The following is a 42,557-nucleotide window of genomic DNA, read 5'->3' as shown; positions in this document are numbered from 1 at the left end:
GCCCTCGCCATTGCTTTCCCCATCGCCGCCCTTCAGGCCCTCGGCCTCGTCTCCATCGCAAAGCCGCATTCCGCTTAATCCACCGAACCGCCGGATACGGACCCGTATGTCCGGTGGTGTGGGAGGGGGGAGCCGCGAGGCTTCCCCCTATCCCGATCGCCGCCGATCAGGCGGGCGCCGCGTTAACGCAATGTTCATTGCGCCGACGTATCGATCTCGTTCATGCTATGTTCTATGAACAAGGCGCAGACCGAATCGGCCCCCGAGGCCTCGGCCGCTCCGCAGGAGGAGCGGGCGGCGGATCTGTGCGTGGTGGCGGAGCTGGTCGAGATCCAGATGTCGATCGCCCGGGCGACGCAGCGGGAGGCGCTGCAGGCGCCGCAGCCTGGGGTCGAYTATTGCCAGCGGATCGCCACCGTCTCGCGCGCCGTGCGGCTGACCCTGCTGCTCAAGGACAAGCTGTCGCGGCAGGCCGTCGAACGGCGCAAGGCCGCGGCGCAGCGCGAGGCGGCGCAGGAGGACTGGCACGAGCTTCGGGTCAGGCTGGCGATGATGGCGGCGGCCTATGAGGTGTCCGAGGACGGCGAGGAGGCCGACCGCCGCGCCGACGAGGTGTGCGAGCGGCTGGAGCGGCCGGAGGTGGCGGAGCTGGTGGAAGCCAGCCGGGCCGAGGTCGCGGTGGCAGCGCTGTGCCGGCGCTGGGGCTATCCGGTGCAGGTGAAGCAGTGGCTGGAGATGGCCGACGAGGCCCTGGAAGAGCTGGGCTTCATTCCGCCGGAGGACGGCGAGGATGATGAGGATCCGCCCGAGCCCCGCTCGGCCGGCACCGGCCGCCGCAAGCCTCCGGATACCGGATGACCGCGTAGGTTGGGTTCGCGTCTTCGCGAACCCAACATGTCGCCGCCATTGCGGCCCCCGATCCTGTTGGGTTCGCTGCCGCCAACCCAACCTACGACACCGATTTGCGCAGCCTTCCACACTCCCCCTCCCCTTGCGGGAGGGGGTTGGGGGAGGGGTCTGCGCGCGTCCGCGCGCCGCCGCCGTCCGCTTTCCCAAACAAAACCTCGTCATCCCGCGAAAGCGGCACGGCTGTCCGGTTGAGGATCGCAATTCAAACGTGTTCAGCTTGGTCTCACGCTCTATTTATTGTCATCCTCGGGCTTGACCCGAGGATCCAGGGGCAGCCGGAGCAGTTCTCGATGGCCCCTGGATTGCCGGGTCAAGACCGGCAATGACAATAAAAGTTTAGTTCACCGTTTAAATCTGCAACCCGAAAAGCTTAACCAGATAGCCGTGCGAAAGCGGGGATCTCGTCACGCTTTGATCGGGAAGAGATTCCCGCGTTCGCGGGAATGACGACAAGGGGATGGACTGCCGTTCTGAAAAGGTCTCGCCACGCGGGAGAGGCAACCCGACATTGCCGCATCGGGGACCTACCCCGCCCGGCGGATCACCACCGGGATCGACTTGTAGGTCGGCGTGCCGCTGCGCTCGTCATAGGAGTCGAGCGCGACCAGGCCGTTGGCCTCCGGGTAGTAGGCCGCGGCCGAGCCGCGGGCGATGTCGTAGGCCACGGCGGTGACGCCGCGCAGCACCCGCGGCGGCTGGCCCGAATCATTGGCCACGGCCTCGACATCGACCCGATCGCCATGGCCGAGGCCGAGCGCCGCGAGGTCCTGCTGATTCAGGAACACCACGTCGCGCCGGCCGGTGATGCCGCGGTAGCGGTCGTTCAGCCCGTAGATCGTGGTGTTGTACTGGTCGTGGCTGCGGATGGTGGTCAGGCGCAGCGCATCGGCCTGGGCCACACGCGGATCCTCCTCGACCCCGTCACAGACCAGGAACTTGGCCTTGCCCGACGGCGTCCGCCATTCGCGCTGCGACGCCGGCACGTTCAGCCGGAACCCGCCGGGCTCGGCGACCCGCGCGTTGAAGTCGAAGAAGTCGGGGAACACCGCCTCGATCTTGTCGCGGATGCGGGCATAGTCGGCGACCAGCCAGGCCCAGTCGACCTTGGTCTGGGGCAGCGTCGCCAGCGCCAGCCCGGCGATGATCGCCGGCTCCGACCGCAGCTGGTCCGAGGCCGGGGGCAGGGTGCCGCGCGAGGCGTGCACCATCGACATCGAATCCTCGACCGTGACCGACTGGGCGCCGGTCTCCTGCAGGTCGCGCTCGGTCCGGCCCAGGCAGGGCAGGATGATCGACTCCTGCGCCAGCAGCAGGTGCGACCGGTTCAGCTTGGTGGCGATGTGCACCGCCAGGTCCAGCTTGCGCATGCCGGCGAACACCGCGTCGGGATCCGACATGGCGACGGCCAGGTTGCCGCCGAGGCAGATGATCGCCTTGGACCGGCCGTCGATGATCGCCTGCACCGATTCCACCGCGCTGTGGCCCTTGTCGCGCGGCGGTTCGAAGCCGAAGACCCGCTCGATCGCGTCGAGGAACGGCTTGGACGGGATCTCGGTGATGCCGACGGTGCGGTCGCCCTGGACGTTGGAATGGCCGCGCAGCGGGCAGATGCCGGCGCCCGGCCGGCCGATATTGCCGCGCAGCAGCATCAGGTTGGCCAGCTGCTGCACGTTCGAAGTGCCGTGCCGGTGCTGGGTCAGGCCCATGCCGTAGCAGACGATGACGTTCTTCGCCTTGGCATAGACCGAAGCGGCGGATTCGATGGTGTCGCGGCTAAGGCCGGACTGGGTCTCGATCACCTCCCAGGACACCGTCTCCAGATCCGCGGCCAGCGCCTCGAAGCCCACCGTGTGCTCGGCGATGAAGGCCCGGTCCAGCACCCCGGTCCCGCCGGTGGCGAGGTCCGCGGCGTCGGACGCCAGCAGCGCCTTCATCATGCCCTTCAGCACGGCGACGTCGCCGCCGACCTTGACCTGGTGATAGGCCGAGGCGATCGGGGTCGAACCGAGGGTCAGCATCTCCAGCGGGTTCTGCGGCGCGGCGAAGCGCTCCAGCCCGCGCTCGCGCAGCGGGTTGAACACCACGATCGGCACGCCGCGCTTCGCCGCCTCGCGCAGCGTCGTCAGCATGCGCGGATGGTTGGTGCCCGGGTTGTGGCCGATGCAGAAGATGGCGTCGCAGAGGTCGAAATCCTCCAGCGTCACCGTGCCCTTGCCGACGCCGATCGACACCGGCAGCCCGACGCTCGTGGCCTCGTGGCACATGTTCGAGCAGTCGGGGAAGTTGTTGGTGCCGTATTCCCGGACGAACAGCTGATACAGGAACGCGGCCTCGTTCGAGGTCCGGCCGGAGGTGTAGAACTCGACCGTGTTCGGGTCGGCATAGCCGCGCAGCCGCTCGCCGATCCGGCGGAACGCCTCGTCCCAGCTGATCGGCAGGTAGCGGTCGGAGGCCCGGTCATAGGCCATCGGATGGGTCAGCCGGCCCTCATCCTCCAGCTTATGGTCGGACCAGGTCCACAGCTCCGACACCGGATGCGCGGCGAAAAACTCCGGCGTGGTGCGCTTGCCCGTGGTCTCCCACGACACCGCCTTGGCGCCGTTCTCGCAGAACTCGAAGGACGAGGTGTGCTTCGGGTCGGGCCAGGCGCAGCCGGGGCAGTCGAAGCCCGAGGGCTGGTTCATCCGCATCAGCGCGCGGGTGTCCTCGGCGATCGCCATCTGGTCCTTGATCGCCCGGGCCACCGCGCCGAGGGCACCCCAGCCGCCGGCCGGCCCGCCATAGGGCTTCACGCCGGGAACGTCGTTCTCTTGTGCCATCGGGGGCTCCTCGGAAGCGGGCCGGTACTATACACGCGGCAGGGCGTTGGAGGGACGGGCCGGGGCGGGGATCGCGGCCTCGCGGTCGGCGCCGCGCTCCTGCAGCCAGTAGCCCAGCCCGACCATCAGCCCGCCGCCGACCAGGTTGCCCAGCGTCACCCAGACCAGGTTGTGCACGGCGCCTTCGAAGGTGATCGTGTCCGGATGCTCGCCCAGCAGGGCCAGGGCGAAGACGAACATGTTGGCGACCGAATGCTCGAAGCCGCAGGCGACGAAGATCGCGATCGGCCAGAAGATCAGCGCGATCTTGGCGGCGTCGTTCTCGGTGCGGCCGCACATCCAGATCGCCAGGCAGACCAGCCAGTTGCACAACAGACCGCGGGCGAACAGCTCATAGCCGGGCGCCGCGATCTTGGCGGCGACGACGGCGAAGAACTCGCCGCTGCCGTCGGTCAGCAGCACGCCGCCGCCGGCCATGTGCAGCAGCGCCGCCAGCACCACCGCGCCGATCAGGTTGCCGACCCAGCAGGCGACCCAGACCCGCAGCATGTCGGCCCAGCTGCTGTCGCCGCGCAGCACGGCGAAGGGCATGTACATCGCGGTGCCGGTGAACAGCTCCGACCCGGCGAAGACCACGATGGTCAGGGCCGAGGCAAAGACCGCGCCCATCACCAGATGCGCCCAGGACGGGTCGGCATGGGCGCCGACGGTGAACATGAAGATGTCGCCGAAGCCGATATAGGCGCCGGCCAGGGCCGATCCGATCAGGAAGGCCAGCAGATGGGCCTTGACCATCCCGGCCTTGTGCGCCCCGGATTCAGCATATTTGGCTATCGTGTCGCGATACATCGCCAGCCTTCTTCATGTGTCGAAGAGGATTCACCCATCCCTCGCCGGGCCCCCGCATCTGGCGCAGGGACCCGGCGGCGGGGCCGCCGGCTAGCCGGCGACGACCGGGGACTTGTCCTTGCGCAGCGCGTCCATCACCGTCTTGTCGAGGTTCAGATGGCCCTGCACCAGCTCCGGCGGGGTCAGCGCCAGCCACTGGTTCAGCGAGATGTCGGCGTAATAGCTGCTCTTGAACATCTCGAGGAAGCGCAGCGTCGTGCTGCCGGTGTTCTCGATGTAGTGGCCCATGGCGAAGGGCACGTAGCCGACATCGCCCGCCGTGAAGTCGATGGTGCGGGCGGCACCGACGGCGCCGAACACGCCCATCCGGGCCTGGCCTTCGATGTAGTACTGCCACTCATCGGCATTCGGGTGCCAGTGCAGCTCGCGCATCCCGCCGGGCTCGATCTCCACCAGCGCCGCGGCGATGGTCTTGGAGGCCGGGAAGTTCGAGGAGTCGGTGATGCGGACGGTGCCGCCCTTGGTCTTGATCGGATCCTGCGCCAGCATCCGGTGGCTGAAGACCTGCGGCACTGGGCTCGCCCCGGGGATCCTGTCGCCGGCCAGCGGGCCGGGGACCGGCAGGTTGAAGATGTAGCGCTGCCGCGGGTCCGGCGTGTTGCCGAAATATTTCGGGTCGACGCCGAAGTTCTTGCCCAGCACGTCGGTCGGCACATGCTTGAACCAGTCGCTCAGCAGGAAGGTGCCGTCCTCGTCGAATTCGCCGTCGTCGAAGACGAGCAGGAATTCGCAGCCATCCTTGCCCAGGCCCTGGATCGAATGCGGGATGCCCGAGGGGAAATACCAGAGGTCGCCGACGCCGACATCATCGACGAAGTTGTTGCCGGCGGCGTCGACGGCGGAGATCCGCGCCTCGCCATACAGCATGTAGGCCCATTCCCCCTGCTTGTGCCAGTGCAGCTCGCGCGTGCCGCCGGCGTTCAGGCGCATGTTCACGCCGGCGATGTTCTTGGAGACGCTGAGCTCGCGGATCGTGACCTGGCGGGTCCAGCCGCCCTCCTCCTGGCGCACATGGGCGTCGGAGAACGAATAGCGCAGATTCTGGAACGTGCCGCTGTCGGTCCGCGGCGGGTTCAGGAAGCTCGGGTTCTCCCCGTCGCGCAGCAGGTCGCGCGGGCCGGGATCGGTGCCGCCGCGGCCCGGGGTCATCGGCTGCGGCACCGCCGCGGTCTCGGCATTCGCGCCGGTGGCGGCGACGGCGAGGCCGCCTGCGGCCATGGTGCCGAGCGCGGCTCGGCGTGTGAACAGGGTCATGTGTTCCTCCAGTCCTTCGTGGTCCCGGCTTTTCAGGAGCCGGACCGCACGTCGCGGACGCTGAGCGCCACGGCGGCGTCATGGGATCCACGCGTCGATCGTCTTTCCCGGGAGGCGGGGAGGGGGAGGTCGGGGCGGTCGATCGCCGGGGCCTCGCCCGCGCCTTCGGCCCAAGCCGATTGGCACGTTGGTTTGAGGGTCGGAACCGGCGGGCCGGGCGGCAGGTTTCGCTTGTAGTCAGAGAAAGCGGCCGCCCCGGCCATCGCCGGTCCGACCGTCGATGTCCCGCAAGAAAACGCCCTTTGCCGGACCGGCACCATCATATTGGCGGTTGGCTTCGTAACCGGGAGCGGTGCCATGGCCCATACCTAGGTATAGGCAGCCGGCCGGCCCAACGCCTACAATCGGCGGCAGGGGCAGAGGGGCACCGCGGCACGCCCGAAGTTGTCCGCAGCCATCCGGCCGGCCGCAGGCGCCTGGCTGATGTGATCGCAGGAGAGAGACCGTGGAACTGCGCAATCTGGGCCGGTCCGGCATCCGGGTCGGGCCGCTGGCCCTCGGCGGCAATGTGTTCGGCTGGACCGCCGACGAGGCCGCATCCTTCCGGGTGCTCGACGCCTTCGTCGATGCCGGGCTGAACCTGATCGACACCGCCGACGCCTATTCCACCTGGGTGCCCGGCAACCAGGGCGGCGAGTCGGAAACCATCATCGGCAAATGGCTGAAGCGCAGCGGCAAGCGCGACCGGGTGGTGGTCGCCACCAAGGTCGGCTGGGAGATGCCGGGCCGGCCGCAGCGCAAGGACCTGTCGGCGGCCTGGATCCGCGAGGAGGTCGAGAACTCGCTGCGCCGGCTGCAGGTCGATGTCATCGACCTGTACCAGTCGCATCATGACGACCTGGAGACGCCGCAGGAGGAGACGCTGGCGGCCCATGCCGAGCTGATCCGCGCCGGCAAGGTGCGGGCGATCGGCGCCTCGAACTTTTCCGCCGACCGGCTGGCCTCGGCCTTGAAGATCAGCGCCGAGAAGGGCTTGCCGCGCTACGAGACGATGCAGCCGCACTACAACCTCTACGACCGGTCGCACTATGAAGGGCCGCTGGAGGATCTGTGCCGGCGCGAGGGCATCGGCGTGATCACCTATTTCTCGCTGGCCAGCGGCTTCCTGACCGGCAAGTATCGCAGCGAGGCCGACCTGTCGAAGAGCGCCCGCGGCGGCGGCATGAAGGACCGGCTGAACCCGCGCGGCCTGCGCATCCTCGATGCGCTTGACCAGGTGGCCAAGGCGCATGGCGTCCGCCCGGCCACGGTGGCGCTGGCCTGGCTGATCGCCCGCCCCGGCATCACCGCCCCGATCGCCAGCGCCACCAGCCCGGACCAGCTGGAGGACCAGATCGCCGCGACCCGGCTGACCCTAGCGGCCGACGAGATCCGGCTCTTGGACGAGGCGGGGAGGTAGGGCTCGCGGCCGGGATCACCCCGGCCGGCGCGACAGCGGCAGCCTGACCCCCGGCTCGGGCTGTTCCTGCAGCACCTCGCGGCGGAAGCGGACCAGCCGGGCCGGGCGGCCGCCGGTGCCGCCGGCGACCTCGCCGGTCTCCTCCACCAGCCCCTGGCTGTCGACCAGGCGGCGGAAGTTCGGGGCGTGCAGGCGCAAGCCCGCCAGCGCCTCGACCGTGCGCTGAAGCTGCGACAGGGTGAAGGTCGGCGGCATCAGCTCGAACACCACAGGCCGGTACTTGATCTTGCCGCGCAGCCGGCCGATTGCGGTGGCCAGGATGCGGCGGTGGTCGGCCGCCATCGGCGCACCCTCGGCCAGGACGGGGCAGGTGGGGTTGCTGCCGTCCTGATGCGCCTCGGCGGCCAGCCCGGCCTCGTACATCAGCTCGTAGCGCTCCAGCACCCGCTCCTCGCCCCAGGGCAGGCCGCCGACGCCGAAGGCGAGACGCAGCCGCGCCTCGCGCCGCCGCCGCTCCGGCTCGGCCGGCGCTGCCGCGACCCAGTCGGCCAGCGCCGGCTCGATCCGGTCCAGCAGCTCCGGGCGGCCGCTGCGGCGGTCCTCCCAGGGGAAGTGGCGGTACCAGTCGCTCCACAAGCTGTCGCCCGCCGGCGCCGCCTCGCGCAGCAGCGCCAGATAGCCGACCGACAGCACCCGGCCCGGCCCGGCCAGGTGCCGGTCGCGGTCGCCGAAGGTGTACAGCTGCTCGACATAACCCAGCGGCTGCCCGGTCTGGGCCTCGACCCAGGCACGCAGCCCCAGCTCCAGCGTCCGGTGCCGCGGCTCCAGCGGGCCGGCCGGCAGGGCGTCGACCCCGTCCGGCCCGCGCAGCGCCAGTACCCGCGGCGTCTCCCCGGCCACCGCCACGACCACGGCCGACAGGTCGACCGTCACCCGGTCCTGGGCGGCCCGGCTCTGGGGAGATTGCGGCGCCCGCTGCGCCCCGGCCGTCACGCCGGCCATGCTGGTTTCGAAGCCTCGACTCTCATGCGGCCAGGATAGCATGCGTGGGCGTCGGCTCGATGACTCTCCGGGGATATGCCGCGGGGAATCGGGCAGGGCCGTCGAGCCGTGGCTTGACAGGGCGACGCGTGCAGTGTCACTGACCGGCGTTTCTGCCCTGGTCCGAGAGCGATCCCATGCACGCCTACCGCACCCACACCTGCGGCCAGCTCCGTCCCGAACAGGCCGGCGAGACCGTCCGCCTGTCGGGCTGGGTCCATCGCAAGCGCGACCATGGCAATCTGCTGTTCCTCGACCTGCGCGACCATTACGGCCTGACGCAATGCGTGGTCGACACCGACAGCCCGCATTTCCCGGCGGCCGAGGCGGTGCGGGTCGAGAGCGTCGTCACCATCACCGGCACCGTGGTCAAGCGCAGCGCCGAGACCGCCAACGACAAGCTGCCGACCGGCGGCATCGAGGTGCGGATCGACGATTTCGTGCTGCAGTCGGCCGCCCAGGTGATCCCGCTGCAGGTCTCGTCCGACGAGGATGCCGGCGAGGATGTCCGCCTGCGCCATCGCTTCCTCGACCTGCGCCGGCAGAAGATGCAGCGCAACATCGTGCTGCGCAGCGAGGTCATCTCCTCGATCCGCCGCCGCATGATCAGCCAAGGCTTTCGCGAGTTCCAGACGCCGATCCTGACGGCGTCGAGCCCGGAGGGCGCGCGCGACTTCCTGGTGCCGGCCCGCCAGCACCCCGGCAAGTTCTACGCCCTGCCGCAGGCGCCGCAGCAGTTCAAGCAGCTGCTGATGGTGGCCGGCTTCGACCGCTACTTCCAGATCGCGCCGTGCTTCCGCGACGAGGACGGCCGCGCCGACCGGTCCCCGGGCGAGTTCTACCAGCTCGATTTCGAGATGAGCTACGTCACCCAGGAAGACGTGTTCCAGACCATCGAGCCGGTGCTGCGCGGCGTGTTCGAGGAATTCTCGGGCTTCACCGGCACCAAGCGGGCGGTCACCGCCGGCCCGTTCCCGCGCGTTCCCTATGCCGAATCGATGCTGAAATACGGCAACGACAAGCCGGACCTGCGCAACCCGCTGGTGATCACCGACGTCACCGCCGTCTTCGCCCGCGAGGACGTGACCTTCCGCGCCTTCAAGGGCGTGATCGAGAAGGGCGGCGTGGTCCGCGCCATCCGGGCGCCGAAGGTCGCCGACAAGCCGCGCAGCTTCTTCGACAAGCTGAACGGCTGGGCGCAGGAGCAGGGGGCGCCGGGCCTCGGCTACCTCGTGTTCGAGGCCGGCGCCGGCAAGGGCCCGATCGCCAAGTTCCTGGAGGCGGGAGCTCAAGGGGCGCTGCGCGAGGCCACCGGCGCCGAGGATGGCGACGCGGTGTTCTTCGTCGCCGACCTGGAGGCTGCGGCCGCCAAGCTGGCTGGCTTCGCCCGCACCAAGATCGGCCAGGAGCTGGAGCTGATCGACCCGGACCGCTACGAGTTCTGCTGGATCGTCGACTTCCCGATGTACGAGCTGAACGAGGAGACCGGGCAGATCGACTTCAGCCACAACCCGTTCTCGATGCCGCAGGGCGGGCTGGAGGCGCTCGAGACGCAGGACCCGCTGACCATCAACGCGTTCCAGTACGACATCGTCTGCAACGGCACCGAACTGTCCTCGGGCGCGATCCGGAACCACAAGCCGGAGATCATGATCAAGGCGTTCGAGATCGCCGGCTACGACCGCGACGTGCTGGAGGCGAAGTTCGGCGGCATGCTGTCGGCCTTCCGCTTCGGCGCCCCGCCGCATGGCGGCTCGGCCCCCGGCATCGACCGCATCGTCATGCTGCTGGCGGACGAGCCGAACATTCGCGAGGTCATCGCCTTCCCGATGAACCAGCGCGCCGAGGACCTGCTGATGGGCGCCCCGGCCGAGGTCGACCCGGCCCGGCTGAAGGAGCTGCACATCAAGCTGGACCTGCCGAAGAAGGCGAACTGAGGCGGGCCGCGCTGCGGCGCTTGCGTCGGCCCGCGCCTCGGGCTCAGATGGCGCATGTCCCGCATCGCACCATCCGCCGCCTTCGTCCTCCTGCTGCTGTCCGGCGCGGCCCAGGCCGCCCCGGCGGCGGCGCTGCAGCCGCACCGGGCGGTGTATTCCCTGACCCTCGACATGACGCGCGGGCAGCGCAGCGTGATCTCGATCGAGGGCAAGATGGAGTATCGCTGGGCCGCGGCCTGCGACGGCTCCAGCTTCGAGCAGGACTACCAGGTGGCGATGGTCTACGCCTCGGGCGACACGCTGACCCGCAAGACCCGCTATGCCGGTTGGGAATCCGCCGACGGGCACGAGCTGACCTATAATCTCAGCTCCTCGACCAATGGCGAGGACAAGGAGGATATCCGCGGCACGGCGCGACTGGACGGGGCCGCGGGCGGCGACGCCGTGTACAAGACGCCGGCCGATCTGAAGCAGGCGCTGCCGGCGGGCAGCCTGTTCCCGACCACGCATATGCAGCGGCTGGTCGAGGCGATGCGGCAGGGCCAGCCGATCTTCACCGCCGGTTTCTTCGACGGCAGCTCCACCGACGGGCCGCAATATGTCAGCGTCGCGATCGGCCGCACCCAGCCGGGCGACCCCGCGGCCGATGCGCTGCGGCAGGGGCCGTCGCACCCGATCGTCATGGCCTTCTTCACCGTCGGCAAGGCCGACAAGGACAAGAGCGCGGAGCAGCCCGATTACGAGCTGCGCCAACGCCTGTTCGAGAACGGCATCGCCGACCGGATCGTGATCGATTATGGCGACTTCGCCATGGCGGCGAAGCTGGACACGCTGGAGCCGATCGACGCGCCGCACTGCGACTGAGGCTCACGCCCCCAGCCGGTCCGACACCACCGACCAGTTGACCAGGGTCTCCAGCACCGCCTTGACGTGGTCGGCGCGGCGGTTCTGGTAGTCCAGATAGTAGGCGTGCTCCCAGACATCGATGCCGAACAGCGGCTGGCCGCCATGGGCGAAGGGCGAGTCGGCGTTCGAGGTGCCGACCAGGGCCAGCTTGCCGGCATCGGCCACCAGCCAGACCCAGCCGCTGCCGAACACCTTGGCGGCGGCGTCGGTGGTGGCCTTGACCAGCCCGGCCTGGTCGCCGAAGGACTCGCCGATGGCGTCGGCCAGCCGGCCCTGCGGCGCCTTGGGACCGCCGGGGGTGAACTGCTCCCAGTACAGGTTGTGGTTCCAGGCCTGGCCGGCCTGGTTGAACACCGCCGCATCCTTGGCCGCGGCCGACTTCGCCACCACCTCGGCCAGGGTCATCGCTTCATAGGGCGTGCCGGCGGCGAGCTTGTTCAGCGCGTCGAAATAGGCCTTGTGGTGCTTGCCGTAGTGCAGGCCGACGGTCTCGGCGCCGATGGTCGGCGCCAGCGCGTCCTCCTTGAACGGCAGCGGCGGCTGCTTGAACGGGCCGGACGCTGGCGCCGCAGCGGTCTGAGCCAGGGCAGGGGCGCCGATCCGGACGGCGGTGGCGGCGAGGGCGGCGGCGCCGCCCAGCGTCAGGGCTTCACGTCGGTTCATCGCAAGGCTTCCTCGGTTGGGCGCCGGTCCGAGCCGGCGAGTCGAGCAGATGGGGCGCAGTCTTCTCCCGACTGGGGTCCGGCGCCCAGGGGGATCCGCCGCGGCGGAAGGACGCGACGGCCCTATCCCGGGCGCCGCGGCAGGCCGGAGCGGCCCCTGGCGATGGCGTCGGGGCCTAGCTTGCGGCGCATCTCGTCCATCGCCTCCTCGACCGCGCGGCGGCGGGCGGGGGCGGGGTCCAGCAGGTCCGGCGGGTCGGCCAGGCGGCCTTCGACCAGGTCGGTGCAGCCGATGCCGATCAGCCGGAAGGCCTCGCCGGACGCAGCCTGCTCCACCATCGGCACGGCGACGCGCCAGATCGCCTCGGCCAGCTGGGTCGGGTCGGCCAGGCGGTGGCTGCGGGTCAGCTGGCGGAAGCTGGCGGTCTTCAGCTTCAGCACCACGGTGCCGCCGGCCAGGTCGTGCTTCTTCAGCCGGGCGGCCACGGTCTCGCACAGCGGCCACAGCTCGCGCAGCAGCGCCTGCGAATGCTGGATGTCGGTGGCGAAGGTGGTCTCGGCCGAGACGCTCTTGGTCTCGCCGTCCGGGTCGACCGGCCGCTGATCCTCGCCGCGGGCGTAACGATACAGGCGGCGGCCGAACACGCCGAAGCGGCGGACCAGCGCGCCTTCGTCCAGCCGGCGCAGGTCGCCGACGGTGCGGATGCCGTCGCTGAACAGCTTCTCGCGCATCACCGTGCCGACGCCGGGGATGATCCCGGCCGGCTTGTCGGCCAGGAAGGCCATGGCGTCGGCACGGCCGATCACGGCGAAGCCGCGCGGCTTATCCAGGTCGGACGCGATCTTGGCCAGCATCTTGTTCGGCGCCAGCCCGATCGACAGGGTGACGCCGATCTCGCGCTCGACCCGGCGGGCAATGTCGGCGCAGGTCTCGGCCGGGCTGCGGCCGTGCAACGCCTGGGTGCCGCTGAGGTCGAGGAAGGCCTCGTCCAGCGACAGCGGCTCGACCTTCGGTGTCGCCGCCAGGAACAGGGCGCGGATCTGCCGGCTGACCCCGGCGTATTTCGCCATGTCCGGGCGCAGCACCACGGCGTCGGGGCAGGCCTCCAGCGCCTTGAACATCGGCATGGCCGAGCGGACGCCGTACAGCCGGGCGACGTAGCAGGCGGCGGCGACCACGCCGCGCACGCCGCCGCCGACGATCACCGGCCGGTCCGCCAGATCCGGCCGGTCGCGCTTCTCCACCGTGGCGTAGAAGGCGTCGCAGTCGAGATGGGCGATGCTCAGCGCGTGCAGCTCGGCATGCCGGATCAGGCGCGGCGACCCGCAGCGGGGGCAGCGCCGCGCGCCCGGCGGCGGATGCGTGCCGCAGTCCCGGCACAGGCCGGGCAGCAGGCTGGACCGGTCCGGCTTCGGGGTCATCGCGCCGGCCGCGGTGCCATGGGATCGGACATGGCGTAATTGTACCCGTTTTGTACCGGATATGCACCGGTCACCGCGATGCGCGTGCGGCAGCCTTTACAAGGCAGGGGGGGGCGGCCGATTCTGCCGTCTGGGGGCATCGGACTCGGATGCCGGGGGGATGGGCCATGCCGAAGACCGTGCTGATCGTCGAGGACAACGCGCTCAACCGGAAGCTGTTCGTCGATGTGCTCGAGGCCAATGGCTACGCCACGGTCGGCACCGACAGCGCGTCGGAGGTGATGGCGCTGGCCCGGGCGCACCGGCCGGACCTGATCCTGCTCGACATCCAGCTGCCGGAGATCTCGGGGCTGGAGGTCACGGGGTGGCTCAAGGCCGATCCGGATCTGGCGACGATCCCGGTGATCGCGGTGACGGCGCTGGCGATGAAGGGCGACGAGGCGATGGTGCGCGCCGGCGGCTGCGACGACTACATCTCGAAGCCGATCAGCGTCGCCGGCTTCATCGCCACCGTGCGCCGCCATTTGGACTGACACGCGGGCAAGCAAAAAGCCCCGCCGCCGGCGGGGCCTGGTCGGTCAAGCGCAGAGCGGCATCCGGTCAGGCGACCGGACGGCGGTCCTTACTTGATCTTGCCTTCCTTGAAGTCGACATGCTTGCGCACGACCGGGTCGTACTTCTTCAGCGTCAGCTTCTCGGTCTTGGTCTTCGGGTTCTTCGTGGTGACGTAGAAGAAACCGGTGTCCGCGGTGCTGTTCAGGCGGATCTTGATGGTGCTCGGCTTGGCCATGATGCTGGTCCCAATATGACTCTGCTCGGCGCCGCATCACGGGCCGGGAAGCGCGCACCATAGCGTCCGCGCCGCCCGAGTCAAGCGCGGCGATGGCCTGGCCTTCCCTTTAGTCGTCATTCCCGCGAAAGCGGGAATCTCTTTCCGCCGGAGTGGGACGAGATCCCCGCTTTCGCGGGGATGACGGTTTTTTGAGGGAAAGGCCGCTCTGCCGCTCACCCGGTGTCGGGTGCGGTTTTGGTGTGGAGCCAGGGATGGGGGTCGATGCCGAGGGAGCGTGAGAGGCGCTCGGCGATGGTGTAGGTGGTCTCGGTATCGAACCATYTGATGACGTCGGCTTCCTGCAGCCGGACCGCCAGCCCGGCCTTGAGCCCCGGGATGCGGGCCGGGTCGAGCGTGGCGACAGCCCGCTGGACCACGGCGCGGGCGGCGTCCCGGCGCCGGTCCCGCTCGGCCTGGATCTCGGCGTCGCTGCCGGCCGGCSGGGCCGGSCGCGGCGTGGTCTGCCAGGGGCCGGCCCAGCGGCGCCATTCCTCGGTGATGCCGAGGCCGCAGGCCAGCCCGGCCATCACCGAGCCGAGCGGCCGGTCCTCGACCGCGTCGTCGCCGTCGTAGAGRTCGTCGACCCGCTCATCGAGCTCATCCTGGAGGGCSGCGGCGCGGCGGGGATCCCTGATCTCTTGCCAGATGACCGCGTGCAGGGTYTCCTCGACCTGGTAGCGCTGAGCGTCACGGCGGGCYTCGCGGGTGGCCTCGCGCTCGGCGGCCTGGGTTTTCTCGCGGGCGCACAGGGTGTCGGCGGCACGGGCGCGCAGCGCCAGGGAGCGCTGCACGGTGCGGGAGAAGCGGYTGAAGGCCAGCCCGGCCTCCTGCGCCTCGGCCCGGGCCGTCTGCACTGCGACCTCGTCGGCCTTCGGCTGTGCGGCACGGGCCTGGGCCGTGATGGCACGGACGCCTTCGCCCTCGGCCAGCTGCATGGCGATCTCGGCCAGGCGCGTGAGCATCTGGATCTGCTGCAGCGCGAGGCTGCGGCAGAAGGCCTGGACGTCGAGATCTGCTGGTGCGGGCTCCATGGAACGTAGCATGAACGAAGAGCGTGAGGTCACGCAATGAACATTGCGTTAACTCAAGCCGATGCGGGCGGCGGCAAGCTGGATCGCGGCGGCGCTTCGCGATCGCGGGCGACTATGGCCGGGCGTGTTTCAGCACGACGGGCGGGTGTCTTGGCAGACGACCGGATCGACCGCGAAGGGTGAGAAGTGGAGCCGCGACCGAGGTCGTCGAATGACCGTTTCCGAACAAAACGGAGGTTCCGATCGCGGTGCCGACGTCCGAGATAAAGACAGTCATCGAGCGACGGAAAAGATGTCGCGCGCTACCCATACGAACAACCCAGAGGCTCCCAAGAATTTCTTCCGGGTGCATCTGGGCTTGGCGTTACGCTCGATTCACATGAAGTCTCCAACGATTCTCGGAGATGGTCGACACGACCAGGTAAAGTTCAGATCGAGCCGGCCGGCGTAACGGCGGGAAAGTCCTTCTCGGGATCGAACACGTTATTGAAAAAGTTCGTCAGGGAGTACATGGCCACCAGCGCGACGATCTCCATGACATTCGCATCCGTGTAGCCGGCATCGCGGATGGCTTTCAGATCGGCGTCACCGACATTGCCTCGCGTCTCGATGACCTTGCGCGCAAACTGGATAGCGGCGTTCCGCTTCGGGTCGCGGGCATGGCCCTTCCGCGAGAACAATCTCATCGGCCGGCAGCTTGGCCATATGCTCGGCCGTGAAGCTGTGGACCGTCAGGCAGTAGTTGCAGCCATTCACTTCAGAAACAGCGAGGCCGATGCTGTCACGCGTCTTCACATCGAGCGCCTTGCTCAAGGAACCGAGCAGATTGGCCCATGCGTTGAACGCGATCGGGCTCTGCGCGAAGGTCGCCATCATGTTCGGGGTGAACCCGATATTCCTGGTGAACGTATCGAGAGTCGGCTTGGAATCGGCCGGCACCTGGTCCGGCCTGAGAGCCGCGGCTCTTGCCATCGTATTCTCCGCAAGTTGCTGATTTTATGAGGGATCATACGAGGTCCAGCACTTCGGCCACCGGACGGCGCGGCTTCTGCGGCCAGTTTCCCGGACGCTCCGCCCCGACGGACAGCAGCATGACCGGCACCTCGTCCGCGGCCAGTCCGAACTCGCGGGCCACCGCTTCGGCATCGAAACCGATCATCGGCGTCGAACCCAGGCCCAGCGAGCGGGCCGCATAGATCATCGCCGTCGCGCCGATGGCGCCGGAGCGCACGGCCTCGTCACGCTGGCGCTGCGGGTACTCCCGATACAGGCCGCGTGCCGGGATCTCCCATTCCGGCACCATCGCTGCCGGCATGATCCCGGCTTCCACCAGCGGCGCCAGGCGCTCCGGGATCACGCTGGAATCGGCCAGCTGGCCGCAGATGATGAAGGTGACGGACGCTTCGGTGATGGGGGGCTGGTTCCAGGCGATCGGCTTCAGCCGGGCCTTGGCTTCGGGCGTGCGGACGGCCATGAAGCGCCAGTTCTGCAGGTGGAAGGATGTCGGCGCGGTGGTGCCGATCCGCACCAGCTCACGGATCTGGTCGTCGCTCAAGGTGGCAGCAGGGTCGTAGTACTTGGCGGCGCTGCGGCTCAAAATACAGTCGATGACGGMGTTGGCCATGGCGTGTCCGTTGGTCATGGTGAGTTCTATGGGTCAAGGGATGGTTTGAAGTGAAAGAGCGATCTCGCTCTCTCTTCTGCAAATGCTGCTGGGACGGAGCCTGTTCGGCATCTCATTCCAGAAGCCATGGATCGCTTCCCGGGTTGCCCCGGGCGCGTCCAAGCGGACGCAGCCGGCCGTTCCGGCAGCGCCGGCCGGCCGCATGCATCGATAGGTGCGTGTCGCTTTAGGGACGGACGCGAATGATCGTCTTGCCCCGGCGTCGCCCGGTCGGGTTGAAGGCGGCGACGGCATCGTCGAGGGTCGAGACGGTGCCGATATGCGTTCGCAGTCGCCCGTCCCGCACCCGCTGGACGATCTCACCCAGCTGGGCGCGATCGGATTCGACAACGAAGTCGACCGCCAGGCCGTCGGCAGGCCGGGCCTCGACCGGCCCGACGATGGACACCAGCGTTCCTCCGGCTCGGATCAGGGCTGCGGACCGCTTCCCGATGTCACCGCCGATGCCATCGAACACCAGATCGATGGCGCCGACGTCCTCCAGGCCATCGTTGTCGAGATCGACAAATTCCTCAGCGCCGAAGTCGAGCGCCGCCTGACGGTCGGCCGCGCGTCCGGTGCCGATGACGTAGGCGCCGGACTCCTTTGCAAGCTGGATCACCATCGACCCGACTGCGCCGGCCGAGCCGTGCACGAGGACGCTCTGCCCCGCCTGCAGGCGGCCGTGCTGGAACAATCCCTGCCACGCGGTCAGGCCCGAGATCGGCAGGCTCGCGCCCACCGTGAAGTCGACGTCGCCCGGCAGCGGCGCGAGGTTGCGAGCCTCGATCGCTATGTGTTCCGCCAGGGTGCCGTCGCGATACCAGTCGGCGAGGCCGAACACCCGCTGTCCCACCGACAGCCCCGTCGTGCCATAGCCGAGAGCGGTGACCACTCCGGCCAGCTCGTGCCCGGGGATCGACGGTGTTCGGTCACGGTCGAGGCGATCAGTCCAGGTCGAGGGCCACGCCAGCTCAGTCGGGACGAATCCCGACGCATGAACCTCAACGACGACGTCGTTGATCGCGGCCTGCGGCGCGGGCCGCTCGGCCAGCGTCATCCCGGCCGTTCCCGCCGCCTGGTCCGTCACAATGATTGCCTTCATCGTCCACCTGCCTGTGCGCGGTAGCGCGTCGACTTCCAAATCGTGAAGCCACGCTGCCACCGGTGCCGGCGCGATGAAACCCACGTCGGGCGTCCCTGGACGAGCGGACACGCATTCTGGAATCCGGAGCCGGCCGGTGTCGAGGATCAGCGCGCCAGACGTGCGCGCATCTGGTGCAAGGTCGGGAAAGAGCTCGGTCGGGTCGCGGCGCGGATGGGTACGAGCTCACGGCGGGAGAGCTGCCTCGAAGCGCGGTGTTTGGCTCAAGCGCCCCTATCGCCCTCGCCGGTCTTCACGCTCTGCCGGTACTCGCTGGGATCGACATTGTAGGCTTTGCGGAAGGCTCGCACGAAGCTCGAGCGGCTCTCGTAGCCGGCGTTGTAGGCGACGACATCGACCGGAGCCGACGTCGTCGTGAGATCGACCGCCGCCTGCCGCATCCTGAGATCCCGAACGACGGCCATCGGCGAGCGGCCGAAGATCTCCGAGAACCGCGCCATGAACGCCGACCGGCTCAGACCGGCGCTGTGCGCCAGGCTCTGGACCGTATGGGCGGCCCCCGGACGCGCCACCATGTCGGCGAAGGCACGCGTGATCTGCCGGTCCGCCAGAATCGAAAACCGGTCGGTCCAGCTGTGCGAGGACTTCATCGACCGCCTCACCAGGGCGACGATGACCTGCTTCAGCAGGGACGCCGTCATGGCGCCCATGCCGAGCTCCTGCGCGCCAAGCTCCTCGACCGCTTCGCGAAGCTTCAGGCCGATCTTGTCGGTCGGCTCGAATTTCTCGACCACCGGCTCCCGCAATTCGCGAAACAAGCCGACGGAATGGCCGAAGGATGCGTTGAAGAAGCCGCAGATCTGGATGATTTCAGGCTGCGCGGCCGGCATGCCGATGCGCAACACGCCGTCATGCCGCGTCCAGCAATCGCGGGTGATGAGCGTCTTCGGGCCGCCGGCTCCGTCGACTTCGATCGCGAACGGCAAGTTCGGAGGTTTGATGATGAGCAGATGGGGCTCGAGCGGCATCGAAGGCCCATTGCCGATCGAGATCCGTCCCCTGCCGCTGACTGTGTAATGGATCGCCGGCGCGTCGATCGTCCCCATCTCGGCGCGATGGCCCGATGGAATCAACATCTCGGTAAGAGCGATGACATCGATCTCAAGCGCCCGCATGAGGCTGTTGAGGTCGGCGGTGGAGAGCTTCGAGGCAGAGCCGGCGATCAACGAATCGGTCCGCTCCCCCTGTCCGCTTCCGGCCCGCGATCTGGGCGCGTTTCGCATGGCAACCTGCTTACAAGACCAACCTGTAAATCCGCTAGCACTACCGACGCAAGCGTTCAGTCCGAATGAGCGCGGCGGGCCCCGAATGTCGCAAAAGGATAGTGGGGCAGACATCCAACACCTTCGCGGAGAAGTCCCGCTTCGAGCCGAATGCGGTCGGCCGGCGGAAGACCCGTCGCTCGGGATCATGGGCGCGCCGGCTCGATATTTCCGGCGTGCGGGCTATCATGGCCCGTCGACCAGCGGAGGCCCCATGCATCGTCCCGGGCGCATCGCCACCAGCCCCTCGGCGCGCCGGGCCGTCGCCTCGGCCTTTGCCGATGCCGATGTCGCCCGCTGCTATGCGGCCCGACCGCCCTATGCGCCGGAACTGTACGCGTTCCTGCTCGGACAGGTGGCGGGGCGCGGCCGGGCGCTGGATCTGGGCTGCGGGCCGGGCAAGGTCGCCATCGTCCTGGCCGATCACTTCGCCGAGGTGGTGGCGCTGGATCCCTCCGCGGCGATGATCGACGCCGGCCGGGCTGCGGATGCCGGCCGGCATGGCGGCATCGCCTGGACCTGCGACACGGCCGAGGCGTACCGGACCGATCGCGGCTTCGACCTGGTCACGGCCGGCACATCGATCCACTGGCTCGACCACCAAGCGGTGTTCCCGAAGCTGGCGGGCTGGACCGGGACCTTGGCGGTGATCGGCGGCGACGAGCCGGCGGTCGCGCCCTGCGGTGACGAAGCCTGGACGGCGTTCCTGGCGCGGTGGCTCGCCCGGGTCGGCGGCCGCTACGATCCGGCCGGCGCCGCGGCGGAGGCCGGGCGCCACGAGGCCTGGATGGACATCGCCGGCCGCAAGGAATTTTCGTTCACGGTCCGGCAGGGTCTCGCCGAGTTCATCCGCGGCCAGCATTCGCGCGCGACCTGGAGCCGCGCCGTGATGGGCGAGGCCCTGGCCACCGAATTCGACCGCGAGCTCGAGGCGCTGCTGCGTCCCTTCGCGACCGACGGGCAGCTGGATCTCACCATGGTCTCGACCCTGAGCTGGGGCGCGCCGCGCCGGGAGCCACGCCAGTAGCCGCAAGCATTGTCCGACGGCGCCGGGAGGCCTAACATGCATATGAAAATATTCTAGTTCTTACGGGGACGTTGGCGATGCAGGGCATCCGTTTCTCGTCCCAGGCCCTGCCGCATGACCTTGACGAGCGGTCGCGCTTCTCGCTGTGGCGCGATCTCTACGTCGCCAATATCGGATCCTTCGACATCAGGATCTCGGACGACGCCCCCTTTCGGGCGGAGCTCGAGATCGCGTTCTACGGTGCGGTCGGGCTCGGCCGCTTCAGCGGCACGGTGCACAGCGTCACGCGGACCCCGCACGACCTCCAGGCCGACGGCCAGGATGTCTATTGCCTGATGATCAATGCGGGCGCCGGCATGGTCGGCGGCCTGCATGTCGGGCGCGAGATGGCGCTGGCGCCGGGCGCGGCCGCGCTGATCTCGGCGCAGGAATGCGGCTCGCTGGTCGGCGGCGAGCCGGCGCGGGACGGAATTCACGTCTGGCAGAACCTGATCGTGCCGGGGGAACTGATGCGGGGGACGGTCGGCGGCGTGGACGATCTTCTCGCCATCGGCCGCTCCAATGCCGCGCTGGCCTTCCTGCGCAATTATCTCAAGCTCGTGGGCGAGGTCCCGGCCGACGGCGATCCCGCCCTGGCCGCCCATATCTCGACCACCCTGCTGGGCCTCCTCACGCTCGTCCTTGGCGGCAGGGGAGAGGCGGCGGGGCAGGTGGCGTCGCGGGGCCTGCGTGCGGCGCGGACCGACGCGGTGCTCGCCGGCATCCGCGACGGCTACACCGAGCCGGGCTTCTCGGCGGCGTCACTGGCGCGCCGCCTCGGCCTCTCCGTGCGGTACCTCCACGACCTGCTGCAGCAGACCGGGGCGGGGTTCGCGGAGCGCGTGCTGGAGCTGCGCCTGCAGCGGGCCGCGATCCTGCTCGGCGACCGGCGATCCGATGCCCTGCGCATCGGCGATCTCGCCCTCACGGCCGGTTTCAGCGACGTCTCCTACTTCAACCGCTGCTTCCGGCGCCGCTTCGGCTGCACGCCGACCGCAATGCGATAGGCGACCAGGCGTCGGCATGCGGACTGCACCGCGAGTCAATTCCGGTGCCGTCCGGTCCAAGACACGTCCCGCTCGGCCATGCGATCAATCGGCCAACCCTGCCGAATCATCGGCAGGGGCGATGCGTGGCGCCTCCCGATCTCCGGGGCGAACCCATTCGGCAGCCTCGCTTGCAGGGATGAGGACATTTGATGTCGACGATTAACGGCGACGCCGGGAACAACACTCTTTCCGGCACCGCGGCCGGCGATACGATCAACGGCCTGGCCGGCAACGATCATCTTTTCGGCGCGGACGGCAACGACATTCTCAATGGTGGCGACGGCAACGATTCGCTGCAGGGTGACGCCGGGGCGGACACGCTGAACGGCGGCGCCGGCATCGATTGGCTCTCCTACGACACCACCGTGGTTGGCGTGGTCGTCACGATCGGCGGCACCGGTTCGGGCGGCGCCGCGGGCGACGTGATCGGCGCCGATGTCGAGAACATCTCTGGCGCGAACTCAAGCGATTATCTGACCGGATCGGCGGCAGACAACATCCTCGTCGGCCTCCAGGGCGATGATCACCTGTTCGGCCTTGCCGGCAACGACACGCTGGAAGGGGAGGACGGCAACGATTTCCTGCAAGGCGGGACCGGCGCGGACACGCTGCTCGGTGGCGACGGCATCGACACGATCGACTACAACGGCGCCGGCGTGACCGTCAATTTGACGACGCTGACCGCGTCCGGCGGCGAGGCCCAGGGCGATGTGATCGGGGCCGACATCGAGAATGTCCAGGGCACCGGCAGCAATGATGGCCTGACCGGTTCCGCCGCAGTCAACGGGCTCTGGGGCTTCAGCGGCGATGACCTCCTCTACGGCAAGGCCGGCGACGACGTGCTCAGCGGCGGCGACGGCAATGATTTCCTGCAAGGGGGCGTCGGCGCGGACACGTTGAACGGCGGCGCCGGCATCGACACCGTCGACTACAGCGGCGCCGCCGGGGTGACCGTCGCCATCGGCGGCATCGGCACGGGCAGCAGCGAGGCCCAGGGCGACGTGATCGGCACCGACATCGAAAACATCCACGGCACGAACGGCTTCGGCGATGCCCTGACCGGCTCGGCCGCGGACAATGGGCTCTCCGGCTTCGGCGGCAACGACCATCTCTATGGGCTGGGCGGCCAGGATGTACTGGATGGCGGCAGCGGTGACGATTTCATGGATGGCGGGGCCGGCGCGGATGTCCTGACCGGCGGCGCCGGCATCGACACCGTCGACTACAACGGCGCGGCGGGCGTGACCGTGACGATCGGTGGCACCGGTTCGGGCGGCGAGGCCGAAGGCGACGCGATCGGCGCCGATATCGAGAACCTCCGGGGCACGGTCGGCTTCGGCGACGGGCTGACCGGGTCGGTCGCGAACAATATTCTGGACGGCTATGGCGGCGACGATGGTCTCTACGGTCTCGCGGGCAACGACACGCTCAACGGCGGCGCCGGCGCCGATTTCCTGCAGGGCGGGGCCGGGGCGGACATTTTGAGCGGGGGCAGCGGCATCGACACGATCGACTACAACGGCGCCGCCGGGGTGTCGGTCAACCTGACGGTGCAGCTGGCGACGGGCGGCGAGGCCCAGGGCGATCTGATCGGCGCCGATATCGAGAACATCCAGGGCACGGGCTTCGGCGACGTGCTGACCGGCTCGGCCGTGGACAACGTGCTCTCCGGCTTCGGCGGCAACGACAGCCTCCAGGGCATGGACGGCGCCGACACGCTGACTGGCGGCGACGGCAATGACGTGCTGCGCGGGGGCGCGGGGGCCGACCTGCTGGCCGGCGATGGCGGAACCGATGCCGTGCTGTACAGCGAGAGCAGCGTCGGCGTGACGATCGATCTCGTCGCCGGCACCGGCACCGGCGGCAACGCCCAGGGCGACATCCTGAGCAGCATCGAAACCGTCTATGGCAGCCACGTCGACGACCTCATCCTCGGCAACGACGCAGACAACGGACTGGTCGGCAGCTACGGCAACGATGCACTTGGCGGCGGCAACGGGGCCGACACGCTGGTCGGCGACGACGGGAACGATACGGTGCGAGGAGGAGCCGGGGCCGACATCCTGCAGGGCGGGGACGGCATCGACACCGCGATGTACAGCGAGAGCGCCGTCGGCGTGACGGTCGATCTGACTCTCGGCACCGGCAGCGGCGGCAATGCCCAGGGCGACACCCTGGCCGATATCGAAGTGGTCTATGGCAGCAACGTCGGCGACATCCTGGTCGGCAATGCCGTGGCGAACACGCTGGTCGGCAACGCCGGCGACGACGTGCTGCGGGGTGCCGCCGGCAAGGACACGCTGGGCGGTGGCGCCGGGGCCGACCACTTCGTCTATGCCGCGATCGCCGACAGCACGGTCGGCAACGCTGCCGACGTGATCGCCGATTTCAGCCATGCCCAGGCCGACAGGATCGATCTGGCGTCGATCGACGCGAACACCGGCGTGGCGAACGACCAGGCGTTCGGCTTCATCGGCGCCGCCGCCTTCACCCACAATGCGGGCGAGCTGCGCGCGGTCGTCTCCGGCAGCCAGACGACGGTCAGCGGCGATGTCAGCGGCGACGGCATCGCCGATTTCAGCATCGTCCTGACCGGGGCCATCACGCTGCAGGCGGCCGATTTCGTGCTGTAGCGGGCCTCGACCCTGACCCGGGGGGGGCGCGGCGTCGGCCCCGGGTCAGTCGCGCAGGACCTGCCGCACCACCGGCTCCAGCACCGCGTCGACGGCGGCGGGGTCGTCCCACACCAGCTCGACCCGCAGCGCCTCGACCATCGGCCGGGCCTCGGGCGGCAGGCGGACCAGGTCCTTCTCGGTCGTCACCGGCACGGCGCCGCGCTCCTGCGCCGTCTCGACCAGGCGCATCACCTCGTCCGGGGTGTAGGCGTGGTGGTCGGGGTAGGGGACGGCGCCGGCGATCTCCGCCCCCAGCTCGGCCAGGGTGGCGAAGAATTTTTCCGGCCGGCCGATGCCGGCGAAGGCCAGGACCTTGCGGCCGCGCAGCCGGGCGGCGTCCTCGGGCGAGGGGACCAGCCGGGCGCCCAGAGCCGGCAGGCCGAGCCGGCCCGGCGGGCCGTGGCGGGCGGCCAGCACGCGGATCCCGGCCCGATCCGGGCCCATGATCACTAGGGCGTCGGCCCGGGCGAGCCCATGTTCCGGGTGTTCGCGCAGGGGGCCGGCGGGCAGGATCCGGCCGTTGCCGAAACCGCTCGTGCCGTCGACCACCAGGAAGGACAGGTCCTTGGCCAGGCTCGGATTCTGGAAGCCGTCATCCATCAGGATCAGCTGCGCCCCGGCCGCCGCGGCGGCGCGGGCTCCGGCCGGGCGGTCGCGCGATATCCAGGCCGGCGCCGCCCGGGCCAGCAGCAGCGGCTCGTCGCCGACCTCGGCGGCCGAATGCCGGTCGACCCGTACCGGCCCAGCCAGCGAGCCGCCATGGCCGCGGCTGAGGACGTGGACGGCGATGCCGATCTCGGCCAGGCGGCGGGCCAGGGCCAGCGCCACCGGGGTCTTGCCGGCGCCGCCCGCCACCAGATTGCCGACGCAGATGACCGGCACCGGCGCCCGCTGCGGCTTGACCAGGGCTCGGCGCAGGCGCGAGGCGAGGTCGTAGAGGGCGCCGGCCGGGGCCAGCAGCCGGGCCGCCGGCGTCGCCTCCGGGCGATACCAGAAGCCGGGGGTTTTCATCCGGCGTCCCCGGTCACGCCAGGATCGGCGTGATCAGCGGCTCCAGCGTCGCCATCACGGTGGAGACCACGCCGCGGTTGCGCTGGGCCACGGCGCCGGCGGCGCGGGCCATGCGGCGGCGCTCCACCGGGTCGTCCAGCAGCCGGTTGACCGCGGCGGTCAGGGCGGCGGCATCGCCCACCGGCATGGCGCCGCGGGCCTGGCCGAGCTGGGCGGTGATGTCCGGGAAGTTGGTCATGTGCGGGCCGTAGACCAGAGCGGCGCCGAGCTGTGCCGCCTCGATCGGGTTGTGGCCGCCGAACGGCACCAGCGAGCCGCCGATGAAGGCGACCGGGCAGACCCGCAGCCAGATCCCCATCTCGCCGATGGTGTCGGCGACCAGCATGTCGGTGTCGGTCCAGGGCAGCTTCGCCTGGCTGCGGCGGACGGCGCGCAGGCCGGCTGCTTCGGCCAGGCCGGCGATCTCCTCGCCGCGATCGGGGTGGCGCGGCGCCAGCACGGTCAGGAGGCCGGGGCGCTTCGCCGCCAGCGCCTTGTGCGCCTGGATGATCTGCTCCTCCTCCCCCGCATGGGTGCTGGAGGCCAGCCAGACCGGGCGGCGGCCGATCGCGGCGCGCATTGCCGCCAGCGCCTCGAGCTCGGCATCCGGCGGGTCGGAGGAGAATTTCAGGTTGCCGACCTGGCCGACGCCGCGGGCGCCGAGGGCGCGGAAGTTGCGGGCCGAGCGCTCGTCCCAGGGCAGGATCACCCGGAAGATGCCGACCAGCCGGCGGATCAGCCGAGGCAGCCGGCGCCAGCGCCGGAACGACCGCTCAGACATCCGCGCGTTGACCAGGGCGATCGGCAGGCCGCGCTTCTCGGTCTCCATCAGCATGTTCGGCCAGATCTCGGATTCGACCCAGATCGCCAGGTTCGGCTTCCAATGGTCGAGGAAGCGGCGGACGAAGGCCATGCGGTCGAGCGGCGCGAACTGGTGCATCGCCCGGTCCGGCAGCCGCTCGGCGATCAGCCGGGCCGAGGTGACGGTGCCGGTGGTGACCAGGACCGAGAGGCGCGGGTCGCGCTCCAGCAGGCGGCGCACCAGCACCTGCACCGACAGCACCTCGCCGACGCTGGCGGCATGGACCCAGATCAGCGGGCCCGCCGGGCGGGGAATGCTGGCATGGCCCAGCCGCTCGCCGCGGCGGGCGGGGTCCTCGCGGCCGGCGGCGGTGCGCCGGGCCAGCAGCAGGGGCACGAAGGGGCCGGCGGCGTCGGTCAGCCAACGATACAGCGTGTAGATCATCCAGACTGGGTCGGGGTCATCGGAAGGGGTGCAGATGAGTCAGGAACTGATCTGTACATGCCTCCCAGGAATAGCGCAGCGCAAAACTGCGGCACTCCTCCGATGGCACCTTCAAGGCCTCGCGGATGGCACGGCCGAGATCCTCGTCCAGCCGGCCGACCGGGGCGTCGCCGATGACGTCGGCCGGGCCCTGCACCGGATAGGCCGCGACCGGCACGCCGCAGGCCAGGGCCTCCAGCATCACCAGGCCGAAGGTGTCGGTGCGCGACGGGAAGACGAAGACGTCGGCGGCGGCATAGGCGTCGACCAGATCCTGCCCCTCCTTCGACCCGGTGAAGGTGACGTCCGGGTAGCGGGCCTGGAAGGCGGGCAGGGACGGGCCGCCGCCGACCACCACCTTCTCGCCGTCCAGGGGCAGCGACAGGAAGGCGTCGAGGTTCTTCTCCACCGCCACCCGACCGACATAGAGGTGGCGCGGGCGCTCATGCCTAGTCCCCTGGGCTCCGCGCTGGGCCGGGCGGAAGCGGTCGGTGTCGACGCCGCGGCTCCAGCGCGCCAGGCGGCGGAAGCCGCGGTGCTGCAGGTTCCGCTCCAGCGTGTCGGTCGCCACCATCACGGCGCTGGCGGCACGGTGAAAATGCCGCAGCAGGGCGTAGGTCGAGGCCAGCGGCATGCCGGTGCGCAGCTGGACGTATTCCGGGAACTGGGTGTGGAACGAGGTGGTGAAAGACAGCCGCCGGCGGATGCAGTAGCGCCGCGCCGCCCAGCCCAGCGGGCCTTCGGTCGAGATGTGGATGGCGTCCGGGTCGAACTCGTCGATCAGCCGGGCCATGCGCCGGCTCTGGCCGATCGCCAGGCGGATCTCGGGATAGGTCGGGCAGGGGATCGAGGTGAAGCGGTCGGGGCCGATCACCTCGACCACATGGCCGCGGCGGCGCAGCTCGTCGCGGGTCGACTCGATGGTGCGCACCACCCCGTTGACCTGGGGCAGCCAGGCGTCGCTGATATTCAGGATCCGCATCAGCCGACTGCCGGCCCCGTCACTGCCATGTCCACGGAGACTATATCCGATCCCGGCTCAAGCGGCGCGCTGCGGCTTCAGCGCGGACTCCGGCATCGCCGCCGCGTCGCGGATCGCCACGATGTCCGCCCAGTGCAGGATCTCCAGGCGGCCGTCGTCATGCTCCACCAGCGCGGTGCAGCTCTCCACCCAGTCGCCGTCGTTGACATAGGTCATGCCCTGCATGTCCTTCAGCTCGGCGGTGTGGATGTGGCCGCAGATCACCCCGTCCACGCCGCGCCGCCTGGCCTCCTCGACCAGCGCGATCTCGAACCGGCCGACGAACTCGACCGCGCGCTTGGCCCGCTGCTTCATATAGGCCGAGAGCGACCAATAGGAGAAGCCGAGGCGGCGGCGCACCAGGTTGAGGACGGTGTTGGTGTGCAGCAGCAGCTCATAGGCCTTGTCGCCGACATGTGCGAGCCATTTGGCGTAGCGCACCACGACGTCGAACTGGTCGCCATGGATCACCAGGAAGCGGCGGCCGTCCGCGGTCTCGTGAATGCAGTCGTCGGCGAGGTCGACATCGCCGAAGCTCTGGCCGACGAACTGGCGGGCCGCCTCGTCGTGGTTGCCGGGGATGTACAGCACGCGGGTGCCCTTGCGAGCCTTGCGCAGCAGCTTCTGGATCACGTCGTTGTGCGGCTGCGGCCAGTACCAGCTCTTCTTCAGCCGCCAGCCGTCGACGATGTCGCCGACAAGGTACAGCGTGTCGGACTCGGTGTGCTTCAGGAAGTCGAGGAGGAGACTGGCGTTGCAGGCCCGGGTGCCGAGATGGACGTCCGAGATCCAGATGGTGCGGTAGCGCGTCACCTGTTCCATAGGCGGCGGTCCTTCGGCGGTCATATACCGTCCGTATAACCGACGCGTCGTCGGCAAACAACATCTTGATGTCGTCTTCGATCTCGCAGGTGCAAAAATTAATAAAACGGTCACGAGTGCTTTCGGACCGCCGAACTGATGGCCGTTGTTCGGGCGCTGTTGCGGCGAAGTATGACTCTTTTCTGTGACGGGGTCCCGCCCTCCCCCGGTTGCGGACGGGGAAGGGCGGGCGCGGCGGTTGCGCTGCTACAGCACGAAATCCGCCGCGGTCAGGGCATGGTCGGAATAGACGGTGATGATGGCGTCCTCCAGCTTGTTGCCGGTGGTCTCGAGATAGACGCCGTAGCGGTTGTCGGCGAAGGCCAGGACCCGGATCTGCCCGGCGGCGGTGAAGGCGCCGGTGCCGAAGGTGAAGGCGGTGTGGCCGGGGCCCTCGCCATTGGCGTCGATCGCCGACAGGTCGATCTTGTCGCCCGTGGTGAAGTCCGTGATCGTGTCCCGGCCGGCTGCCGCGACGGTGCTGTCGCCGACCGCGAAGTAGGCGAAGGTGTCGTTGCCGGCGCCGCCCTTTAGCACGTCGGCGCCGCCGGCTCCGATCAGCACGTCGTTCCCCGCCATGCCCCACAGGGTGTTGGCGCCGGCGGTGCCGGTGATCGAGTCGGCGAAGCCCGAGCCGATCACCTGCTCGACGCTGCTGGAGGTGTCGCCGGCCGCGTCGCCACCCGAGGAGACGCCGCCCAGCACCACGGTCACGCCGGCGGATGAGCTGGCATAGGAGGCGGTGTCGATGCCGGCGCCGCCCTGCAGGACGTCGGCATCGGCCCCGCCTTCGAGCACGTCGTTGCCGTCGCCGCCTTCGAGGTTGTCGATGCCGGAGCCGCCGAAGAGGACGTCGTTGCCGGCGTCGCCATGGACCTGGTCGTTGTCGGCCCCGGCATCGATCGAATCATTGTCGCCTTCGCCATGCAGGATGTCGGCCCCGGCGCCCCCGACCAGCCGGTCGTTGCCGTCGCCGCCGTCGAGGAAGTCGGCGCCGGCCTCGCCGGAGAGGGCATCGTCGCCGGCCCGGCCCTGGAGCAGGTCGTCGCCGAGCTCGCCGCCGATGATGTTGCGGCCGGCGTTGCCGGCGAGGATGTCGTCGTGGCTGGAGCCGTACAGGTTCTCGATGTTGATCAGCGTGTCGTTCTGGGCGTCGCCGCCGGAAGCCACGTTGGTCTGCAGGTCGATCGAGACCCCGGCGCTCGATCCCTGGTAGTTGGCGAAATCCGAACCGGCGCCGCCGTCGAGGGTGTCGCCGCCGGCACCGCCGCGCAGCGTGTCGCCGCCGTCGCCGCCACTGATGGTATCGACGCCGTCGAAGCCGATCAGCCGGTCGGCCAGGGTCGAACCGGTGATGACGTCGTCGCCGGTGAAGATGGTGGCAAGCATCGCCAGTTCGTCGCCGCCGATGATGAGACCGGCCAGGGTCGCCAGCGGCGTGTTCATGCCGGTGATGGAGAAGACCAGCCCCGGCTTCATGTAGGTCAGCTCGGTCGCGGTGCCGCCGAAGGTCGATGGCGGGGTGAACGACAGCCCTGTTCCGAGGAGGGTCAACGATCCGGTGTCGTTGAAGTTGAAGGCTGCGATGACGCCCCCGATGAGGAGCGGGGGGCCTGAGAAGCCCGAGGATGCGATCTGCGACAGCGTGCCGAACTGGATGCCGTTGCCGTTGAGGCCCGTGCTGCTGTTCGTGATGAAAGCCGCCATGGGAAACCCCCGAGAGCGCCCCGATCATCCGAAATCGCGGCCGTTGCGGCCGTCCTGGATCGAGAGCAGCTCAAGATCGTGCAAAATTCGCGGCAGTTCGAGGGTCTTCGCGGCGCCGCCGCGAAGAACGCAAGGAAGCATCGAGCCGGCGGAAGGAAATTTCCGCCGGCTGCTGGATCATCTGGCGTCCGCTGCGGCTACAGCACGAAATCCGCCGCGGTCAGGACGTGGTTGGAATAGACGGTGATGAGGGCGTCCTCGACATTGTTGCCGGTGGTCTCGAGGTAGACGCCGTAGTGTCCGCCACCGAAATCCAGGACCCGGATCTGGCCGGCGGCGGTGAAGGCGCCGGTGCCGAAGGTGAAGGCGGCATCGCCCGGACCGGCGCCGTTGGCGTCGATCGCCGACAGGTCGATCTTGTCGCCGGTGGTGAAGTCGGTGATCGTGTCCCGGCCCGAGGCCGCGACAGTGCTGTCGGCCACGCTGAAATAGACGAATCTGTCGTTGCCGGCGCCGCCCTTCAGCACATCGGCGCCGCCGCCGCCCGCGAGCACGTCGTTGCCGGCCATGCCCCACAGGGTGTTGGCGCCGGCGTTGCCGGTCAGCGTGTCGTCGAAGCCGGACCCCAGCACCTGCTCGAAGCCGGACAGGATGTCGCCGGCGGCGTCGCCGCCGGAGACGGCACCGGTGGCCAGGTTGACCGACACCCCGGCGGCCGAGCTGGCATAGCTGACCGTGTCGATGCCGTTGCCGCCGGTGAGAGTGTCGGCCCCGGCCCCGCCTTCGAGGATGTCGTTGTCGTCGCCGCCGTCGAGCGTGTCGTCGCCGGTGCCGCCAAAGAAGCTGTCGTTGCCGGCCTCGCCGAAGATGGAGTCGTTGCCGGTGCCGCCATCGGCCGAGTCGTTGCCGGCCTCGCCGGACAGCTGGTCGGCCCCGTCGCCACCGACCAGCCGGTCATTGCCGTCCCTGCCGCTGAGGATGTCGTCGCCGGCCTCGCCCGACAGCGCATCGTCGCCGCCGCGGCCGTCCAGGGCGTCGCGACCGCCCTCGCCGCCGAGGATGTTGCGGCCGGCGTCGCCGGACATGGTGTCGTCATGGCTGGAGCCGTACAGGTTCTCGATGCTGATCAGCGTGTCGCCCGTGGCGTCGCCACTGAAGTTCAGGTTGGCCTGCAGATCGATGAAGACGGTATCGCTCGACCCCTGATAGTTGGCGAAGTCCGAGCCGTTGCCGCCGTTCAGGGTATCGCCGCCGGCGCCGCCGCGGAGCGTGTCGTTGCCGTCGCCGCCATTGATGGTGTCGTTGCCGTCGAAGCCCATCAGCAGATCGGCCTGGCTCGATCCGCCGATTGTATCGGCCCCCGAGAAGATGATCGCCAGCGCCGCCATCTCGCCGCCGGGGGTGAGGAAGCCGGCGGCCACATCCGCCAGCGCCGTGCTCATGCCGGTGATGGAGAAGATCGGTATCCCAACCTTGGTGTAGGTCAGGCTGTCAACGGTGCCTCCGAACGTGTTCGGAATAATGAACGACATTCCCGTCCCGGTGACGCCCAGCAGCCCCCCGTCGAGGAACGGGACGGTGCCGACGACCGGCGTGATGAGCGGGAAGCCGGCGACGCCCGAGGATGCGATCTGCGACAGCGTGCCGAACTGGATGCCGTTGCCGTTCAGCCCGGTGCCGTTGAGCACGGAGAAAACTGCCATGAAGACCTCCCCTAACTCTGCGTGTCCCGATCATGCGAAAGCACGACGCTTGCGGCCGTTTGGATCGGTTTGATCAAGGATTGGGCAAAATCTTCTGCAGTTCGAGCGAGTTCCGGCGCCTCGGCAAAAAACGCAAGGAAACGGCGAGTGCCTGGAAATTAAGCTTCCAGGCAATTTTCCGAGAATGGTCCGAGCGGCGTGGCGGCGGGATTCCGCCCTCCCCGGTTGCGGCGGAGGGAGGGCGGGATCGCCAAGTGCTACAGCACGAAATCCGCCGCGGTCAGGGCGTGATCGGAATAGACGGTGATGAGCGCGTCCTCGACATTGTTGCCGGTGGTCTCGAGGTAGACGCCGTAGCGACCGCCGCCGGCGGCCACGACCCGGATCTGGCCGGCGGCGGTGAAGGCGCCGGTGCCGAAGGTGAAGGCGGCGTCGCCGGGGCCTTCGCCATTGGCGTCGATCGCCGACAGGTCGATCTTGTCGCCGGTGGTGAAGTCCGTGATCGTGTCCCGGCCCGCGGCCGCGACGGTGCTGTCGCCGGTTCCGACATAACGGAAGGTGTCGTTGCCGGCGCCGCCCTTCAGCGTGTCGGCGCCGAGGCCCCCGGTGAGCACATCGTTCCCGGCCATGCCCCACAGCGTGTTGGCGCCGGTGTTGCCGGTCAGCGTGTCGGCGAAGCCGGAGCCCAGCACCTGCTCGATGCCGCTGAAGGTGTCGCCCACGGCATCGCCGCCGGAAACGGCACCGGTGGCCAAGTTGACCGACACCCCGGCGGCCGAGCTGGCATAGCTGACCGTGTCGATGCCGTTGCCGCCGGTGAGGCTGTCGGCCCCCGCCCCGCCCTCGAGATAGTCGTTGTCGTCGCCGCCGTCGAGCACATCGACCCCGCCGCCGCCGGTGATGCTGTCGTTGCCGGCATTGCCGAAGGTGCTGTCATTGTCGGCGCCGCCATCGATCGAATCATTGCCGGCATCGCCGGACAGGGTGTCGACCCCGGCGCCGCCGACGATCCGGTCGTTGCCGTCGCCGCCGTCGATGCCGTCGTCGCCGGCCTCGCCCGAGAGCGCGTCGTCGCCGCCGTTGCCGTCGATGTTGTCGCCGCCATTCTCGCCGCCGATGATGTTGCGGACGGCGTTTCCGGCAAGGAAGTCGTTGCCGCTGGACCCGTACAGGTTCTCGATGCTGATCAGTACATCGCCCGTGGCGTCGCCGCCGAAGATCAGGTTCGCCTCGAGGTTGACGAAGACGTCGGTCGACCCCTGGTAGTTGGCGAAATCCAGGCCATTGCCGCCGTCCAGGATATCGCCGCCGGCACCGCCGCGAAGCGTGTCGTTGCCGTCGCCGCCGTTGATGGTGTCGATGCCGTCGAAGCCCATCAGCAGGTCGGCCTGGCTCGATCCGCCGATGGTATCGGCCCCCGAGAAGATGGTGGCCAGCGCCGCCATCTCGCCGCCGGGGGTGAGGAACCCGGCGGCCACATCCGCCAGCGGGGTGCTCATGCCGGTGATCGAGAACACCGGCACGATCTTGCCGTAGTTCAGGCTGGTGACGGTGCCGCCGAAGGTGTTCAGAGGAATGAACGACATCCCGACCCCGAGGATGGTCAGCACCCCCAGGTCGTTGAAAGGGACGGTGCCGATGGTCGGCGTGATGAGCGGAATGCCGGCGATGCCTGAGGATGAGATCTGCGACAACGTCCCGAACTGGATGCCGTTGCCGTTCAGTCCTGTGCCGTTCAGCACGGAGAAAACTGCCATGGAAATACCTCCCCAATCTGCATGTCCCGGTCATGTGAAAGCACGACGCTCGCGGTCGTTTGGATCGGGATTGATCAAAGATTGGGCAAAATCCTTGGCGGTGCGAGAGAGTTCCAATAGCCCGGTAAAGAACGCAAGGAAGCGGCGATATTTGGAAATTAAATTTCCAGGCAATTTCTCGATAATGCCGCGAATGGAGCGACGCAACGGCGGGGTCCCGCCCTCCCCCGGTTGTGGCGGAGAGAGGGCGGGACCGACAGACATCTACAGCGCGAAGTCCGCCGCGGTCAGGGCATGGTCGGAATAGACGGTGATAAGCGCGTCCTCGACATTGTTGCCGGTGGTCTCGAGATAGACGCCGTAGCGGCCGCCGGCGAAGGCCAGGACCCGGATCTGCCCGGCCCCGGTGAAGGCGCCGGTGCCGAAGGTGAAGGCGGCGTCGCCGGGGCCGGCGCCATTGGCATCGATCGCCGACAGGTCGATCTTGTCGCCGGTGGTGAAGTCGGTGATCGTGTCCCTGCCGGCGGCCGCGACGGTGCTGTCGCCGACCGCGACATAGCGGAAGCTGTCGTTGCCGGCGCCGCCCTTCAGCACATCGGCCCCGCCGCCTCCCGTGAGCACGTCGTTGCCGGCCATGCCCCAGATCGTGTTGGCGCCGGCGTTGCCGGTCAGCGTGTCGTCGAAGCCCGAGCCCAGGACCTGCTCGAAGCCGGTGAAGGTGTCGCCCGCGGCGTCGCCGCCGGACACGGCACCGGTGGCCAGGTTGACCGACACCCCGGCGGCCGAGCTGGCGTAGCTGAGCGTGTCGATGCCGTCGCCGCCGGTCAGCTGATCGATGCCGTCGCCGTGGTCGCCCCCTTCGAGAATGTCGTTGCCGGCGCCGCCGTCCAGCTTGTCGTCCCCGGTGCTGCCAAAGAGATTGTCGTTGCCGTCATCGCCGGTGACGACATCGCTGCCCGACCCGGCATCGATCGAATCATCGCCGGCATTGCCGTGCAGGAAGTCACCGTCGCCGCCGCCGACGATCCGGTCGTTGCCGTCGTCGCCGCTGATGATGTCTTCGCCATTCTCGCCGGAGAGCGCGTCGTCGCCGGCATTGCCGTCGATCAGGTCGCCGCCATCCTCGCCGCCGATGATGTTGCGGGCATTGCTGCCTTCCATGGTGTCGTCGAAACTGGAGCCGTAGAGGTTCTCGATGTCGATCAGCGTATCGCCAGCGGCGTCGCCATCGGAGACCGTGTTGTTCGCCAGGTCGATGAACACTGCGACGCTCGATCCCTGGTAGTTGGCGAAGTCCGAGCCGGCGCCGCCGTTCAGGATGTCACCGCCGGCGCCGCCGCGGAGGGTGTCGTTGCCATTGCCGCCATTGAGGGTGTCGTTGCCGTCGAAGCCCATCAGCAGGTCGGCTTGGGTCGAGCCGCCGATGGTGTCGGCGCCCGAGAAGATGGCGGCCAGCGCGGCCAGTTCGCCGCCGGGGGTGATGAGGCCGGAGGCCACAGTCGACAGCGGCGTGCTCATGCCGGTGATCGAGAAGATCGGGGTGCCCGCCGGCTTGGCGTAGGCCAGGTCGGTGACGGTGCCGCCGAAGCTTGGGAATGGCAGAAAGCTAACCGACATTCCGGTCCCGGTCACCGACAGCACCCCGCCGTCGTTGAAAGAGATGCTTCCGGCCGTTGGCGCGATGGCCGGAAGAGTCGAACCGCCCGAGCTTCCGATCTGCGACAGAGTGCCGAACCGGATGCCGGCGCCGTTCAGTCCGGTGCCGTTGAGCACGGAGAAAACCGCCACGGAACACTCCCCCTGTTGGTCTCGATCGGATATCGCGGCTGGATCGGCCGTGTTTGGATCGAGCTGTTGCGATCGACGCCGTGCTCCCAAAGGCTCCGAATCTCTTTGGAAGGAAAACTGGACGTGCCGATCCAACGGATTAAAATAAACTTCTATATATTACCATAATATGCACGCCCTGCGAACGCAAAGGCCCGCCGGCCCTTGCGCCGGGCTGGCGGATCTGGTTCGGACGAGCGGGACGGCCGCGGCGCAGGCGAACGTGACGAATTCCGCTCGCCTGCGGGGTGCCGCGCGTGACCGTGCTACAGCACGAAATCCGCCACGGTCAGGGCATGGTCGGAATAGACGGTGATGAGGGCGTCCTCGACATTGTTGCCGGTGGTCTCGAGATAGACGCCGTAGCGGTTGCCGCCGGCGGCCAGGACCCGGATCTGCCCGGCGCCGGTGAAGGCACCGGTGCCGAAGGTGAAGGCGGCGTCGCCGGGGCCGTCACCATTGGCGTCGATCAGGGATAGATTGATCTTGTCGCCGGTGGTGAAGTCGAGGATCGTGTCCCGGCCGGCGGCTGCAATGGTGCTGTCGGCCACGCTGAGATAGCCGAAGGTGTCGTTGCCGGCTCCGCCCTTCAGCACATCGGCCCCGATGCCGCCAATCAGCACGTCGTCGCCGGCCATGCCCCACAAGGTGTTGGCATTGGCGTCGCCGCTGATGCTGTCGGCGAAGCCGGAGCCGATCACCTGCTCGATGCCGGACATGACGTCGCCGGTGGCATCGCCGCCGGTGGAGACGCCGCCCAGCGCCACGGTCACGCCGGCGGCGGAGCTGGCATAGCTCACCGTGTCGATGCCGTTGCCGCCGATCAGATTGTCGGCGCCGGCCGCGCCTTCGAGCACGTCGTTGCCGTCGCCGCCGTCGAGCGCGTCGTCGCCGGCGCCGCCATAGAGGACATCGTTGCCGGCCTGGCCGAAGACCTGGTCGTTCTCGGTGCCGGCGTCGATCGAATCATTGCCGATGCCGCCGCTCAGATTGTCGGCTCCGGCGCCACCGACCACGCGGTCATTGCCGTCGCCGCCATTGACGTTGTCGGCTCCGCCTTCACCGGACAGGGCATCGTCGCCGCCATTGCCGATAAGGGCGTCGTCGCCCAGCTCGCCGCCGATGATGTTGCGGGCGTTGTCGCCGGCGAGGGTGTCGGCGTTGCTGGAGCCGTACAGGTTCTCGATGCTGGTCAGCGTGTCGCCCTGGGCGTCGCCGCCCCCGGTGAGGTGGTTCAGCAGGTCGACCGTGACCCCGGCCAGCGAGCCCTGGTAATTGGCGAAGTCCGAGCCGTTGCCGCCGTCGATATTGTCGCCGCCGGCGCCGCCCCGAATGGTGTCGTTGCCGTCATAGCCCTTGAGGATGTCGGCCAGGGTGGAGCCGGAGATCTGGTCGGCCCCGGCGAAGATGGTGCCGAGGATGCTCTCCTCGTTGCCGCCGCTGACCAGCCCGGCCAGGGTCGCCAGCGGGATGCTCATGCCGGTGATGGAGAAGACGGGAAGGACCTTGCTGTAGGTCAGGCCCTCGGCGGTGCCGCTCAATGTCGAGGTCCCGAAGTCGAACGCCATCCCCGTCCCGGTGATGGTCAGCGATCCCGCGTCGAGGAAGAAGATGCTGGCCGTCGTCGGCGTGACGATCGGGATGGGGAGGGCGCCCGCCGCCGCGATCTGCGACAACTGGCCGAACTTGATGCCGTCGCCGATGAAATCGTTGTTGCTGTCGATGCCGGTGCCGTTGAGAACGGTGAATGTCGCCAACTGAGATCCTCCCTTTGGTCCCGATCCGGGTGCGGCAAAGAGGCCGGCCGATGCACAGGCAAATCGGCGCGGGGTCGCGATCCGGCAAATAAAGATAAATTGCTATAGAATATAATAGTATGCAGCCGCAGCGAAGACGAGAGGTAAGAATTCCTTCTTGCCGGTACGGGCCGAGCCGACCGCCCGGCCACCGTCATGCCGTCGATCCGGACCCTCGGCACGTCCATGCCGGTGCGCAGCACCGGGTCGTGACCGGATGGGCGCAGCCGCCGCGCCCGATCCGGGGCGCGGCGGCTGCGCTGTTACAGCACGAAATCCGCCACGGTCAGGGCGTGGTCGGAATAGACGGTGATCAGGGCGTCCTCGACATTGTTGCCGGTGGTTTCGAGATAGACGCCGTAGCGGCCACCGGCAAAGGCCAGGACCCGGATCTGGCCGGCCCCGGTGAAGGCGCCGGTGCCGAAGGTGAAGGCGGCGTCGCCGGGGCCGTCGCCATTGGCGTCGATCGCCGACAGGTCGATCTTGTCGCCGGTGGTGAAGTCCAGGATCGTGTCCCGGCCGGCGGCCGCGACGGTGCTGTCGGCCACGCTGAGATAGGTGAAGCTGTCGTTGCCGGTGCCGCCCTTCAGCACGTCGGCCCCGATGCCGCCAATCAGCACGTCGTCGCCGGCCATGCCCCACAGGGTGTTGGCATTGGCGTCGCCGGTGATGCTGTCGGCGAAGCCCGAGCCGATCACCTGCTCGATGCCGGACATGGTGTCGCCGGTGGCGTCGCCGCCCGAGGAGGCGCCGCCCATCGCCACGATCACGCCGGCGGCGGAGCTGGCATAGCTCACCGTATCGATGCCGTTGCCGCCGATCAGGTTGTCGGCGCCGGCCGCGCCTTCGAGCACGTCGTTATCGTCGCCGCCGTCGAGCACGTCGTCGCCGGCGCCGCCATAGAGGACGTCGTTGCCGGCCTGGCCGAAGACTTGGTCGTTCTCGGTGCCGGCGTCGATCGAATCATCGCCGATGCCGCCGCTCAGATTGTCGGTTCCGGCGCCACCGACCACGCGGTCGTTGCCGTCGCCGCCATTGATGCTGTCGGCCCCGCCTTCACCGGACAGGGCATCGTCGCCGCCATTGCCGATAAGGGTGTCGTCGCCCAGCTCGCCGCCGATGATGTTGCGGGCGGCGTCGCCGGCCAGGGTGTCGGCTTTGCTGGAGCCGTACAGGTTCTCGATGCTGGCCAGCACGTCGCCCTGGGCGTCGCCGCCCGAGGTGATGTGGTTCAGCAGGTCGACCGTGACCCCGGCCAGCGAGCCCTGGTAGTTGGCGAAGTCCGAGCCGTTGCCGCCGTCGATATTGTCGGCGCCGGCGCGACCCCGGATGGTGTCGTCGCCGTCATAGCCCTTGAGGATGTCGTTCTTGGTGGAGCCGTAGATCAGATCGGCCCCGGCGAAGATGGTGCCGAGGATGCTCTCCTCGTTGCCGCCCTGGACCAGCCCGGCCAGGGTCGCCAGCGGGATGCTCATGCCGGTGATGGAGAAGACCGGCAAGACCTTGTTGTAGGTCAGGCCGTCGGCGGTGCCGCTCAATGTCGAGGTCGGGAAGTCGAACGCCATCCCCGTCCCGGTGATGGCCAGAAACCCCGCGCCGGGGAGGAGGATGGAAGCGAGAGTCGGCGTGACGATCGGAACGGGGAAAACACCTCCGGCGGCGATCTGCGACAGCTGGCCGAACTTGACGCCCTCGCCGATGAGGTCGTTGTTGCTGTCGATGCCGGTGCCGTTGAGCACTGAGAAAACGGCCACGGGAATGCCTCCCCAATGAGCGTGATCATCTAAATGCGGCCTTGCATGGCGGCCGTCTGAGTGAATTGTTGAAAGATTATATAAAATCCGTAACAATTCGAGGGTGCCCTCGCGTTTCGGCAAAGAACGCAAGGAACGGCTCGGGCCGGCGGAATGATATTTCCACTCCTGGTCCGGTCGCCACAATCGCGGTGGCGGAGCCCGCCGTTCCCCGTTGCGGTGGAGGACGGGCGGGCGGCCGGGCGTTACAGCACGAAGTCCGCCGCCGTCAGGGCATGGTCCGAATAGACGTTGATGATCGAGTCCGGCGTCTGGTCGCCGGTGGTTTCGATGTAGCCGCCGTAGCGGCCACCAGCGAAGGCCAGGACCCGGAGGCCCGCCCGGGACGGGGCCGAGCGGCATGGCTCGCCACGTCGGTGCCGGTGTTGCCGTTCGGAGAGAGGACGACCGGGCGCCCGGCGGGGCGCCCGGCCACCAGGCACTAGAGCAGGAAGTTCGAGGCCTGCAGCGCGAACGTTCCGGTGAGATTGATGATGATGTCGGCGGTGCCGTTGCCGTCGACATCGGCCGAGACCGTCGTGGTGCCGCCACCGCTGTCGTAGCGCAGCTGTCCGGCGGCGCTGGTGAAGGCGCCGGTGCCGATGAAGCTGAAGGCCGTGTCGCCGTTTCCGATATTGCCGTCGGCATCGATCAGCCGCAGGGAGATCAGATCGGTCCCGGCCTGGAAGTCCTGGATCGTGTCGGCGGCCAGGGCGGTGCTGTCGGAGACGGCGGTATAGCTGAAATAGTCCGCGCCGGCGCCGCCGTTCAGCACGTCGGCGCCGCTGCCGCCACGGAGGGTATCGTTGTTGCCGCCGCCGCTGAGGGTGTCGTTCCCGTCGAACCCGATGAGCGCGTTGCCCAGCGCGTTGCCGGTCATGACGTCGTCATGCGTGCTGCCATTGATCGTCTCGACGTCGTTGGCGATGGTGTCGCCCTGGGCCGTGCCGCCGGTGTTCACCTGGGTCTGGAGGTTGATCGTCACGCCCGCGGCACTGTCGTAATAGCTGGCGACGTCGTAGCCGCTGCCGCCGGCCAGCTGGTCGGCGCCGAGACCGCCGCGCAGAACGTCGCCGTCGGCGCCGCCATTCAGCTGATCGTCGCCGTTGCCGCCCTCCAGGGTGTCCCAGCCGGCGCCGCCGGCGAGCACATCGTTGCCGGCCATGCCCCGCAGCGTGTTCGCCGCGCCGTCGCCGGTCAGGGTGTCGCCGAAGGCGCTGCCCTGCAGGTTTTCGACATTCGTCAGCGCGTCGTCCTGGGCGTAGCCGCCGGTGTTGGCATTGGTCGCCAGGTCGACGGTCACCCCGGATCCGCTGCCGTTGTAATCCGCAATGTCGACGCCGGTGCCGCCGCTGATGGTGTCGGCGCCCGCGCCGCCATTGAGCACGTCATTGCCGTCGCCGCCGTCGAGCAGATCGACGCCCGCGCCGCCGACGAGCGCATCGGCGTCGGCGAAGCCGGAGAGCACGTCGTTGCCGTTGCCGCCATAGAGCGTGTCGGCGCCGGCATTGCCGACGATGTTGTCGCCGCCCGCCCCGCCATTGATCTCGTTGGCGCCGGCATTGCCGGTCAGGAAGTCGTCGAAGACGCTGCCGCCCAGGTTTTCGATATTGGTCAGCACGTCGCCCTGGGCATCGCCGCCAAAGGCGAAGCCGACCGCGAGATTGACGATCACCGTGGCGCCGGAATTGTAATAGCCGGCCGCATCCATGCCGTTGCCGCCGTCGATGGCGTCGGCGCCGGCCCCGCCGACGATGATGTCGTTGCCGGCATAGCCCTTGAGGATGTCGGGCATGCTGGAGCCGGAGATCTGGTCGTTTCCGGCGAAGACGGCGCCGAGGATGGTCTCCTCGTTGCCGCCCGAGGCCAGCCCGGCCAGGGTCGCCAGCGGGACGCTCATGCCGGTGATGGAAAAGATCGGGGCGACCTTGGTGTAGGTCATGCCATCGGCGGTGCCGCTGAATGCCAACGTCCCGAAGTCGAACGCCATCCCCGACCCGGTGATGGCCAGCGACCCGCCGTCGAGGAAGAGGATGGAGGCGGTGGTCGGCGTGACGACCGGGAAGGCGGCGACGCCTGCCGCCGCGATCTGCGACAGCTGGCCGAACTTGATGCCGTCGCCGAAGGTATCGTTGTTGCTGTCGATGCCGGTGCCGTTAAGAACGCTGAATATCGCCACTGAAACACTCCCTGTTGGTTTTGATCCATGCGGCAAAGACGCCGGCCGATGCACAAGCAAATCGGCACGGGATCACGGTCCGGCAAATAACGATAAATTGTTAATTAATAGAATAGTATGCGGCCGCAACGAAGACGAGAGGAGAGAATTCCTTCTTGCCGGCGCTGGCCGGGTCTACCGCCCGGCCACCATCATGCCGTCGATCCGCACCGTCGGCGCGTCCATGCCGTAGCGCAGGACCAGGTCGTTCGCCGGCACCAGGGCGCGATACATGTCCTTCAGGTTGCCGGCGATGGTGACCTCGTTGACCGGATAGGCGATGCGGCCGCGCTCGATCCAATAGCCATGGGCGCCGCGGCTGTAGTCGCCGGTGACGCCATTGACCGACGACCCCATCAGCCCGGTGACGTAGAAGCCGTCCGGGATGTCCGCCATCAGCTCTTCCGGCGTGGCGTGGCCCGGGGCGAGGTACAGGTTGGCCGGGGACGCGCCCGGCGGGCCGCTGGTGCCGCGCACGGCATGGCCGGTCGGGGCCAGGCCGAGCTGGCGGGCCGAGCGAATGTCGAGCAGCCAGGTGGTCAGCCGGCCATCCTCGATCAGGGCGCGGCGGCGGCTGGCCACGCCCTCGGCGTCGCAGGGGCGCGAGCGCAGGCCGCGGCGGATATGCGGGTCGTCGATCACCTCGATGCCCGCGGCGAACACCGCGTCGCCCATCCTCTCCTTCAGAAAGCTGGTGCCGCGGGTGATGGCGCCGCCGCTGATGGCGCCGATCAGATGGCCCAGCAGGGTGCGCGAGACGCGCGGGTCGAACACCACCGGCACCCGCGCGGTCGACGCCTTGCGCGCGCCCAGCCGGGCCACGGCGCGCTCGCCGGCGCTGCGGCCGACCGCCTCGGGCGTGTCCAGGTCCCCGGCATGGACGGCGCTGGTGTGGTCGTAATCGGTCTCCATCCCGGTGCCCTCTCCGGCGATGGCGGAGACCGAGATGCTGCTGCCGGTCGAGCCGGTGACGCGGGAAAAGCCGTTGCTGGCCACCATCGCCGCCATGCTGCGGCCGAAGCCGGCGCTGGCGCCTTCGGAATTGGTCACGCCCGCGACCGCCAGTGCCGCCTCCTCGGCCGCCCGGGCGCGCTCCGCCAGGGTCTCGGTCGAGGGCTCGGCCGGGTCGACCAGGTCGAGCTCCGGCAGCGTGGTCGCCAGCTCGGACGGGTCGGCGAGGCCGCAATAGGGGTCCTCCGGCACCACCTTGGCCATGGCGACGGCGCGCTCGACGATCTCGTCCAGGGCCGCCTGGCGGCGGTCGGAGGAGGAGACGATCGCCATGCGCTGGCCGATGAACACGCGCAGGCCCAGATCGCCACTCTCGGAGCGCTCGACATGCTCGAGCTGGCCGAGCCGGTGGCTGATCGAGATCGAGGTGCTGTCGAACAGCACGGCGTCGGCAGCGTCGGCGCCGGCCCGCCTGGCCTTGTCGATCAGGCCGGACAGCAGGTCGAGGGTCGCGTCATGGGCAGAGG

Annotated in this window: 33 protein-coding genes; 8 read left to right on the top strand and 25 right to left on the bottom strand. The window is 68.8% G+C overall.

What is annotated here, in order from left to right; all coding sequences use genetic code 11:
- Window positions 1-234: 234 nt before the first annotated feature.
- Window positions 235-858 carry a hypothetical protein gene (locus AB4Z01_RS25515; protein ID WP_441698667.1) on the top strand — a complete coding sequence of 208 codons (624 nt, stop codon included), beginning with the start codon at window positions 235-237 and terminating at the stop codon, window positions 856-858.
- Window positions 859-1,433: 575 nt separating this feature from the next.
- Here the strand turns inward: AB4Z01_RS25515 and AB4Z01_RS25510 are convergent.
- The 3 genes from AB4Z01_RS25510 to AB4Z01_RS25500 form a co-directional block, all read right to left on the bottom strand.
- Window positions 1,434-3,728, bottom strand: coding sequence for an FdhF/YdeP family oxidoreductase (locus AB4Z01_RS25510; RefSeq protein WP_441698666.1), 2,295 nt, complete (start codon window positions 3,726-3,728; stop codon window positions 1,434-1,436).
- Window positions 3,729-3,755: 27 nt separating this feature from the next.
- Window positions 3,756-4,577, bottom strand: a complete 822-nt coding sequence (locus AB4Z01_RS25505) for a formate/nitrite transporter family protein (protein WP_441698665.1) — start codon at window positions 4,575-4,577, stop codon at window positions 3,756-3,758.
- 90 nt (window positions 4,578-4,667) lie between these two features.
- Entirely contained in the window at window positions 4,668-5,891 is a 1,224-nt protein-coding gene (locus AB4Z01_RS25500) for a cupin domain-containing protein (RefSeq protein WP_441698664.1), read from the bottom strand.
- Window positions 5,892-6,396: 505 nt separating this feature from the next.
- Between AB4Z01_RS25500 and AB4Z01_RS25495 the strand changes: the two genes are divergently transcribed.
- Window positions 6,397-7,350 (top strand): aldo/keto reductase, encoded by a 954-nt coding sequence (locus AB4Z01_RS25495; RefSeq protein ID WP_441698663.1) that lies wholly within the window; start codon window positions 6,397-6,399, stop codon window positions 7,348-7,350.
- A 15-nt stretch (window positions 7,351-7,365) separates the two neighbouring features.
- Here AB4Z01_RS25495 and AB4Z01_RS25490 read toward each other — a convergent pair whose 3' ends face one another.
- A complete protein-coding gene (locus AB4Z01_RS25490) occupies window positions 7,366-8,352 on the bottom strand; it encodes an NUDIX hydrolase (protein WP_441698662.1) in 987 nt (328 codons plus the stop codon).
- Window positions 8,353-8,528: 176 nt separating this feature from the next.
- Between AB4Z01_RS25490 and aspS the strand changes: the two genes are divergently transcribed.
- Both aspS and AB4Z01_RS25480 read left to right on the top strand, forming a co-directional pair.
- Window positions 8,529-10,328 carry an aspartate--tRNA ligase gene (gene aspS, locus AB4Z01_RS25485; protein ID WP_441698661.1) on the top strand — a complete coding sequence of 600 codons (1,800 nt, stop codon included), beginning with the start codon at window positions 8,529-8,531 and terminating at the stop codon, window positions 10,326-10,328.
- A 54-nt stretch (window positions 10,329-10,382) separates the two neighbouring features.
- The gene (locus tag AB4Z01_RS25480) at window positions 10,383-11,192 is read left to right on the top strand and encodes an EipB family protein (RefSeq protein WP_441698660.1); all 810 of its coding nucleotides are present in this window, start codon (window positions 10,383-10,385) and stop codon (window positions 11,190-11,192) included.
- Window positions 11,193-11,195: 3 nt separating this feature from the next.
- Here AB4Z01_RS25480 and AB4Z01_RS25475 read toward each other — a convergent pair whose 3' ends face one another.
- On the bottom strand, window positions 11,196-11,897 hold the full coding sequence (locus AB4Z01_RS25475; RefSeq protein WP_441698659.1) for a superoxide dismutase: 702 nt from the start codon (window positions 11,895-11,897) through the stop codon (window positions 11,196-11,198).
- Window positions 11,898-12,019: 122 nt separating this feature from the next.
- Entirely contained in the window at window positions 12,020-13,318 is a 1,299-nt protein-coding gene (locus tag AB4Z01_RS25470) for a DNA polymerase IV (RefSeq protein WP_441698658.1), read from the bottom strand.
- Between the two features lie 167 nt (window positions 13,319-13,485).
- Here AB4Z01_RS25470 and AB4Z01_RS25465 point away from each other — a divergent pair, with 167 nt between their 5' ends.
- Window positions 13,486-13,851, top strand: a complete 366-nt coding sequence (locus tag AB4Z01_RS25465; RefSeq protein ID WP_441698657.1) for a response regulator — start codon at window positions 13,486-13,488, stop codon at window positions 13,849-13,851.
- A gap of 89 nt (window positions 13,852-13,940) precedes the next feature.
- On the opposite strand, the gene rpmG is transcribed toward AB4Z01_RS25465, so the two are convergent.
- From rpmG to AB4Z01_RS25435, 6 genes are all read right to left on the bottom strand, one after another.
- On the bottom strand, window positions 13,941-14,108 hold the full coding sequence (gene rpmG, locus AB4Z01_RS25460; protein WP_138890083.1) for a 50S ribosomal protein L33: 168 nt from the start codon (window positions 14,106-14,108) through the stop codon (window positions 13,941-13,943).
- Window positions 14,109-14,323: 215 nt separating this feature from the next.
- On the bottom strand, window positions 14,324-15,181 hold the full coding sequence (locus AB4Z01_RS25455) for a hypothetical protein (protein ID WP_441698656.1): 858 nt from the start codon (window positions 15,179-15,181) through the stop codon (window positions 14,324-14,326).
- A 585-nt stretch (window positions 15,182-15,766) separates the two neighbouring features.
- Window positions 15,767-16,153: a carboxymuconolactone decarboxylase family protein gene (locus AB4Z01_RS25450; protein ID WP_441698655.1), complete on the bottom strand. Its 387-nt coding sequence runs from the start codon at window positions 16,151-16,153 to the stop codon at window positions 15,767-15,769.
- A 34-nt stretch (window positions 16,154-16,187) separates the two neighbouring features.
- Window positions 16,188-16,805 carry a nitroreductase family protein gene (locus AB4Z01_RS25445; RefSeq protein ID WP_441698654.1) on the bottom strand — a complete coding sequence of 206 codons (618 nt, stop codon included), beginning with the start codon at window positions 16,803-16,805 and terminating at the stop codon, window positions 16,188-16,190.
- Between the two features lie 226 nt (window positions 16,806-17,031).
- Window positions 17,032-18,033 carry an NADP-dependent oxidoreductase gene (locus AB4Z01_RS25440; protein ID WP_441698653.1) on the bottom strand — a complete coding sequence of 334 codons (1,002 nt, stop codon included), beginning with the start codon at window positions 18,031-18,033 and terminating at the stop codon, window positions 17,032-17,034.
- Window positions 18,034-18,212: 179 nt separating this feature from the next.
- A complete protein-coding gene (locus AB4Z01_RS25435; RefSeq protein WP_441698652.1) occupies window positions 18,213-19,175 on the bottom strand; it encodes a helix-turn-helix transcriptional regulator in 963 nt (320 codons plus the stop codon).
- Between the two features lie 310 nt (window positions 19,176-19,485).
- Between AB4Z01_RS25435 and AB4Z01_RS25430 the strand changes: the two genes are divergently transcribed.
- The 3 genes from AB4Z01_RS25430 to AB4Z01_RS25420 all read left to right on the top strand — a co-directional run bounded on the left by AB4Z01_RS25430 (window position 19,486) and on the right by AB4Z01_RS25420 (window position 24,019).
- Window positions 19,486-20,298 carry a class I SAM-dependent methyltransferase gene (locus tag AB4Z01_RS25430; RefSeq protein ID WP_441698651.1) on the top strand — a complete coding sequence of 271 codons (813 nt, stop codon included), beginning with the start codon at window positions 19,486-19,488 and terminating at the stop codon, window positions 20,296-20,298.
- Between the two features lie 77 nt (window positions 20,299-20,375).
- On the top strand, window positions 20,376-21,344 hold the full coding sequence (locus AB4Z01_RS25425) for a helix-turn-helix transcriptional regulator (RefSeq protein WP_441698650.1): 969 nt from the start codon (window positions 20,376-20,378) through the stop codon (window positions 21,342-21,344).
- 191 nt (window positions 21,345-21,535) lie between these two features.
- Entirely contained in the window at window positions 21,536-24,019 is a 2,484-nt protein-coding gene (locus tag AB4Z01_RS25420) for a beta strand repeat-containing protein (RefSeq protein WP_441698649.1), read from the top strand.
- 45 nt (window positions 24,020-24,064) lie between these two features.
- Here the strand turns inward: AB4Z01_RS25420 and lpxK are convergent, their stop codons facing one another.
- From lpxK to AB4Z01_RS25355, 13 genes are all read right to left on the bottom strand, one after another.
- Window positions 24,065-25,072 (bottom strand): tetraacyldisaccharide 4'-kinase, encoded by a 1,008-nt coding sequence (gene lpxK / locus AB4Z01_RS25415; protein ID WP_441698648.1) that lies wholly within the window; start codon window positions 25,070-25,072, stop codon window positions 24,065-24,067.
- Window positions 25,073-25,085: 13 nt separating this feature from the next.
- Window positions 25,086-26,357: a 3-deoxy-D-manno-octulosonic acid transferase gene (locus tag AB4Z01_RS25410; RefSeq protein ID WP_441698647.1), complete on the bottom strand. Its 1,272-nt coding sequence runs from the start codon at window positions 26,355-26,357 to the stop codon at window positions 25,086-25,088.
- A gap of 16 nt (window positions 26,358-26,373) precedes the next feature.
- The gene (locus AB4Z01_RS25405) at window positions 26,374-27,378 is read right to left on the bottom strand and encodes a glycosyltransferase family 4 protein (RefSeq protein ID WP_441698646.1); all 1,005 of its coding nucleotides are present in this window, start codon (window positions 27,376-27,378) and stop codon (window positions 26,374-26,376) included.
- Window positions 27,379-27,435: 57 nt separating this feature from the next.
- A complete protein-coding gene (locus tag AB4Z01_RS25400) occupies window positions 27,436-28,239 on the bottom strand; it encodes a UDP-2,3-diacylglucosamine diphosphatase (RefSeq protein ID WP_441698645.1) in 804 nt (267 codons plus the stop codon).
- A gap of 246 nt (window positions 28,240-28,485) precedes the next feature.
- The gene (locus AB4Z01_RS25395) at window positions 28,486-29,985 is read right to left on the bottom strand and encodes a calcium-binding protein (RefSeq protein ID WP_441698644.1); all 1,500 of its coding nucleotides are present in this window, start codon (window positions 29,983-29,985) and stop codon (window positions 28,486-28,488) included.
- Between the two features lie 197 nt (window positions 29,986-30,182).
- Entirely contained in the window at window positions 30,183-31,688 is a 1,506-nt protein-coding gene (locus tag AB4Z01_RS25390) for a calcium-binding protein (RefSeq protein ID WP_441698643.1), read from the bottom strand.
- A gap of 257 nt (window positions 31,689-31,945) precedes the next feature.
- Complete coding sequence (locus tag AB4Z01_RS25385) at window positions 31,946-33,445, bottom strand: calcium-binding protein (protein WP_441698642.1); 1,500 nt, start codon at window positions 33,443-33,445, stop codon at window positions 31,946-31,948.
- A gap of 30 nt (window positions 33,446-33,475) precedes the next feature.
- Window positions 33,476-33,652, bottom strand: a complete 177-nt coding sequence (locus AB4Z01_RS25380; RefSeq protein WP_441698641.1) for a hypothetical protein — start codon at window positions 33,650-33,652, stop codon at window positions 33,476-33,478.
- Between the two features lie 57 nt (window positions 33,653-33,709).
- Entirely contained in the window at window positions 33,710-35,233 is a 1,524-nt protein-coding gene (locus AB4Z01_RS25375) for a calcium-binding protein (RefSeq protein ID WP_441698640.1), read from the bottom strand.
- A 305-nt stretch (window positions 35,234-35,538) separates the two neighbouring features.
- Window positions 35,539-37,029: a calcium-binding protein gene (locus tag AB4Z01_RS25370; RefSeq protein WP_441698639.1), complete on the bottom strand. Its 1,491-nt coding sequence runs from the start codon at window positions 37,027-37,029 to the stop codon at window positions 35,539-35,541.
- 302 nt (window positions 37,030-37,331) lie between these two features.
- Window positions 37,332-38,822: a calcium-binding protein gene (locus AB4Z01_RS25365; protein ID WP_441698638.1), complete on the bottom strand. Its 1,491-nt coding sequence runs from the start codon at window positions 38,820-38,822 to the stop codon at window positions 37,332-37,334.
- A 481-nt stretch (window positions 38,823-39,303) separates the two neighbouring features.
- The gene (locus AB4Z01_RS25360; RefSeq protein ID WP_441698637.1) at window positions 39,304-41,040 is read right to left on the bottom strand and encodes a calcium-binding protein; all 1,737 of its coding nucleotides are present in this window, start codon (window positions 41,038-41,040) and stop codon (window positions 39,304-39,306) included.
- A gap of 174 nt (window positions 41,041-41,214) precedes the next feature.
- Window positions 41,215-42,531 carry a TldD/PmbA family protein gene (locus tag AB4Z01_RS25355; RefSeq protein ID WP_441698668.1) on the bottom strand — a complete coding sequence of 439 codons (1,317 nt, stop codon included), beginning with the start codon at window positions 42,529-42,531 and terminating at the stop codon, window positions 41,215-41,217.
- Between the last annotated feature and the right edge of the window lie 26 nt (window positions 42,532-42,557).

Source organism: Inquilinus sp. YAF38 (assembly GCF_052113205.1).
In the GTDB taxonomy this organism is placed as follows: domain Bacteria; phylum Pseudomonadota; class Alphaproteobacteria; order DSM-16000; family Inquilinaceae; genus Inquilinus.
The sequence above is the reverse complement of the archived record's forward strand: the minus strand, read 5'-3'. Positions and strand labels throughout refer to the sequence as shown.

Coding starts and splice junctions, on each gene's coding strand:
- AB4Z01_RS25510 (WP_441698666.1), bottom strand. CDS start 3,728: ATGGCACAAGAGAACGACGTTCCCGGCGTGAAGCCCTATGGCGGGCCG.
- AB4Z01_RS25505 (WP_441698665.1), bottom strand. CDS start 4,577: ATGTATCGCGACACGATAGCCAAATATGCTGAATCCGGGGCGCACAAG.
- AB4Z01_RS25500 (WP_441698664.1), bottom strand. CDS start 5,891: ATGACCCTGTTCACACGCCGAGCCGCGCTCGGCACCATGGCCGCAGGC.
- AB4Z01_RS25490 (WP_441698662.1), bottom strand. CDS start 8,352: ATGGCCGGCGTGACGGCCGGGGCGCAGCGGGCGCCGCAATCTCCCCAG.
- aspS (WP_441698661.1), top strand. CDS start 8,529: ATGCACGCCTACCGCACCCACACCTGCGGCCAGCTCCGTCCCGAACAG.
- AB4Z01_RS25480 (WP_441698660.1), top strand. CDS start 10,383: ATGTCCCGCATCGCACCATCCGCCGCCTTCGTCCTCCTGCTGCTGTCC.
- AB4Z01_RS25475 (WP_441698659.1), bottom strand. CDS start 11,897: ATGAACCGACGTGAAGCCCTGACGCTGGGCGGCGCCGCCGCCCTCGCC.
- AB4Z01_RS25470 (WP_441698658.1), bottom strand. CDS start 13,318: ATGACCCCGAAGCCGGACCGGTCCAGCCTGCTGCCCGGCCTGTGCCGG.
- AB4Z01_RS25465 (WP_441698657.1), top strand. CDS start 13,486: ATGCCGAAGACCGTGCTGATCGTCGAGGACAACGCGCTCAACCGGAAG.
- rpmG (WP_138890083.1), bottom strand. CDS start 14,108: ATGGCCAAGCCGAGCACCATCAAGATCCGCCTGAACAGCACCGCGGAC.
- AB4Z01_RS25450 (WP_441698655.1), bottom strand. CDS start 16,153: ATGGCAAGAGCCGCGGCTCTCAGGCCGGACCAGGTGCCGGCCGATTCC.
- AB4Z01_RS25430 (WP_441698651.1), top strand. CDS start 19,486: ATGCATCGTCCCGGGCGCATCGCCACCAGCCCCTCGGCGCGCCGGGCC.
- AB4Z01_RS25425 (WP_441698650.1), top strand. CDS start 20,376: ATGCAGGGCATCCGTTTCTCGTCCCAGGCCCTGCCGCATGACCTTGAC.
- AB4Z01_RS25420 (WP_441698649.1), top strand. CDS start 21,536: ATGTCGACGATTAACGGCGACGCCGGGAACAACACTCTTTCCGGCACC.
- lpxK (WP_441698648.1), bottom strand. CDS start 25,072: ATGAAAACCCCCGGCTTCTGGTATCGCCCGGAGGCGACGCCGGCGGCC.
- AB4Z01_RS25410 (WP_441698647.1), bottom strand. CDS start 26,357: ATGATCTACACGCTGTATCGTTGGCTGACCGACGCCGCCGGCCCCTTC.
- AB4Z01_RS25405 (WP_441698646.1), bottom strand. CDS start 27,378: ATGCGGATCCTGAATATCAGCGACGCCTGGCTGCCCCAGGTCAACGGG.
- AB4Z01_RS25400 (WP_441698645.1), bottom strand. CDS start 28,239: ATGGAACAGGTGACGCGCTACCGCACCATCTGGATCTCGGACGTCCAT.
- AB4Z01_RS25395 (WP_441698644.1), bottom strand. CDS start 29,985: ATGGCGGCTTTCATCACGAACAGCAGCACGGGCCTCAACGGCAACGGC.
- AB4Z01_RS25390 (WP_441698643.1), bottom strand. CDS start 31,688: ATGGCAGTTTTCTCCGTGCTCAACGGCACCGGGCTGAACGGCAACGGC.
- AB4Z01_RS25385 (WP_441698642.1), bottom strand. CDS start 33,445: ATGGCAGTTTTCTCCGTGCTGAACGGCACAGGACTGAACGGCAACGGC.